The organism is Flavonifractor sp. An52 (assembly GCF_002159385.1).
Lineage (GTDB): Bacteria > Bacillota > Clostridia > Oscillospirales > Oscillospiraceae > Flavonifractor > Flavonifractor avicola.
Genome location: NZ_NFIB01000011.1, coordinates 1 through 54,791, shown reverse-complemented (window position 1 = coordinate 54,791; position 54,791 = coordinate 1). Strand labels below are relative to the sequence as shown.

60 protein-coding genes, 1 pseudogene, 1 riboswitch and 1 other annotated feature (1 of these 63 running past the window's edge) are annotated in these 54,791 nt (G+C 58.1%); of the genes and pseudogenes, 22 read left to right on the top strand and 39 right to left on the bottom strand.

Annotated elements, in window-relative coordinates; genetic code table 11:
• On the top strand, nt 1-1,151 hold the 3' portion of the coding sequence (murC, locus tag B5G06_RS06150; RefSeq protein WP_087188214.1) for a UDP-N-acetylmuramate--L-alanine ligase. It extends 220 nt beyond the left edge of the window; 1,151 of the gene's 1,371 nt are visible here — the last part of the coding sequence; its start codon lies off the left edge, out of view; it ends in the stop codon at nt 1,149-1,151.
• A gap of 146 nt (nt 1,152-1,297) precedes the next feature.
• Nucleotides 1,298-1,699, top strand: coding sequence for a hotdog fold domain-containing protein (locus B5G06_RS06145; protein ID WP_087188213.1), 402 nt, complete (start codon nt 1,298-1,300; stop codon nt 1,697-1,699).
• A gap of 53 nt (nt 1,700-1,752) precedes the next feature.
• Here B5G06_RS06145 and B5G06_RS06140 read toward each other — a convergent pair whose 3' ends face one another.
• The gene (locus B5G06_RS06140; protein WP_087188212.1) at nt 1,753-3,123 is read right to left on the bottom strand and encodes an MATE family efflux transporter; all 1,371 of its coding nucleotides are present in this window, start codon (nt 3,121-3,123) and stop codon (nt 1,753-1,755) included.
• A 209-nt stretch (nt 3,124-3,332) separates the two neighbouring features.
• On the opposite strand from B5G06_RS06140, the gene clpB reads away from it, so the two are divergent.
• From clpB to B5G06_RS06125, 3 genes are all read left to right on the top strand, one after another.
• Nucleotides 3,333-5,966, top strand: a complete 2,634-nt coding sequence (gene clpB, locus B5G06_RS06135; protein ID WP_087188211.1) for an ATP-dependent chaperone ClpB — start codon at nt 3,333-3,335, stop codon at nt 5,964-5,966.
• 131 nt (nt 5,967-6,097) lie between these two features.
• Nucleotides 6,098-6,637: a sigma-70 family RNA polymerase sigma factor gene (locus tag B5G06_RS06130; RefSeq protein ID WP_087188210.1), complete on the top strand. Its 540-nt coding sequence runs from the start codon at nt 6,098-6,100 to the stop codon at nt 6,635-6,637.
• A complete protein-coding gene (locus tag B5G06_RS06125) occupies nt 6,634-7,704 on the top strand; it encodes a hypothetical protein (protein ID WP_087188209.1) in 1,071 nt (356 codons plus the stop codon). Before B5G06_RS06130 ends, B5G06_RS06125 begins: the two co-directional genes overlap by 4 nt.
• A gap of 44 nt (nt 7,705-7,748) precedes the next feature.
• Here the strand turns inward: B5G06_RS06125 and B5G06_RS06120 are convergent, their stop codons facing one another.
• The gene (locus B5G06_RS06120; RefSeq protein ID WP_087188208.1) at nt 7,749-8,354 is read right to left on the bottom strand and encodes an ECF transporter S component; all 606 of its coding nucleotides are present in this window, start codon (nt 8,352-8,354) and stop codon (nt 7,749-7,751) included.
• Nucleotides 8,355-8,435: 81 nt separating this feature from the next.
• Nucleotides 8,436-8,564, bottom strand: a riboswitch (FMN riboswitch).
• A 145-nt stretch (nt 8,565-8,709) separates the two neighbouring features.
• On the opposite strand from B5G06_RS06120, the gene B5G06_RS06115 reads away from it, so the two are divergent.
• A complete protein-coding gene (locus B5G06_RS06115; RefSeq protein WP_087188207.1) occupies nt 8,710-9,207 on the top strand; it encodes an SLOG family protein in 498 nt (165 codons plus the stop codon).
• A gap of 37 nt (nt 9,208-9,244) precedes the next feature.
• Here the strand turns inward: B5G06_RS06115 and B5G06_RS06110 are convergent, their stop codons facing one another.
• The 7 genes from B5G06_RS06110 to B5G06_RS06080 form a co-directional block, all read right to left on the bottom strand.
• Nucleotides 9,245-9,799: a winged helix-turn-helix domain-containing protein gene (locus tag B5G06_RS06110; protein ID WP_087188206.1), complete on the bottom strand. Its 555-nt coding sequence runs from the start codon at nt 9,797-9,799 to the stop codon at nt 9,245-9,247.
• Nucleotides 9,800-9,912: 113 nt separating this feature from the next.
• Nucleotides 9,913-11,523 carry a potassium/proton antiporter gene (locus B5G06_RS06105; protein ID WP_087188205.1) on the bottom strand — a complete coding sequence of 537 codons (1,611 nt, stop codon included), beginning with the start codon at nt 11,521-11,523 and terminating at the stop codon, nt 9,913-9,915.
• An 85-nt stretch (nt 11,524-11,608) separates the two neighbouring features.
• Nucleotides 11,609-12,415: an ABC transporter permease gene (locus tag B5G06_RS06100; protein WP_242955374.1), complete on the bottom strand. Its 807-nt coding sequence runs from the start codon at nt 12,413-12,415 to the stop codon at nt 11,609-11,611.
• Between the two features lie 64 nt (nt 12,416-12,479).
• Nucleotides 12,480-13,439, bottom strand: coding sequence for an ABC transporter permease (locus B5G06_RS06095; RefSeq protein ID WP_087188203.1), 960 nt, complete (start codon nt 13,437-13,439; stop codon nt 12,480-12,482).
• A 99-nt stretch (nt 13,440-13,538) separates the two neighbouring features.
• On the bottom strand, nt 13,539-15,113 hold the full coding sequence (locus B5G06_RS06090) for an ABC transporter substrate-binding protein (protein ID WP_087188202.1): 1,575 nt from the start codon (nt 15,111-15,113) through the stop codon (nt 13,539-13,541).
• Nucleotides 15,114-15,131: 18 nt separating this feature from the next.
• On the bottom strand, nt 15,132-16,964 hold the full coding sequence (gene glmS, locus B5G06_RS06085; RefSeq protein ID WP_087188201.1) for a glutamine--fructose-6-phosphate transaminase (isomerizing): 1,833 nt from the start codon (nt 16,962-16,964) through the stop codon (nt 15,132-15,134).
• A gap of 98 nt (nt 16,965-17,062) precedes the next feature.
• On the bottom strand, nt 17,063-17,332 hold the full coding sequence (locus B5G06_RS06080) for a YlmC/YmxH family sporulation protein (protein WP_087188200.1): 270 nt from the start codon (nt 17,330-17,332) through the stop codon (nt 17,063-17,065).
• Nucleotides 17,333-17,463: 131 nt separating this feature from the next.
• Between B5G06_RS06080 and B5G06_RS06075 the strand changes: the two genes are divergently transcribed.
• The 4 genes from B5G06_RS06075 to B5G06_RS06065 all read left to right on the top strand — a co-directional run bounded on the left by B5G06_RS06075 (nt 17,464) and on the right by B5G06_RS06065 (nt 21,036).
• Complete coding sequence (locus B5G06_RS06075; RefSeq protein WP_087188199.1) at nt 17,464-18,411, top strand: AEC family transporter; 948 nt, start codon at nt 17,464-17,466, stop codon at nt 18,409-18,411.
• Between the two features lie 176 nt (nt 18,412-18,587).
• Nucleotides 18,588-18,764 carry a hypothetical protein gene (locus B5G06_RS14005; protein WP_158094666.1) on the top strand — a complete coding sequence of 59 codons (177 nt, stop codon included), beginning with the start codon at nt 18,588-18,590 and terminating at the stop codon, nt 18,762-18,764.
• A 47-nt stretch (nt 18,765-18,811) separates the two neighbouring features.
• Entirely contained in the window at nt 18,812-20,164 is a 1,353-nt protein-coding gene (locus B5G06_RS06070; RefSeq protein WP_087188198.1) for an MATE family efflux transporter, read from the top strand.
• A 17-nt stretch (nt 20,165-20,181) separates the two neighbouring features.
• Entirely contained in the window at nt 20,182-21,036 is an 855-nt protein-coding gene (locus B5G06_RS06065) for a patatin-like phospholipase family protein (protein WP_087188197.1), read from the top strand.
• A 42-nt stretch (nt 21,037-21,078) separates the two neighbouring features.
• Here B5G06_RS06065 and B5G06_RS06060 read toward each other — a convergent pair whose 3' ends face one another.
• From B5G06_RS06060 to B5G06_RS06050, 3 genes are all read right to left on the bottom strand, one after another.
• Entirely contained in the window at nt 21,079-21,552 is a 474-nt protein-coding gene (locus tag B5G06_RS06060) for a hypothetical protein (RefSeq protein WP_087188196.1), read from the bottom strand.
• 52 nt (nt 21,553-21,604) lie between these two features.
• Nucleotides 21,605-22,111, bottom strand: coding sequence for an RNA polymerase sigma factor (locus B5G06_RS06055; protein WP_087188195.1), 507 nt, complete (start codon nt 22,109-22,111; stop codon nt 21,605-21,607).
• Between the two features lie 119 nt (nt 22,112-22,230).
• Nucleotides 22,231-23,541 carry an MATE family efflux transporter gene (locus tag B5G06_RS06050; RefSeq protein ID WP_087188194.1) on the bottom strand — a complete coding sequence of 437 codons (1,311 nt, stop codon included), beginning with the start codon at nt 23,539-23,541 and terminating at the stop codon, nt 22,231-22,233.
• A 176-nt stretch (nt 23,542-23,717) separates the two neighbouring features.
• Between B5G06_RS06050 and B5G06_RS06045 the strand changes: the two genes are divergently transcribed.
• Nucleotides 23,718-24,899 carry a M20 metallopeptidase family protein gene (locus B5G06_RS06045; RefSeq protein WP_087188193.1) on the top strand — a complete coding sequence of 394 codons (1,182 nt, stop codon included), beginning with the start codon at nt 23,718-23,720 and terminating at the stop codon, nt 24,897-24,899.
• A 56-nt stretch (nt 24,900-24,955) separates the two neighbouring features.
• On the opposite strand, the gene B5G06_RS06040 is transcribed toward B5G06_RS06045, so the two are convergent.
• The 3 genes from B5G06_RS06040 to B5G06_RS06030 form a co-directional block, all read right to left on the bottom strand.
• Nucleotides 24,956-25,150, bottom strand: coding sequence for a hypothetical protein (locus B5G06_RS06040; protein WP_087188192.1), 195 nt, complete (start codon nt 25,148-25,150; stop codon nt 24,956-24,958).
• A 183-nt stretch (nt 25,151-25,333) separates the two neighbouring features.
• A complete protein-coding gene (locus B5G06_RS06035; protein ID WP_087188191.1) occupies nt 25,334-27,181 on the bottom strand; it encodes a family 10 glycosylhydrolase in 1,848 nt (615 codons plus the stop codon).
• A 35-nt stretch (nt 27,182-27,216) separates the two neighbouring features.
• On the bottom strand, nt 27,217-29,004 hold the full coding sequence (locus B5G06_RS06030; RefSeq protein WP_087188190.1) for an ABC-F family ATP-binding cassette domain-containing protein: 1,788 nt from the start codon (nt 29,002-29,004) through the stop codon (nt 27,217-27,219).
• 147 nt (nt 29,005-29,151) lie between these two features.
• Between B5G06_RS06030 and B5G06_RS06025 the strand changes: the two genes are divergently transcribed.
• The 6 genes from B5G06_RS06025 to leuA all read left to right on the top strand — a co-directional run bounded on the left by B5G06_RS06025 (nt 29,152) and on the right by leuA (nt 34,984).
• Nucleotides 29,152-29,547 carry a GntR family transcriptional regulator gene (locus B5G06_RS06025; protein ID WP_242955373.1) on the top strand — a complete coding sequence of 132 codons (396 nt, stop codon included), beginning with the start codon at nt 29,152-29,154 and terminating at the stop codon, nt 29,545-29,547.
• Nucleotides 29,544-30,314: a hypothetical protein gene (locus tag B5G06_RS06020; protein WP_087188189.1), complete on the top strand. Its 771-nt coding sequence runs from the start codon at nt 29,544-29,546 to the stop codon at nt 30,312-30,314. The genes B5G06_RS06025 and B5G06_RS06020 overlap by 4 nt, the downstream gene beginning before the upstream one ends.
• Nucleotides 30,301-30,828, top strand: coding sequence for a hypothetical protein (locus B5G06_RS06015; RefSeq protein WP_087188188.1), 528 nt, complete (start codon nt 30,301-30,303; stop codon nt 30,826-30,828). Before B5G06_RS06020 ends, B5G06_RS06015 begins: the two co-directional genes overlap by 14 nt.
• Nucleotides 30,821-31,567: an ABC transporter ATP-binding protein gene (locus B5G06_RS06010; protein WP_087188187.1), complete on the top strand. Its 747-nt coding sequence runs from the start codon at nt 30,821-30,823 to the stop codon at nt 31,565-31,567. Before B5G06_RS06015 ends, B5G06_RS06010 begins: the two co-directional genes overlap by 8 nt.
• Complete coding sequence (locus B5G06_RS06005) at nt 31,564-32,958, top strand: hypothetical protein (RefSeq protein ID WP_087188186.1); 1,395 nt, start codon at nt 31,564-31,566, stop codon at nt 32,956-32,958. The genes B5G06_RS06010 and B5G06_RS06005 overlap by 4 nt, the downstream gene beginning before the upstream one ends.
• Nucleotides 32,959-33,002: 44 nt before the next feature.
• Nucleotides 33,003-33,238, top strand: a binding site (T-box leader).
• A gap of 54 nt (nt 33,239-33,292) precedes the next feature.
• Nucleotides 33,293-34,984: a 2-isopropylmalate synthase gene (leuA, locus tag B5G06_RS06000; protein WP_087188185.1), complete on the top strand. Its 1,692-nt coding sequence runs from the start codon at nt 33,293-33,295 to the stop codon at nt 34,982-34,984.
• A gap of 58 nt (nt 34,985-35,042) precedes the next feature.
• Here the strand turns inward: leuA and B5G06_RS05995 are convergent, their stop codons facing one another.
• From B5G06_RS05995 to B5G06_RS05970, 6 genes are all read right to left on the bottom strand, one after another.
• The gene (locus B5G06_RS05995; RefSeq protein ID WP_087188184.1) at nt 35,043-35,432 is read right to left on the bottom strand and encodes a NifB/NifX family molybdenum-iron cluster-binding protein; all 390 of its coding nucleotides are present in this window, start codon (nt 35,430-35,432) and stop codon (nt 35,043-35,045) included.
• Nucleotides 35,433-35,560: 128 nt separating this feature from the next.
• Nucleotides 35,561-37,066, bottom strand: a complete 1,506-nt coding sequence (locus tag B5G06_RS05990) for a GH25 family lysozyme (RefSeq protein ID WP_158094665.1) — start codon at nt 37,064-37,066, stop codon at nt 35,561-35,563.
• A gap of 229 nt (nt 37,067-37,295) precedes the next feature.
• Nucleotides 37,296-38,048, bottom strand: a complete 753-nt coding sequence (locus B5G06_RS05985) for a carboxymuconolactone decarboxylase family protein (RefSeq protein ID WP_087188182.1) — start codon at nt 38,046-38,048, stop codon at nt 37,296-37,298.
• 12 nt (nt 38,049-38,060) lie between these two features.
• Nucleotides 38,061-38,402, bottom strand: a complete 342-nt coding sequence (locus tag B5G06_RS05980) for a cyclophilin-like fold protein (protein WP_242955372.1) — start codon at nt 38,400-38,402, stop codon at nt 38,061-38,063.
• A gap of 119 nt (nt 38,403-38,521) precedes the next feature.
• Nucleotides 38,522-39,064: a flavodoxin family protein gene (locus B5G06_RS05975; protein WP_087188180.1), complete on the bottom strand. Its 543-nt coding sequence runs from the start codon at nt 39,062-39,064 to the stop codon at nt 38,522-38,524.
• On the bottom strand, nt 39,061-39,642 hold the full coding sequence (locus tag B5G06_RS05970) for a sugar O-acetyltransferase (RefSeq protein WP_087188179.1): 582 nt from the start codon (nt 39,640-39,642) through the stop codon (nt 39,061-39,063). Before B5G06_RS05970 ends, B5G06_RS05975 begins: the two co-directional genes overlap by 4 nt.
• Nucleotides 39,643-39,780: 138 nt before the next feature.
• On the opposite strand from B5G06_RS05970, the gene B5G06_RS05965 reads away from it, so the two are divergent.
• Nucleotides 39,781-40,677: a LysR family transcriptional regulator gene (locus B5G06_RS05965; RefSeq protein WP_087188178.1), complete on the top strand. Its 897-nt coding sequence runs from the start codon at nt 39,781-39,783 to the stop codon at nt 40,675-40,677.
• A gap of 108 nt (nt 40,678-40,785) precedes the next feature.
• Here the strand turns inward: B5G06_RS05965 and B5G06_RS05960 are convergent, their stop codons facing one another.
• From B5G06_RS05960 to B5G06_RS05925, 8 genes are all read right to left on the bottom strand, one after another.
• Nucleotides 40,786-41,346 carry a flavin reductase family protein gene (locus B5G06_RS05960; protein WP_087188177.1) on the bottom strand — a complete coding sequence of 187 codons (561 nt, stop codon included), beginning with the start codon at nt 41,344-41,346 and terminating at the stop codon, nt 40,786-40,788.
• A gap of 26 nt (nt 41,347-41,372) precedes the next feature.
• The gene (amrS, locus tag B5G06_RS05955) at nt 41,373-42,197 is read right to left on the bottom strand and encodes an AmmeMemoRadiSam system radical SAM enzyme (RefSeq protein ID WP_087188176.1); all 825 of its coding nucleotides are present in this window, start codon (nt 42,195-42,197) and stop codon (nt 41,373-41,375) included.
• Nucleotides 42,194-43,582, bottom strand: a complete 1,389-nt coding sequence (gene amrA, locus B5G06_RS05950; RefSeq protein ID WP_087188175.1) for an AmmeMemoRadiSam system protein A — start codon at nt 43,580-43,582, stop codon at nt 42,194-42,196. The genes amrS and amrA overlap by 4 nt, the downstream gene beginning before the upstream one ends.
• A 205-nt stretch (nt 43,583-43,787) precedes the next feature.
• Complete coding sequence (locus tag B5G06_RS05945) at nt 43,788-44,858, bottom strand: FUSC family protein (protein ID WP_242955371.1); 1,071 nt, start codon at nt 44,856-44,858, stop codon at nt 43,788-43,790.
• Nucleotides 44,839-45,285: a MarR family transcriptional regulator gene (locus tag B5G06_RS05940; RefSeq protein ID WP_087188174.1), complete on the bottom strand. Its 447-nt coding sequence runs from the start codon at nt 45,283-45,285 to the stop codon at nt 44,839-44,841. The genes B5G06_RS05945 and B5G06_RS05940 overlap by 20 nt, the downstream gene beginning before the upstream one ends.
• A 143-nt stretch (nt 45,286-45,428) precedes the next feature.
• The gene (locus B5G06_RS05935; protein WP_087188173.1) at nt 45,429-45,839 is read right to left on the bottom strand and encodes a DUF2871 domain-containing protein; all 411 of its coding nucleotides are present in this window, start codon (nt 45,837-45,839) and stop codon (nt 45,429-45,431) included.
• The gene (locus tag B5G06_RS05930; protein WP_087188172.1) at nt 45,836-46,324 is read right to left on the bottom strand and encodes a hypothetical protein; all 489 of its coding nucleotides are present in this window, start codon (nt 46,322-46,324) and stop codon (nt 45,836-45,838) included. The genes B5G06_RS05935 and B5G06_RS05930 overlap by 4 nt, the downstream gene beginning before the upstream one ends.
• 68 nt (nt 46,325-46,392) lie before the next feature.
• On the bottom strand, nt 46,393-46,950 hold the full coding sequence (locus B5G06_RS05925; protein ID WP_087188171.1) for a TetR/AcrR family transcriptional regulator: 558 nt from the start codon (nt 46,948-46,950) through the stop codon (nt 46,393-46,395).
• A gap of 199 nt (nt 46,951-47,149) precedes the next feature.
• Here B5G06_RS05925 and B5G06_RS05920 point away from each other — a divergent pair, with 199 nt between their 5' ends.
• The 4 genes from B5G06_RS05920 to B5G06_RS05905 all read left to right on the top strand — a co-directional run bounded on the left by B5G06_RS05920 (nt 47,150) and on the right by B5G06_RS05905 (nt 49,625).
• Nucleotides 47,150-48,265 (top strand): O-acetyl-ADP-ribose deacetylase, encoded by a 1,116-nt coding sequence (locus tag B5G06_RS05920; RefSeq protein WP_087188170.1) that lies wholly within the window; start codon nt 47,150-47,152, stop codon nt 48,263-48,265.
• A 4-nt stretch (nt 48,266-48,269) separates the two neighbouring features.
• Entirely contained in the window at nt 48,270-48,620 is a 351-nt protein-coding gene (locus B5G06_RS05915; protein ID WP_087188169.1) for a DUF2200 domain-containing protein, read from the top strand.
• An 87-nt stretch (nt 48,621-48,707) separates the two neighbouring features.
• Nucleotides 48,708-49,364, top strand: a complete 657-nt coding sequence (locus B5G06_RS05910; RefSeq protein WP_087188168.1) for a vWA domain-containing protein — start codon at nt 48,708-48,710, stop codon at nt 49,362-49,364.
• A 54-nt stretch (nt 49,365-49,418) separates the two neighbouring features.
• A complete protein-coding gene (locus B5G06_RS05905) occupies nt 49,419-49,625 on the top strand; it encodes a hypothetical protein (RefSeq protein WP_087188167.1) in 207 nt (68 codons plus the stop codon).
• A gap of 48 nt (nt 49,626-49,673) precedes the next feature.
• Here B5G06_RS05905 and B5G06_RS05900 read toward each other — a convergent pair whose 3' ends face one another.
• The 10 genes and pseudogenes from B5G06_RS05900 to B5G06_RS05860 form a co-directional block, all read right to left on the bottom strand.
• A complete protein-coding gene (locus B5G06_RS05900; protein WP_343286354.1) occupies nt 49,674-50,429 on the bottom strand; it encodes a DUF5714 domain-containing protein in 756 nt (251 codons plus the stop codon).
• A 14-nt stretch (nt 50,430-50,443) separates the two neighbouring features.
• Nucleotides 50,444-50,944, bottom strand: coding sequence for a DUF6933 domain-containing protein (locus B5G06_RS05895; RefSeq protein ID WP_087188166.1), 501 nt, complete (start codon nt 50,942-50,944; stop codon nt 50,444-50,446).
• Nucleotides 50,944-51,402, bottom strand: coding sequence for a metallophosphoesterase family protein (locus B5G06_RS05890; protein WP_087188165.1), 459 nt, complete (start codon nt 51,400-51,402; stop codon nt 50,944-50,946). Before B5G06_RS05890 ends, B5G06_RS05895 begins: the two co-directional genes overlap by 1 nt.
• Entirely contained in the window at nt 51,399-51,866 is a 468-nt protein-coding gene (locus B5G06_RS05885; RefSeq protein ID WP_087188164.1) for a flavodoxin family protein, read from the bottom strand. The genes B5G06_RS05890 and B5G06_RS05885 overlap by 4 nt, the downstream gene beginning before the upstream one ends.
• Entirely contained in the window at nt 51,863-52,579 is a 717-nt protein-coding gene (locus B5G06_RS05880; RefSeq protein WP_087188163.1) for an SDR family oxidoreductase, read from the bottom strand. Before B5G06_RS05880 ends, B5G06_RS05885 begins: the two co-directional genes overlap by 4 nt.
• 12 nt (nt 52,580-52,591) lie before the next feature.
• Entirely contained in the window at nt 52,592-52,906 is a 315-nt protein-coding gene (locus B5G06_RS05875) for a TIGR04076 family protein (protein ID WP_087188162.1), read from the bottom strand.
• Nucleotides 52,903-53,313 (bottom strand): peptide deformylase, encoded by a 411-nt coding sequence (locus B5G06_RS05870; protein WP_087188161.1) that lies wholly within the window; start codon nt 53,311-53,313, stop codon nt 52,903-52,905. Before B5G06_RS05870 ends, B5G06_RS05875 begins: the two co-directional genes overlap by 4 nt.
• Nucleotides 53,310-53,516, bottom strand: coding sequence for an SGNH/GDSL hydrolase family protein (locus B5G06_RS14340; RefSeq protein ID WP_242955370.1), 207 nt, complete (start codon nt 53,514-53,516; stop codon nt 53,310-53,312). Before B5G06_RS14340 ends, B5G06_RS05870 begins: the two co-directional genes overlap by 4 nt.
• A gap of 26 nt (nt 53,517-53,542) precedes the next feature.
• Nucleotides 53,543-53,887: a hypothetical protein gene (locus B5G06_RS14335; RefSeq protein WP_242955369.1), complete on the bottom strand. Its 345-nt coding sequence runs from the start codon at nt 53,885-53,887 to the stop codon at nt 53,543-53,545.
• A gap of 147 nt (nt 53,888-54,034) precedes the next feature.
• Nucleotides 54,035-54,791, bottom strand: a pseudogene (locus B5G06_RS05860) (iron-sulfur protein); the annotation flags it as partial.

Below are 54,791 nucleotides of genomic sequence, written 5' to 3'. Positions count from 1 at the left end.
ACCTTATCATCCGCACCGCCGCCGTCCACGACGACAATCCGGAGGTCGCCCAGGCCCACGCCTCCGGTATCCCCGTCTTTGAGCGGGCCCAGGCCTGGGGTTCCATTATGCGGGGCTATAAGAACGCCCTGTGCATCTCGGGTACCCACGGCAAGACCACCACCACCTCTATGTGTACCCACATCATCATGGCGGCTCAGATGGACCCCACCGTTATGATTGGCGGCACGCTGCCTCTGCTGGGCGCCGGCTACCGGGTGGGCCACGGGGACACCATTATTCTGGAGAGCTGCGAATACTGCAACTCCTTTCTCTCCTTCTTCCCCACTGTGGCAGTGATCCTCAACATTGAGGCCGATCACCTGGACTTCTTCAAGGACCTGGACGATGTGGAGCACTCCTTCCGTGCCTTTGCCGACCGGGTGCCGGAAAACGGCCTGATCGTGGCCAACGCCGACGACGCCAACACCATGCACACGTTGGAAGGCGAAACCCGCCCTGTTCTCACCTTCGGTCTGGAGGAAGGCGATGTCCACGCCGCTAACCTGACATGGAGTCGGGGGCTGCCCACCTTTGACATCATCTATCGTGGCGAAGTCTTTACCCGGGTAGGCCTGCGGGTCCCCGGAGAACACAACGTGAAAAACGCCCTGGCTGCGGCAGCCGCTGCCATCGCCCTGGCTGTCTCCCCCAAGGCGGTAAGCGAAGGTCTCAACGCATTCCGGGGCGCCGGCCGCCGCTTTGAGCACAAGGGCACTTACAATGGCGCCGAGGTGTACGACGACTACGCCCATCATCCTGGTGAGCTTCAGGCCCTGCTGGCCGCCGCCCGTACCCTGGGTTATGAGCGGATTATCTGTGCCTTCCAGCCCCACACCTACAGCCGCACCAAAGCCCTGTTCGACGACTTTGTTAAGGTCCTGCGTCAGCCCGATGTCACCCTGCTGGCCGAGATCTATGCCGCCCGTGAAACCAACGATCTGGGCATCTCTTCGCAGGACCTGGCCGACCAGATTCCCGGCAGCATTTACTGCCCCACCCTGGAGGATGTAACCGCCAAGCTGAAGGAGTTGGCCCAACCCGGTGATCTGATCCTCACCGTAGGCGCCGGCAACATCTATACCGCCGGCGAGGCCCTTCTCCAAAAATGAGCCATTCTTTCTCTCGCTAAAGCAAAAGAGAAAATTATACCACAAATTTCCGCTGTTGACAAGACTGTTAAAGAGACGTACAATGGTCTTAGTGTCCTGTCCCTTTTGTTCTCTTTTCACAAATATGAATAAGGAGTGGAATCGACATGGAAGAGAAAAAGTACACCTCGATGATCCGTCTGCGGATGTCTGCGAAGGACGCCCACTACGGCGGAAACCTGGTGGATGGCGCCCATATGGTGCATCTGTTCGGCGACGTGGCTACCGAGCTGCTGATCCAGTGTGACGGCGACGAGGGCCTGTTCTGCGCTTACAACAACATTGAGTTCAAGGCGCCTGTGTATGCCGGCGACTTCATCGAGGCCTATGGTGAGATTACACACATCGGCAACACCTCCCGCAAGATGAAGTTTGAGGCCCGCAAGGTGGCGGTGCCCCGCCCCGACATCAGCGATTCCGCTGCTGATTTCCTGGATGAGCCCATTGTGGTGGCCATTGCCGAGGGTACCTGCGTGACCCCCAAGAAGTGCCAGCGCAAGGAGCATTGATCCTGCCTACATGAGAAAAGTCCGCCGCGAAGGAACCTTCGCGGCGGACTTTTTTATTGTGCGGCAGGCGAACCGCTTCGCTCCGCCAGAATACGGGGGAAGAAATGGAGGAAAAGAATGGTGGTGACGGTGGCCGCCACCGCGTCGGCGATGGGTTCGGACAGGAAGGTGGCCTCCGCCGACACCAGGGCGGGCAGCAGCAGCAGACAGGCCAGAAAAACCGTCTTACGGAACAGAGAACAGAACAGCGCCAACCGCACATGACCCAGGGCGGTGGTCTCGTCCACCAGGGGATACTGGATGGCCAGAGGCAGGATCATAGCGGTAAACACCTTGATATAGCCCACTGAGCGGTCAATCAGTTCCGGATTCTGAGTAAAGAGCCGGACAAACACCGGAGACAGGGTGTAGGTCACCACAGTCATCAGGGCACAGAAGGTCAGGCACAGTCCCACAATGGATTTCATGGCCCGCTTGATCCGGGCGGCGTTGCCTGCGCCGTAATTAAAGCTGATTACCGGCTGAGTACCCAAGGTCAGGCCACCCATGGGCATGGTGATGAGAAGCAGATAGCTCTGCACAATGGTGGCGCAGACCACCAGCTTGTCGCCCAACTCTGGGCCGCCGTAGTGCTGGAGCACTGTGTTGAGGACGATGAGCAGCACGCTGTCGGTGGCAATGATCAGGAAGGGGGACAAGCCAAATGTGACAATCCGCATCATGATCTTCCGGTCAAAGCCGCCCCATCGCAGGGGCACCGGCATCTTTTTCCGCAGCAGAGAGCAGAGCACGAAGGCGCAGGAGGCCATCTGGGAGATGACCGTAGCCAGAGCCGCACCCGCCACATCCAACTTTAAAACAAAGATAAAAATGGGGTCCAGCACAATATTGAGCACCGCCCCCAGCATCACTGTGGCCATACCCAGGCCGGAAAAGCCTTGGGCGATCAAAAAGCTGTTCATGCCGGTGGCCATCAGGGCAAAGAAGGTACCGGCGGTGTAGATGGTCAGGTAGGTATCGGCGTAGCCGAAGGTAGCCTGGCTGGCGCCAAACCACTGGAGCAGAAGCCCCTTCATGGCTAGAAACAGTCCCGTCAGTCCCACCGACAACACCAGCAGCATAAAAAAGCTGTTGGACAGCACCCGGCTGGCCTCCTTCCGGTTCCCCTCCCCCATCCGCATGGCCAGAATGGGGGAGCCGCCCAGCCCCACCAGAGAGGCAAAGGAGCTGAGCAGCGTGACGATAGGGCCGCACACACCCACTCCCGCCAGGGCCAGATCCCCGATCTGGGGAATGTTTCCAATGTAAATGCGGTCTACAATGCTATAGAGTACGCTGACCAGCTGGGCCAGCATGGTGGGAATGGCCAGCTTGCACACCAGGCGAAAAACTGGATCATGCCCCAAATCGTTGGTCCGTTTCATCTCGCTCCTCCTTCAGACAGTCCACGGCATTATACCTCTTTTTTCTGCGCTCGTAAAGGGGCTATCCTGTCAAATCACTCCACCTGCCGAAGGTTTTAGCACTCTCTTCATATGAGTGCTAAAAATTCACACTCCGTTCATGATTTTTGTTTTGCAGGGGACTATACTGAGGACAAACAAAAAGCTGCCCCTTGAAAGGAGTGTTTTTTATGAATGCACAGAAATATACCCAGAAGTCTCTGGAGGCCGTCCAGACCGCCCAGAGTCTGGCCACGGAATATGGTAACCAGCAGATCGAGCAGCCTCACCTGCTGCTGGCACTGCTCAGCGACGAGTCCGGCCTGATTCCCCAGCTGTTGGGGAACATGGGTCTCACCGTTCCCTCTTTCACCGCCGCCACCAAGGCGGAGGTGGAAAAACTGCCCCGTGTCTCCGGTTCCGGCCGTGAGCAGGGCAAGATCTATGTGGCTCAGGATGTGGACAAGTGCCTGAATACCGCCGAGTCCATCGCCTCCTCCATGAAGGACGAATATGTCTCGGTGGAGCACCTGCTGCTCTCCCTGATCGACACCGCCAACCGGGAGCTGAAGGAACTCTTCCGTACCTATAACGTCACCAAGGAAGGGGTGCTCCAGGCTCTGACCGCCGTCCGCGGCAATCAGCGGGTCACCTCCGACAACCCGGAGGACACCTACAACGCCCTGAAGAAGTATGGCTCCGATCTGGTAGAGCGGGCCCGGCAGAACAAGCTGGACCCGGTGATCGGCCGTGATGACGAGATCCGCAACGTGATCCGTATTCTGAGCCGCAAGAGCAAAAACAACCCCGTCCTCATCGGTGAACCCGGCGTAGGCAAAACCGCCATCGCCGAGGGCCTGGCCCAGCGAATTGTCAAGGGCGACGTGCCCGGCTCCCTGAAGGACAAGACCATCTTCGCTCTGGATATGGGTTCCCTCATTGCGGGTGCCAAGTACCGGGGCGAGTTTGAGGAGCGGCTGAAGGCCGTCCTCAACGAGGTGAAGAAGTCCGAGGGTCGTATCATCCTCTTCATCGACGAGTTGCACACCATCGTGGGCGCCGGCAAGACCGAGGGCGCCATGGACGCCGGCAACCTGCTGAAACCCATGCTGGCCCGTGGCGAGCTCCACTGCATTGGCGCCACCACCCTCAACGAGTACCGCCAGTATATCGAGAAGGACGCCGCTCTGGAGCGGCGGTTCCAGCCCGTACAGGTCTGCGAGCCTACGGTGGAGGACACCATTGCCATCCTCCGTGGCCTGAAGGAGCGCTATGAGGTGTTCCACGGCGTAAAGATCCAGGACGGCGCCATCATCGCCGCCGCTACCCTGTCCGACCGCTATATCACCGACCGTTTCCTGCCCGATAAGGCCATCGACCTGATCGATGAGGCCTGCGCCATGATCCGCACCGAGATCGACTCCATGCCCACCGAGCTGGACATCATCCAGCGTAAGATCATCCAGCACGAGATCGAGGAGGCCGCCCTGAAGAAGGAGGACGACGCCCTCTCCCGTGAGCACCTGGCCGAGATCCAGAAGGAGCTGGCCGAGATGCGGGATGAGTTCAACGCCAAGAAGGCCCAGTGGGAGAACGAGAAGAATGCCATCGGCAAGGTCCAGAAGCTGCGGGAGGACCTGGAAGCCGCCAACGCCGAGCTGGAGAAGGCTCAGCGGCAGTACGACCTGAACAAGGCCGCCGAACTGCAGTATGGCAGAATCCCCGAGCTGCGCAAGCAGCTGGAGGCGGAGGAGGCCATTGCCAACGAAGGCAAAGCCCGTTCCCTGCTGCGGGATAAGGTCACCGAGGAGGAGATTGCCCGCATCATCGAGCGCTGGACTGGCATCCCCGTAGCCAAGCTGATGGAGGGGGAGCGCGAGAAGCTGCTCCATCTAGAGGACATCCTCCACCAGCGTGTGGTGGGCCAGGACGAGGCAGTTCGTCTGGTGTCCGAGGCCATTCTGCGCAGCCGGGCCGGTATCGCCGACCCCAACCGGCCCATCGGCTCCTTCCTGTTCCTGGGCCCCACCGGCGTGGGCAAGACCGAGCTGGCCAAGACCCTGGCCGAAGCCTTGTTTGACTCCGAGAAAAACATGGTGCGTATCGACATGAGCGAGTATATGGAGAAATTCTCTGTGTCCCGTCTGATCGGTGCACCTCCGGGATATGTGGGCTATGAGGAGGGCGGTCAGCTCACCGAAGCCGTCCGCCGTCATCCCTACTCTGTGGTCCTCTTCGACGAGGTGGAGAAGGCCCATCCCGATGTGTTCAATATCCTGCTTCAGGTGCTGGACGACGGCCGTATTACCGACAGCCAAGGCCGCACCGTGGACTTCAAGAACACCATCATCATCCTGACCTCCAACCTGGGCTCCCAGTATCTGCTGGACGGCATCGACGCCAATGGCGAGATCACCGAGGAGGCCAAGAGCGCCGTGCAGGAGCTGCTGCGCCACTCCTTCCGGCCCGAGTTCCTCAACCGTCTGGACGAGATCGTGTTCTACAAGCCCCTCACCAAGGACAACATCACCCACATCATCGACCTGCTGGTGGGCGAGCTCAACCGCCGTCTGGAGGAGAAGCAGCTAAAGGTGGTCCTCACCGACGCTGCCAAGCGCTTCATCATCGACAGCGCCTACGATCCCGCTTTCGGCGCCCGTCCCCTGCGCCGCTTCGTGCAGCACGGGGTGGAGACCCTCATCAGCCGGAAGATTATCGCCGACCAAGTGGAGCCCGGCGATACCCTTACCGTGGACTGCGTCAACGGCGAACTGACCGTGGAGGCCAAAAGCGTCCTCTCCGGCCAGGTCGTGGACCAGGCCTGATCCTTTCCAACTCCCACCAGCCCCTGAACGGGTTTGCTTCCCGTTCAGGGGCTTTTTTTGATAAAATGGAGTGAAACACCGTCAGGTATACCGCCGCTCTGTCGTACTGTTGGGTGAAAGGGGGGAAAGGCATGGATACCACCATGGACCGGGACCGGGAGGCCCAGCGGGTGCTGGACCAGTACGGCAGGCTGCTGCGCACGGTGACGGACGCTCTACTGCCCGGATACCCGGAGGAGGCCGAGGAGTGCGTCCAGGACGCCCTGTGGGCCTATGTAGACGGCCCCCAAACGTGGGACCCGACCCGGGGGAGCGAAAAAACCTATCTCTGCGTACTGGTCCGCAGCCGGGCCAAGGACCGCCGCCGCAGATTAGCCGCCCGGCGGGAGGACTCCCTGGAGGAACACCAGGGGACCCTGTGGGCAGAGGACCACGCCGAGCGCTCCGCCCTTCGGGACGGTGTCCGCCGTGTTCTGGAGGCCTTGGGTCCTGAGGAACGGCGACTCTTCACCCTGCGCTTTCTCTATCAGTGGCCCTCCGCAGAGATCGGGCGTACCATGGGCCTGTCCCCCAACGGGGTGGACGCCCGGGTGACCCGCCTGCGCAAGAAGCTGAAGCGGCTGCTGGCCCAACAGGGGCTGGGCTGGGACGGAAAGGAGGATACCAGATGAAAGCCTATCATTGGGACGAGCTGTTGGAAGATGAGGACCTTATGGAATTGACAGAGGAGACCATGGGCCCCAGGACGGCACGGCCCATTTCCTGGAGGCGGCTGGGGGCTCTGGCGGCCTGTCTGGCCCTGATCCTGTGCCTGACCAACTACCAGGCCCTGGCCACCGGGGTACAAACCCTCATCCGCTATTTCTCCGGGGTGGGAGCGGCAGAAACAGGGGCGGATCTCCGCATCCAGGAGGGCGAGCTGGAATTCGAGCTCAGCGGCCGCACCTATCTCATCTCCGGAGCCTACGCTCGGGAGGGTATTCTCTTTGTCCCCCTGGAGGTGGTCTCCCGCTCGGAGGAGCGGCTCAACGGCAGCAACTACCAAAATCTGTACGTCAAGATGGAGGTCAGCCAGGAGGAGCAGGCCCTAGCCGGCAGCAATCCCTTCCTCAGCCTGTCGGACAATGGCTCCTACTCCACGGGACAGTATACCGCCCTGACCCGCAAGCGCGTCTCCTTCTCCCCTCTGTGGGAGGAGCAGTATCTGGGCTGGCGCTATCTGCCGGAGGGCTATCAGACCTACGCCCAGGCCGTCTTTACCTATGAGGCGGCAAATCCGGACGGCAGCTATACCCTGCGGGTGGAGGACTATCTGACCAACCAGGTTCGGGAGGTGGAGCTGACTCTGGCCCCTCCGGAGGAGATCGCGGCAATCTGTGAACAGCGCACCGTGGACGAGGTACAGGTCACCGCCCTGGTCTCGGCGGACGGCCGCCGCCTGTCCCTCTACGGCACGATGGTCAAGACGGAGGAGTGGTGGAAGTCCCTGGTGGAATTGCAGGCCGAGCACATCTATGGAGTCCAGTTCATGGAGGCGGACGGCACCTGTCATCAGGGGATTCCCCGCCGTCCGGGCGGCTTGGATGGGGCGGGATACCCCCAGGAGATCCTGCTCACGCAGGACACAGGCCCCATCACCGCGGTGCGCATCCAGCGTATCTATTACGCCTATGACGATATGGACGAGGGACTGATAAGCCAGTGGGTGGACCTGGACTGGATCATCCCCCTGACCTGATTCCCCAACAAAAAACGACCGCCTGTCGGCGGTCGTTTTTGCGTTTACCGTTTTCCGTGGATCAGGGGGGACAGGGGCTTGTAGATCAAAAAGCAGATCACCGCGTCCAGCAGACCCTTCAGCAGGGTGAAGGGGGCATTGAACACCACAAGGCACTCCAGCAGGCCGTTGGTGGAGGGACGGATGGCCTGATACATCCCGATGATGGTATCGATAGGCATAAAGTTGGAGTAAATGGGGTAGGTAATATAGTAGTTCAGGGGGATGGACAGCAGGGCCATGATGATCGCACCCACCAGAGCGCCCAAAATGGCGGTCTTGCGGGACTTGTGGAGCTGGTAGAGCAGGCCCGCCGGGAACACAAAACAGGCACCCAGCAGGAAGTTGCACAGTTCACCGGCACCGCCGGTGGTGGTGATAAGCAGGTGGAGCAGGTTCTTCACCAGGCACACCACCACACCGTACACCGGTCCCAGGCCGAAGGAAGCCAGCAGGGCGGGCAGCTCGGACACATCCATCTTTACAAAGCTGGGGATGATGGGGAGAGAAAACTCCAGGAACATCAGCACAAAGGCCACGGCGGAAAACATGGCCGTCACCGTAACGGCGCGAGCCCCCGCCCGCCGCCGGGCGGAAACAGAATTGGTCATAACAAAACACTCCTCATTACCGGATCTGCTGAACCAAACTGCCGTTCAGAGTTCCATGCAATGGGAGCGTGCCAATGTACCACACGTCTTCTTCCATCCAGACTTCGCACATTGTGCGTCACTGTCGGTCCCGGAGTTCCACCGGGTCGGCCAAAACGGCTCGCGGACTTTACCGCCGATCGGGATTTTCACCCTGCCCTGAAGACAGTCATTCAGTTGTCATCCCCTATTATACACATTCCAACACAATTTGCAACTGCTTTCTAAGGCAAAAACAAATGTTCGATTTTTATTGACTTCCAATAGGGAATCGTTTACAATATGGGCAGCATCAAACTGCGGAGAGGGGTTGGCTATGAGACGGGACATCAGTTGCTGCTTTACCGGGCATCGGCCGGAAAAGCTGCCCTGGGGTGAGGACGAGCAGGACCCCTCTTGCCTGGAAATCAAGGATAAGCTGGCCGCGTCGGTAGTGCGGGCCTATGAAGCCGGATACCGACATTTTCTGTGCGGCATGGCCCGGGGCGCTGACTTTTACTTCTGTGAGGCTGTGCTTGCTCTGCGGGAGCAGATGCCCGATGTCACGCTGGAAGCGGTTATTCCCTGTGAGGAGCAGGCCGCCCGCTGGAGCGAGCGGGACCGGGACCGGTATTACGCACTGGTGGAAGCCTGCGATGGGGAGACCATGGTGCAGCGCCGCTATGACAAGGGCTGTATGCTCCGCCGCAACCGCTATCTGGTGGATCACGCCGCCCGGCTTATCTCCATCTACAATGGAATGCTGGGGGGCACCATGTATACCATCAGCTACGCCATGAAGCAGGAGCTGGAACTGGATATTATCTATCTGTAAAAATCAGGGCCGGACAAAAGTCCGGCCCTGATTTTTATTACAATTCCTCCCCGGCCCGGTAAGCAAGCACCACATATTCCCAGTGCTCCTCTGCCTCCGGCCGGAGGGCTCCGTGCTTCTCCAGATAATCCGTCACCAGCTCCATCAGCTCCTTACGCTGGGCGGTATCCAGATGGAGGGCCCCAAAGCGGAGCACCCCGTAGTCTTTCAGTTCCTGTTCCTCATAGCGGTACACGTTATCCAGCAAACTGCGGAAGGTGCTGTCCACCAAATTTGCTGCCAGGGCCTCCCGCTCGCCCTGAAAGCCGTCCTTCCGGCCCAGACACAGCCGCAGTCTCACATCCCGCATCTGATAGTAAGTCGTCTTGCTCCCGTCCCGCCGGGTACCCTCCCGGGCCGACACCAATCCTATTTTCACCAGCTTGTTCAAATGGGAATGGGCGGCACTGGGAGACAGCTGCATCCGCTCCGCCACCTCATTGGCGGACAGCGGCCGAGCCACCAGGCGCAGCAGATGGATCATTTCCTGCCGTACCGGGTTGAGCATCACGCGCAGTTGCTTTTTTTCCGTCAGTTCTACCGTATACTCCACCAGTGGGGCCTCCTTTGCCACGAAACCGGTTCACATGATCCTTTGTTATCATGATAACACTTACCGTTTGGTAATGGCAAGAGATTTTAGCCCCTCCATCCATTTTTTCTGATTTACGCGGGACGCATATTCTCCCCTTCGCTGACCACCAGGGTATCTCCCTGGCAGAGTACCGTTCCCCCTTTGGGTACGGCGGTGGTACCGTCCGCCCGGCGGACCAGTACAATGAGCACCTCCGTCGGCAGATCCAGCTCCCGGATGGTGCGGCCAATCCATTCCTTATGCTCCTCCACCGGAAGCTCCCGCAGGCTGACACCGCCGTCGTCCTGATAGATGGGCGTGCTCACCACCAGCAGGTCCCCCGCCTGGACCACGGTGCTGCCGTTGGGGATCAGACTCTCTTCCCCCCGGCGGATGGTGACCACCAGAGCATCGGCAGGCAGATTGCACTCCCCTACCGTTTTTCCCTCCCAGGGGTGTCCCTGCTGGATGCGGAAGCGGGTCAGGTGGAGCTGCTGCTGGTCCTGATAGTCGTTGAAGGTCCGTCCAATGTTGTCCTCCGTGTCCACCATATCCAGCTTGCGGGCCACCAGGGGCAGCAGGGAACCCTGAACTGCCACGGACAGCAGGGAGATACAAAAGACAATATGGAACAGATCATAGCCGGTTTCCGCTCCCCCGGCCAGAGCCATAATGGCAAACACAATGGAGGCCGCGCCCCGCAGTCCCGCCCAGGACACCAGCAAACATTGACGCAGTTTGCACCGGAAGGGAGCCAGCAGCACAAAGACCGCCAGCGGCCTGGCCACCAGCGTCAGGAACAGGGCGATGGCCACTGCCGGAAGGAGTACGCCGGGCATCTGCGTGGGGTAGGACAGCAAGCCCAGCAGGAAAAAAATGATGATCTGGCCCAGACCGGTCAGGCCGTCAAAAAAATGGACCAGGGAGGGCTTATGAGGAATTTTGGCGTTGCCAAGAAGGATCCCTGCCAGATAGGTACCCAGGTAGCCGTTGCCTCCCACGGCAGCAGGCAGAGCATAGGCCAACAAGGCGGCTGCCAGCACAAAGATGGAGTCCATGCCGTCCGCCAGATGGACCCGCCGCAGAACGAGCACCGACAGGCCGGCCACCGCCAGGCCCAGCGCAACACCAAATACGACCTGGGAAAAGACCATCCAGATCAGATTGCCGCTCTCCCCCACCCCCATCAGAGAGAGAGCAATCATGGTCAGCATATAGGACATGGGATCGTTGCTGCCACTTTCCAGCTCCAGCAGGGAGGCCGTATGGTACCGCAGGCCCAGTTTTTTGGAGCGCAGAATGGAGAACACCGAGGCCGCGTCGGTGGAGCTAATCACCGAGCCGGTGAGGAAGCTGGTCAGAGGCGGAAACCCCAATGCAAAATGGCAGAAGAGGGCGGTAAGCAGAGCGGTCATCGCCACTCCCAGGGTGGACAACACCACCGCCCTGGCCGCTGCCGGTTTGGCGGCTTCCCAGCGGGTGCCGAATCCGCCGTAAAACATAATAAAGATCAGAGCCACCGAACAGATCTGCTCCGCCGCCCGGAAGTCATCGAAGGGGATACGCAGCAGCCCATCGGAGCCAAACAGCATCCCCAGGGCCATAAAGAGCAGCAGCGCCGGCACTCCGGCCCGCTGAGAGAAACGGCTGGCCAAAATACAGGCTACCAGCACCACCCCGCATAAAATCAACATATATACCATCTATTACCTCCTTTTGCTGCAAAACAGCTCCGGTCCTTCCCAGGTCGGAGCTGTTTCAGGTTCTCCAACTGATATTCCGCTGTTCTCAGGACCGCCGACCGTCGAACCGGGGGTCAAGCGCATCCCGCAGGCCGTCTCCGATACCCGCCAAACAGAGCACCGTGAGAATAATGCACAGCCCCGGCGGCAGCCACACCCAGGGCCGGGCGGTGAGCACCGTCAGGTTACTGGCATACTGGATCATACTGCCCCAGGATGCCTGGGGTGCCCGGATGCCGAAGCCCAGAAAACTAAGGCTGGATTCCGACAGGATGGCCCGCCCCGCCCGCAGGGGGATGGAGCACCATACGGGGGAGATCACATTGGGCAGTACGTTTCGCCGCAGGATGGTCCCGGTCCGGGCGCCAAGGCCCTTGGCTGCCAGCACATATTCCCGCTCACGCACTGCCAGGGTATTGCCGTACACCAACCGGGCAATTCCCGTCCAGCCCAGCAGGCCCAGCACCAGTACGATATTGGTGGCCGACGGACCCACTACCGTCACCAGGCAGAGCACCAGCACGATAGAGGGAAAGGTCTGAAAGATATCAGCCAACCGCATGATCCAGAACTCCCAGGCTCCCCGGCGGTAACCCGCCAGCAAGCCCAGAGGCACGCCCAGAGCGGTGCTGATGGCGGCAGAGCTCAGGCCAATGAAGAGGGATACCTGCCCTCCGCTCAGCAGCCGGGCCAGCAGGTCCCGGCCCACATCGTCGGTACCCAGGGGGTGCTGTGCCGACGGCGGCGCCCAGAAGCCGGCCTCCAAATCGCTGGCATTGGGCTCCAGACCCAGCAGCGGCGGCAGCAGCAATACCGCAAGGATCTCCAGGCAGAGTATATAAAGACATACCATCGCCCTCCGGTCCGCCCTAAACCGGTCCCAGGGGCTGCGGCCTAACCGTTTTTCCTCCATAGCCCTACCCCTTCCCATAGCGCACCCTGGGGTCCACCAGTCCGTAGACCAGATCCAGGAGCAGGTTGGTCAGGAGCACCGTCAGGGCGATGACCACCGTGACGCCCATCACCACGGGATAGTCCCGGCCGGAGATACCGGAAAACAGAAGGCTGCCCATACCCTGCCAGCCAAAGATCTGCTCCACCACCACGGAGCCACCCAGGATATGAGGAATGTGGCTGAGAATGGTGGTAAGCACCGGGATCATAGAGCCACGGAAGGCATGGCGTACCATGACCGCCCGTTCAGTGAGCCCCTTGGCATAGGCAGTGCGGATATAGTCCTCTCCCAAAGTCTCCAGGCAGGCGGCCCTGGTCTGCTTCACCAGCTCGCCCACGCTGCTCAGACACACCACCCCTGCCGGGAGGATCAGATGGCGGAGCAAGTCGGCCAGGCTGGTAAACCGCCCGGCGGCATACATCCCGTTGGCGGGCAGCCAGCCCAGAGTGACGGAAAAGACAAAGATGCCGGCCAGGCAGAGGAAAAAGCCAGGCACACCGAAACTGACCAAGCTAAGGGCAGAGGCCGCCCGGTCCCAGCCGGACCGGGGCTTCCAGGCAGCCAACACCCCCAAGGGCAAAGCGATGGCTATCGCCAGCACCACACCGGTGCCGGTGAGCAGCAGGGAGGGCCCTACCCGCTGGGCAATGAGACCAGCCACCGGTTTCCCGTTGGTGTAGGAATTGCCCAGGTCTCCCCGGAGCAATCCGCCCAGCCAGGAGAGATACCGCTGCGGCAGGGGCTGGTCCAGCCCCAGAGAGGCAGCCAGAGCGGAGCGGTCGGCGTCGGTGGCGCCACTTCCCTCCCCCATCAGGTCCAGGATGGAGCCCTGGGCCAGATTAAGCATACAAAATACCAGAATCGTAATTCCGAAAAAGACCGGAATGGCCGTCAGCAGACGACGGCGGAAATATTGTCCCATAGTTTTCGCTTCCTCCTGCACTTCCGGCCCCAATCAGGGGCACGGGCCGCTATGGGCGGCGGCCCTACGGAGGTCTTTCTAGTTTTGAGAAGGGGCCTTTCAGGCCTCCTTCATGCGCCACGCCCAGATGTTCTCATTGGAGAAACTGGACGAGGGGTAGTCGATGTTGTCCACTGTGGGAGACTGGGCATGGAGGGTACGGCCAAACCACAGGGGGATAAAGGGCCGCTGATCAGCCAGCAGCTCCTGCAGCTTATCCAGCATGACCTGCCGGGTTTCCCAACCGGAGGAACTCTTGATCTGGTCAATATAGTAAGTGTAGGGCTCCAGATCGGCGATGTGGAAGATGTTGTTGCTCTCACTGAGGCGGCTTTCGGTAAACCACAGGGGCAGGGCGCCGGGGGTGTGGCTGGCAATGGCCATATCATATTTGCCGTCGGCCATGCCGGAAAAGAGAGCGGCGGAGTCCACCGTCTCAATGGTCACATTCATATCCACCTCAGCCAGTTCCTGCTGCATGAGGGCGGCCAGACCGGAGCGGTTGGAGGTACAGGCCAGGGTATAGGTCCGTCCGTCGTAGCCTCCCTGCTCCAGCAGCGTCTTGGCTCCCTCCACGTCCCGCTGCCAGGTCAGGGAGCAAGTGTACTCCGTACCCGGAGTCACGTCGGTAGCGGTAGGCTCGCCCAGACCATGGGTGGACTGAAGGCACAGTGCCTCCTTATCCAGGGCCAGATCGATGGCCCGGCGCACCTCTGCACTGGGGATGGTCTCGCAGTTGAGCATCAGTTCATAGAAGGTGTTGGGGACCTCGCCCTCCAGCACCTCAATGCCTCCCGCTTTGGCGGTTTCAGCATCATCCATGGACAGGTTGCCGCCAAAAGCATAGTAATCCAGATCTCCTGAAATGAGGGAGGACAACAGGTTGGACTTATCGATCACCGTCACCACCAGCTGATCAAAGTCGGGACAGCCCAGCTGATAGTCCTTGTTGATGTCCAGCACCAGCTGGCTGCCCGGGATCTCCTCCACAAACTTGCAGGGGCCGGAGCCTACAGGTGCGTCCCACAGGTCAAGCTCCATAATGTCCGCCGGTTCGGTATCCGCCAGCAGATGGGTGGGCAGCACATAGAGCTCCCGGTTTTTGTCCAGCAGGAAGTCCTCCGGGGTGGTAGCGCTCTTGAAGGTGAGCTTCAGGGTGTACTCATCTACTGCCTCCGCCCCCAGCTGCTCCCCCGCCACAGCGCAGCCGTTGCTGTCGGTGCCCGCCAGCACGGAGAAGGTACCACGGCCCAGGGCCGGACAGTCCGGGTTGGTAATGAGGGCAATGGTATCCGCCCAGTGCTGGGCGGTCACCGGAGTGCCGTCGTGGAAGGCGGCCTTTTCATCCAGGTGGAAAAGCACCGCCATACCGTCGTCGGTACTCTCCCAGCTTTTAGCGCCTCGGGGGTCCAGGGTGCCGTCAGCGTGGACATAGGCCAGCCGGTCATAAATCTTGTCGCAGACAATACGGGTGTAGTTGCTGCCCGAAGGACTGTTATAGGGCATCAGGGAGTCCCAGGCATTGGATAGGCCATAGCGCACCGTGACCTGCTCCGCGGTCTCTTTCTCTCCGCCGCAGGCCGTCAGCCCCAGGGCCAGAACGGCTGCCATCAGTAATGCGATCAGTCGTTTCATGTCGTTCCTCCGTCTTTTTTATTCCACTGTTACAGACTTGGCCAGGTTCCGGGGTTTATCAATATCACAACCCCGCTGCAGCGCCGTATAATAGGCGAACAGCTGCATAGGCACCACTGCCAGGGAAGGCAGCAGCATGGGATGGGTCTCAGGAATGGCAATCACATGGTCCGCCGTACGGCTGAGATCGGCCGCCCGGTCCCGGGTGGTGAGACCCAGTACATCGGCTCCCCGGCTCTTGACCTCCACCGCGTTACTCACTGTCTTTTCAAACAGGGGCCCGCACCCGGCCAGGGCCACCACCAGGGTGCCCGGCTCAATGAGGGAGATGGTGCCGTGCTTGAGCTCTCCGGCAGCGTAGGCCTCGGAGTGGATATAGGAGATCTCTTTCAGCTTCAGCGAGCCCTCCAGACCCACCGCATAGTCCAGATTTCGGCCGATGAAGAACATGGAAGGCCGGTTGAAGTACAGGGAGGCAAAATACTGGATGTCCTCCCGATTTTCCAGGATCTCCTGCAGCTTGTCCGGAATGCGCTGGAGCTCTGCCAGAATGGCATCATAGTCCGCCCGGTCCAGGGTGCCCAGCAGATCGGCGCAGTACAGGCCGATGAGGTAGATCACCGCCAGCTGGGTGGAATAGGCCTTGGTGGTGGCCACGGCGATTTCCGGTCCGGCCCAGGTGTAGAGCACGCTGTCGCTCTCCCGGGCAATGGTGGAGCCCACCACGTTGACAATGGACACCACCTTGGCGCCCAGCCGTTTGGCCTCCCGCATGGCAGCCAGGGTATCGATGGTTTCGCCGGACTGGCTGATGACCAGGGCCAGAGTACGCTCCGACACAATGGGGTCGCAGTAACGGAACTCGGAGGCCAAGGTCACCTCCACCGGCTTTCGCAGCAGTTTCTCCAGGATATATTTGGCCGCCACACCCACATGGTAGGAGGAACCGCAGGCAATGATATACAGCCGGTCCATCTCCTCCAGCTCCCGGGCGGTGAGCCGCCAGTCGTCCAGCACAATATGGCCGTCCTTGATGCGCGGGGAGATGGTCTTGCGGATTGCTTCGGGCTGCTCCATGATCTCCTTGATCATAAAGTGCTCATAGCCGCCCTTCTCCGCCGCAGAGATCTCCCAGTCCACATGGCGGCGCTCCTTCTCCACCGGGCGCAGGTAGGAATCGTACACCCACAGGTGGTCGGCGGTCAGTTCCGCGATCTCACCGTCATCCAGAAAGCACACCTCTCTGGTGTACTTGATGAGAGCAGTAACGTCGCTGGCCAGATAGTGGGCGCCGTCGCCGAAGCCCAGAATCAGCGGGCTGTCCTTTCGGGCCGCAATGAGCCGGTCAGGGCAGTCAGCACACAGGATACCCAGGGCGTAGGCGCCCCGGATGGTGTGGAGGGTACGCACCACTGCGTCCAGCAGGTCGCCCTGATAGTAATACTCCAGCAGCTGGGCTGCCACCTCGGTATCGGTATCCGACACGAACTGCACTCCCTCGGACTGGAGGAATTCCCGCAGCTCAGCGTAGTTTTCGATGATACCGTTGTGGACCACGGCGAACCGGCCATTCTCGCTGACCTGGGGGTGGGAATTGACGTCCGACGGGGCCCCGTGGGTAGCCCACCGGGTATGGCCCACGCCAATGGTACCGTGAAGGGTGCTTCCGCCCTTAACCAGGTCGTTGAGCACCTGAAGCCGCCCTTTGGCCTTGGCCACCTGCATTCCTTCTCCTGCTCCGTATACCGCTACACCGGCGGAATCATACCCCCGGTACTCCAGCCTGGACAGGCCGTCCAACAAAATTGGCGCGGCCTCCTCCCTTCCAACATATCCAACAATCCCGCACATGGCGATCCTCCTGCGTATTTGACGTGTTTGATATATGGTGCTTTAAAATAGAATTATAGCACGGAAAAGCTGGCAAAACAATGGCAGAACACCCGAAATTAGGCTCGTTCCCTTCGCTCTCTCTGTCTGACCTGCGTCCCCTCCACCAAAATGGTATCCGCACCGAAGCGGCGCACCGCCGTCCAGGGAAAAACCGTGTCCGGTTCCCGCCCCAACAGGCCAAACAGGCGCAGCCGCCCAGGCACCACCAGAGCACTCACTTTGCCCTCTTCCAGATCCATGATCACATCCCCCACATAGCCGATCCGGCTGCCATCAGTGATATTGATGATCTCCTTGTCCCGTAACTCCGATCCCCGGCACTCCATAGCGCAATCCCCCTTTTTGATATCCCTATGCGCCGACCAGGTTGACCCATTCCACTTACCATTTGGTAATCTTGCACCTGTATAGCGGAGGGGATATAATGAAATAGATGTCATTTCTGGAGGGGATCGTCATGCTGGACAATCTGATCTATTGTCTCAATGGTACTATACCCATTTTTTTGCTCATGCTGCTGGGTGTCGCATTCCGCAAAATGGGCTTTTTTAGCCAGGCCTTTGCCGATAAGCTCAACAGCTATGTGTTTAAAGTGGGCTTGCCTGTCATGATGTTCAAGGACCTGACCGGCTCCGACTTTTTCCAGGTGTGGGACACCTCCTTTGTGGTATTCTGTTTTCTGGCCACTCTGGCCTCCATCCTGCTCACCGCCCTGCTCAGCCGTATGCTGAAAGAACCCCCGTTGCGAGGGGAATTTATTCAGGTGGGCTACCGCAGCAGCGTGGCTCTGCTGGGCGCCGCCTTCCTGGAGAACCTCTACGGCAGCGCCGGGGCCGCCAGCCTGATCATCATCGGTGCGGTCCCCCTCTATAACGCGGCGGCGGTGACGGTGCTCTCCATTACCAGTCCCAGCCAGAAGGGGCTGTCCAAAGGCGCTGTGAAGAAGGTGGCCAAAGGAATCATCACCAATCCCATCATTCTGGGTATTATCGTTGGCCTGGCCTGGACCCTACTGCGCATTCCCCAGCCTACCATCCTCACCAAAACCGTGAGCAGCATCTCCGCCACCGGCACTCCCCTGGGCCTTATGGCTCTGGGCGCCTCCTTTGACTGGAAGAAAGCTATCGGCCGCATCAAGCCCGCCCTCTCCGCCACCGCCCTCAAGCTGGTGGTCTTTGTGGCCATCTTCCTGCCCATCGCGGTAGCCATGGGCTTCCGGGACGACAAGCTGGTGGCCGCTCTCACCATGCTGGGCAGCCCCACCACTGTCAGCTGCTTTGTCATGGCCCGCAATATGGGCCACGAGGGCACCCTGACCTCCAGCACCGTCATGCTGACCACCGCCTTCAGCGCCTTTACCCTGACGCTGTGGCTCTATGTGCTGAAAACCCTGGCCCTCATCTGACTTTGACAAAAATTAACGGATGGGCTCCCTAAAACAGGGGAAAAAGACGGCGTTTTTCCCCCTTGCATTTTGGCATGGAGACACTATACTAATGTCTGCTGAATAAACCGTGATACGGTTTATTCGTGCGGCAGTAGCCGCCCAATTTCATAAAACGGCTCGAAGTGGCCGTTTTTATGAAATTTAGCCATTGGTACAATGCGTATTTCCGCTGGTGCGTTAAGGCGCACCAGCAGAAGGTGCAAGGTTTTGGGTCGATCTCGTCCAAAAACCTTGCACTTGAACAAAGCCAACTGGCCTTGAAAGCTGGTGCTTTCAAGGCATTCGGCTTTGTTCAGTACGCATTATACTAATACGGTACTTTCTATTTCCCATTTCTGTACCGAAAGGAAGCCCCTCCATGGAACAAGCTACCGTTCTCCGCCGGCGCGAGCCGGGCATTCTGTCCCTCACCTGGCCCATCTTCATCGAACTGCTTCTTCAGATGCTGGTGGGCAACGCCGACCAGGTCATGGTGGGGCACTTTGACCCCAACGGCGTAGGCGCCATCGGCAACGCCAACCAGATCACCAATCTGGTACTTCTGGTCTTTTCCGTTATTTCCACCGCCTCCACCATTCTCATCTCCCGTTACCTGGGAGCGGAGGATAAACAGCGGGTCAACGAGACCTACACCCTTTCACTGCTGGTCAACGCTATCTTCGGTCTGGCGGTAGGAACCCTGCTTATCGTTCTGTGCGGCCCCATCTTCACCCTGATGCAGGTACCGGCGGAAATCCTGGACCGCAGCTGCCTGTACTTGCGGATCATTGGCGGAGGCATGGTGTTCCAGGCGGTCTATCTCACCTTCACCGCCTTTTTCCGCTCCAACCAGATGATGAAGGAGAGCATGATCGTGGCTGTGATCATGAATCTGCTCAACATCGGCGGCAACGCGGTGCTCATCGGCGGAGCCTTCGGCCTGCCTGCCCTGGGCGTGGCAGGCGCCGCTCTGTCCAGCGATATCTCCCGTGTGGTGGGCGTCATCCTTATCGCTTTCCTGTTCCGCCGGAAGTTTGGCCCCGTGCTCTCCCTCAAGCTCCTCCGCCCCTTCCCCACCGACCAGCTGCGCCGCCTGCTGCGCATCGGCATCCCCGCCGGCGGAGAGTCCATCTCCTATAATCTGTCCCAGGTGGCCATCCAGTCCATCTGCAACCTGTTCGCCATCTTCGTCATCAATACCCGGGTATACGCCAATATGTTCGCCATGCTCACCTATATGTTTGGCTCCGCCATCTCCCAGGCTGCCCAGGTCATGGTGGCCCACCTGATGGGTGCCGACCGGGTTCCCGATGTGGAGCGGCTGGTAAAACGCACCTTGCTGGCCTCCCTGGCTATCTCCGGTCTGATGGCGGTGATACTACTGGTGTTCTGTCAGCCCCTGCTGGGCCTGTTTACCAAGGATCCCCAGGTGCTGGAACTCTTCCGCATCATTATGATCATCGAGATCCCCCTGGAACTGGGCCGTGCGGTGAACATGGTCATGTGCCGGGCTCTTCAGGCCTGCGGAGATATTCGCTTCCCCATCACCATCTGCATTTTCAGCGCCTGGCTTACCGCTGTGGTAGGCGGTTTCCTGCTGGCCGTGCCCCTGGGCCTGGGGCTGGCGGGGTTGTGGATTGCCATGGCCTGCGACGAGTGCCTGCGGGCGGTGCTCTTCCTGCTGCGGTGGCGCAGCCGGGCTTGGTGCCGCAAAAATGTACTGTCCATGTAAGAAAGGATGTGTTGTCCATGAAGACCGGGATCGTGCTGGAGGGTGGCGCCATTCGTACCATCTTTTCTTCCGGTGTGTGTGACGCCCTGCTCACCGGCGATATTATGACGGACTATGTCATCGGCGTTTCCGCCGGGATCGCTTATGGTGTCAGTTATGTGTCCAGGCAGATCCGCCGCAACCTTGACATTATGGTAAACTACGTCAATGATAAGCGGTACATGAGCATGGGCAACCTGCTCCGCCGGGACAACAAGGCATATTTCGGTCTGAAGTTCGTCTATGACACCATTCCGAACGAGCTAATCCCCTTTGACTATGATACCTACCGTGCATTCCCCGGCGAAGTGGAAGCAGCGGTCACCAACCTTGACACCGGCAAGGCAGAATATTTGCCGGTGGACGGCAACGACAAGAGCTTTACCATCCTCCAGGCCACTTGTGCTCTGCCCTTCCTCTTCCCTATTTTCCACATTGACGGCAAACCATTCATGGACGGCGGCGCGGCGGACGCCATTCCCTTTGACCGAGCCTTTGAGAAGGGCTGCGACCGGCTGATCGTGGTACTCACCCGGGAGCGGGACTTCTGGCGGCAGCCAGAGAAGCTCCAGCCTCTCATTGACCGGGTTTACCGGAAGTACCCCAACTTCTGCGACACCATGCGCCGCCGGGCGGACACCTACAACGCCGCCCGTGAGAAGCTCTTTCAGCTGGAAAAGGAGGGGCGTGTACTCCTCTTTGCCCCCCACAACACCCAGGGCTTCAGCCGCACCGAGCGGGATGTGGCCAAGATCCAGGCTCTGTGGCAGGACGGCTACGACGAGGGCATGGCCCGGCTGGACGAGGTACGCTCCTTCCTGGCGGGACAATAAAACAGGACCCGGGCGGCGGCTGCCGTCCGGGTCCTTTGCGTCTTATTCCACTCCGCTGATCTCTGTGACCATAGCCATGTCGGCGTCCTGTCCGGTACCGTCGGGCAGTGTCACATGGGAGACAGCCACAGGCTTTCCGTCCTCATCCAGGGTCACCTGGACGGAAACCTTGGCTCCCTCATCCTCCCGGGTCCAGAGGTAGCTGCCGTCCCGCTCCATGGCCTCGGTGATGTCCGTCTCCTCCCCGTCCACGGTAAGGATGATGCGGCCGTCTCTCTCCTCTACCGCCGTATCAGGCAGCCGCAAAGCGGTGATGGTCTCGCCGGTGTCATCCATCACGATCTCTTCCCGGTAATCTCCGATAGAGGCGGACGAGCGGATGGTGGCGGAGAGCCACTCCAGTGCCTCCGGGTTGGCGGCGCTTACGGTCACCATCAGAGCCACCGTTACCACGGCGGCGATCAGGCCCACCCGCAGCGGGCGGCGGACCGGCTTCTTCTGTTTCTGTTCTGCCATTTCAATGACCTCCTGTAGGGCTTCTTCGGAGACGTGAAGCTCCGAGCATCGTTCACGGTATGCGTTGTGGTCGAACATCGTCGTTCCCCTCCTCTTCTTCGGAAAGCGTCCGGCGCAGCCGGGCCCGGGCCCGCTGGAGCCAGGTCTGTACGGTGGAGGGATTGACCCCCATGGCCGCCGCCGTCTCCTTGACGGAGCAGCCCTCGTAGTAGTAGAGGTAGATGGTCAGGCGGTACTTTCCATCCAGCGCCATCACCGCCTGAAACACCTCTTCCCGGCGGTCCTCCGCCGGAAGGGGCGCCTCGTCCCGCTCCTCCAGCGGTACCGCCCGGCGGCGCCAGAAGGAACGCATCACCTTCCGGCTCTCATTGACCGCCACCCGTAGCAGCCAATGCTTCAGGTGGTCCTCGCTCTCAAAGCCATCCTGCTGGTAGAGCTTGAGGAGCACCGTCTGCACCACGTCCTCCGCGTCCGCCCGGCTCCGCAGGGCGTGGTAGGCCACCCGGTAGAGCATATCGCCATAGGTCCGGGCCGCCTGTTCAAATGTCTCGTCGGTCATGACTACTCCCTTTCTGTGGGTTGGTTTGAAAGGCCTTTCATCAGGAATACCCCCCGGAGGGGCAAAAAATCTCACAGAGAATAAAAAAATTTTGGGGCGTCATCCAGACGCCCCAAAATTCATGCCCGGTCCAGCCGCCGGTAGACCGTGAAATACATGGTGAGGATGCAGGCCAAGCCCCCCAGCACATTGGAAATCGGCTCGGCCAGAAATACGCCGTCCGCCCCGAAGCCCACCGCCGGCAGGATCAGGGTCAGAGGAGCCACAATGAATGCCTTGCGGAGCAAAGAAAAGAAGATGGCGTTTTTGGACCGGCCCAGCCCCACAAAGACCGACTGGCCAATGAACTGAAAGGACATGAAGAAGAAGGTGGCAAAATAGATGCGGAAGGCGGGGATACCGGCGGCAATGAGATCCGCCTCGTTGTTGAAAATGCGGATCAGGGGCTCGGGCAGCAGCATCACCACCGCCCATACCACCACCGAGTACCCTACCGTCAGCACGGTGGTAAAGCGAATTCCCTGACGCACTCGTCCATACTGACCGGCGCCGTAGTTATAGCCCAACACCGGCTGGCAGCCGCTGGTAATGCCCTGAACCGGCATGGTAATGATCTCCCGGATGGAGTTGATCACCGTCATGACGCCTACATACAGATCGCCGCTGTAGGCCTCCAGGCTGGCATTGCACAGCACCTGGGCCAGGCTGTTGGTCATGGACATGACAAAGCCGGAGGTGCCCAGGCTCAAAATACGCCTCACCCGGCCCGCCTGGAGGCGGAGGGCAGACAGCCGCAGCTTGAGGATGGCCTTTTTCCCGGTGAGGAATTTCAGTACCCACAGGGCCGAGCACCCCTGGGAGATCACCGTGGCCAGAGCCGCCCCTCGCGCGCCCATGTCCAGCAGGAAGATAAAGATGGGGTCCAGCACGATGTTGACGGCCGCCCCCACCGCCACCGTGATCATGCCCATGCGGCTGAACCCCTGGGCATTGATGAAGGGGTTCATACCCAGGCTGATCATAACAAACAGGGTGCCCAGGATATAGATGGTCAGGTAGTCGTTGGCGTAGGGAAAGGTGACGTCGCTGGCCCCGAACAGATAGAGGATAGGGCGGCGGAAGATGAGGCACAGGACGGTGAGGGCAGCGCCGAACAGCAACAGCAGGGAGAAGGAATTGCCCATGATCCGTTCCGCCTCTTCATTCTCCCCCCTGCCCCGGCAGATGGAGCACAGGGGGGAGCCGCCCATGCCGCACAGATTGGCAAAGCCCATTAAGATGGAGATGATGGGCAGACACAGCCCCAGTCCCGTCAGGGCCAGGTGCCCCGGCAGACGGCCCAGGTACATCCGGTCCACCACGTTGTACAGGATATTGATGAGCTGGGCCACCGTCATGGGCACCGCCATATAGACGATATTGCGGGCCATACTGCCCTTGGAAAAATCATTCTGGGTCCGGTCTTGCGTAGCTGGTCACCTCTTCTCTTGCAATTTGGATGAATTTGGGGTATACCTATAGGGAACCCCGGCTCCGCCGTTCGGATACGACGGATGCATAATAGTTAATTATACTACCGTTTTAAAGTACAGGCAATGGAAAGGAAATGATTTCTTTGACACTGTTGGAGCAGGCCAAGGCCATGGAGCCTCAGCTGCGGGCCATGAAGGACGATCTCCACCGCCACCCCGAACTGAGCTTTCAGGAAGTGCGTACCACCGGGATTTTGAAAGAGAAGCTGACCACTTTGGGGCTGAAGCTTATCGACCTGGGCATGGACACCGGCGTGGTAGCCCTGCTGCGGGGAGCCCACCCCGGTAAGACTGTGGCCCTCCGGGCCGACATTGATGCTATCGCCCAGCAGGAAGCCGCCCACGACGGGGCCATGTCCCAGTGTGACGGGCTGATGCACGGCTGCGGCCACGATTTCCATACCGTAGGGCTGTATGGTGCAGCCTGCCTGCTGGCCCAGCGCCGGGATCAGCTGGCGGGCAACGTGGTCTTTCTCTTCCAGCCCGCCGAGGAGGTCACCCAGGGGGCCCAGGCCATGATCGACCACGGGCTGTGGGACAAGCTGCCCGCCAAGCCTGACTGTCTCTTCGGCCTGCACAACCGGCCTGAGCTGCCCGCCGGACAGATCGCCGTGATGGAAGGGCCGGTGATGTCGGGCAAGAGCCACTTTGTTATCACCCTCCATGGTATCTCCGGCCACGGCGGCTCCCCCCACAAATGTACCGACGTGATCGTAGCCGGTGCGGCGGTGGTCAACGCCCTTCAAACGGTGGTGAGCCGCAACACCGATCCCCTGGAAAGCCTGGTGTGCTCCGTGCTGTCCATCCACGCCGGTACCCCGGACAATTTCGTCCCCGACGTACTTACCATGACAGGAAGCATCCGGGCTCACGGAACCGCCGCCCACCGCCATGCCGAGGAGCGGCTGCGTGAGCTGACTCTGGGAGTATCGGCCGCCTACGGCTGCACCGCCGAGGTGGAGTTCCACCCCGGCGTCCCCGCCACTGTCAACTCCCCCGCCATGACCGCTCTGGCCAGAAAGGCGGCTCTGGCTCTGGTGGATGAGGCTCATGTGGTCTCCCCCGCCCCCGACATGGGTTCGGAGGACTTCGCCGTCTTTGGGCAGGATGTGCCCGCCTTTTTCTATTGGCTGGGCTCCGGCTTCCCCGGCCAGTTTAATCCCTGCTGGCACAACGAGCACTTCCGCACCGATGACGACGCCCTGCCTCTGGCCGCCGCCCTGTTGGCCCAGTCTGCCCTGGTAGGCTTGGAATAAAAAGAACAGCACGCCCTCCCATGTGGAGGGCGTGCTGCTTTTTCTCTATATGTACTTCAACGGGCCATATACACCGCGCCAATGGCCTTGAATTGCCGTGCCACCGCACCGCACAGCTCGTTATAATACTTGAGATAGTCCTTTTTTGCCTGGCGCTCCCGGCTCTTCTGCTGTTGAAAATTCGCCCACTGGGCACAGCTTTTGTGACAGCCTTCGCAGTAACTGGAACAGGTCTGTTGACACGGAATCATAGCGGAAACCCCTTTCTGCTCTGTCCGGGTGATTGCCCCGGCGGTTCCGGCTTGTCTGAAAACATCCGGTGTCTCTATTGTACTTGGCCTGCCCCGCGCTTTCCATCAGCTTTTGGTAAAAGACTGTAAAGTTTCTTCTGACTTCCAAAAAGGCTCCCGGCAGCGCCGGGAGCCTTTCCTGTTTTACAGCCAGGTCTCCCCCTGGCTGTGCTTTTCATAGTCGTGGGTCACAGAGGCCTCCAGAATCTCATGGTAGGCCCAGTGGTCCACACGCACATCGGTGAAGGGGGCCGCTATGTCCCGCTCACCCGCCTGCCGGTCCATGGCACGGTTGAGGATCTTTACTGCCTCCGCTCTTGTCACATTGCGGCCCGGCTGGAAGGTACCATCAGTACCGCCGGAGATCCACCCCCGGGCAGCGGCAAAGGCGATCTCCCGGGCTGCCCAATAGCTGGCCGGCACGTCGGGAAAAGCGTGACTGCCGCCAGTGACAGTAAAGAAGCCGCACACCATCTTCACCAGCTCCGCCCGGCGGACTGGTTGGGTGGGGCGGAAGGTTCCGTCCTCATAGCCCTGGACAATGCCGTATTTCCGGGCAAAATGGACATAGGAGCTGTACCAGTCCCCCAGACTCACGTCGGAAAAGCCGCCGGTGCCCTCCTCATAACTGTAAAGTGGTTTCCCATTACGATCCACCGCCAGCCGGGTCAGCATCGTCACCGCCTCTCCCCGGGTCAGAGAGCTGTCCGGGTGGAACTGTCCATTGCTGCCCTGTACATAGGCCATATGGTCCGCCGTATTTAGAGCTGCTTCCGGCTGAGGCGCATAAAATTCCTTATAAAGCTTCTGCAATTCCCCATTCTGCGCCAAAAACTGATATCGGAAGTGAACTTCACCATCCACCTGGGCAATGGTCTCGTTGAGCTCCAGCTGCTGCCGGATGGCCTCCACACCGTACCAGGGACTGCTGGGATCAGTGTTGCCCGCCTGATAGTCGGCCATACCGATGTAAAGGAAAACATCTGTACCCCTTACCGTGTCCGCCCACCACTTGACGATGGTCTCATAGTCCATACTTTTATGACCGATATACCAGTAGACCTGGGGGCAGATGTAGTCAATCCACTCCTCCTGCACCCACTTCCGGCTGTCGGCGTAGGAGGCATAGTAGCTCTCAAAGCCGCCGGTGGTATTGGAGCCCTGGGACTGGCTGCTCTTGTCGGCCCACACGCCGGAGGGGCTGATGCCGTAAGACAAATCGGGATCAATGGCATGGAGCCGCTCCCCCATCTCCTTCACCAGCTGGTTCACATTGTCCCGACGCCAATCCCCAATGTCGGAGAAGCCACTGCCGTACTGGGCATAGGTGTCGGCGTCGTCAAAGTTTGCGCCGGGATAGAAGTAGTCGTCCATGTGGATGCCGTCGATGTCGTAATTACGGGCCAACTCCTCGGCGCTCTGAATGATGTACTCCCGCACCTCCGGCAGACCGGGATCAAAATAGTATTTGCCGTCGTACTCCACCACCCAGTCCGGGTGGACCTTGGCCGGATGGTCGGCAGTCAGGCTGTCGTACTCGGACTGGCCTCCCTTAGTCACTCGGAAGGGGTTGATCCAGGCATGAAGCTCCAGCCCCATCTCATGGGCTTTCTCCACCCAGTAGGCCAGGGGATCAAAGCCATCTGCCGGGGCCTGACCCTGTCGGCCCGTCAGATCGGCGCTCCAGGGATAGTAACTGGAGGGATAGAGGGCGTCGGCGGAGGGCCGCACCTGTAAGATCACGGCGGTCATGCCCATATCGGCGCAGGTCTGCAAGATCTTGTCCGCGTCCGCCTTCAGCACCGCCGGGTCGGTGGTAGCCTTGCTGGGATAGTCCAGCCGGTACACCGTGCTCACCCACACCGCCCGGAATTGGTCGGGATTCTTTACTTCATTCTTCCCGGCGCTGGTCTGGGTACGGATGGCCATGCCTGCCAATGCCAGGGCGCACACCAGCACAATGGCCACCACAAATTTCCATACTTTTGTCATGGGATTCTCCTTGCTTTGGTTCTGAGGACGGCGGGCTACTTCTCCTGGGCGGCAATCCGCTCCGCCAGGTCATTGAGATAGACCCAGCGCTCCATCTTCTCCTCCAGGGCGGCTTCCAACTGGCTCTGCTTCTCCTGGAGCTCCTGGAGGGCCACATAGTCGGTGGCCTTGGCAGCCTGCTCCGCCTGGACCTGGGCAATCTGCTCCTCCAGAGCGGCGATGTCGTCGTCGATGGTCTCAAACTCCCGCTGCTCCTTGTAGCTGAATTTCAGCTTCTTGGGGGCGGCGGGGCGCTCCTTCCCCTTGTCGGAGGCGGGCATCTTGGGGGCTTTGGCCTTCTCCTCCGCCCGCTTGGCGTCCAGATACTCGGTATATCCGCCGGGATAGGCCCGCACAGAGCCATCCCCCTCTATGGCAAACACCCGCCGCACCACCCGGTCCAGGAAATAGCGGTCGTGGGATACGGCAATCACCGCGCCGGGGAAGGTGTCCAGATAGTCCTCCAGAATGGACAGGGTCTGAATATCCAGGTCGTTGGTGGGCTCATCCAGCAGCAGCACATTGGGAGCGGCAGCCAGCACCGAGAGCAGATAGAGCCGCCGCTTCTCCCCGCCGGACAGCTTGCAGATGGGAGACCACTGGACCTCCACCGGGAAAAGGAACTGCTCCAGCAGCTGGGAGGCGGTGAGCATTCCCTCTGCCGTCTCAATGTTATTGCCAATCTCCTTCACATAGTCGATGACCCGGATATCCCCGTCCATGTCGGGCACTTCCTGGCGGAAGTAGCCGAAGCGGACGGTCTCGCCCACCTCCACGGTACCAGAATCGGGAGCCAGAGTCCCCGCCATCAGGTTGAGCAGGGTGGATTTTCCGCTGCCATTGGAGCCCACGATGCCGATACGGTCGTCCCGCAGCAGCATACAGTCAAAGTCCCGGACCACGGTCCGGTCCCCGAAGGCCTTGGTGACCCCCGCAAGCTCCACCGTCTTTTTCCCTAGACGGCTGGCACGGGCGGACAGTTCCAAGGTACTTTTTTCCATGGGGCCGGTCTGAGCCTTCAGGGCCTCGTACCGCTCCAGCCGTTCCCGGCTCTTGGTGCCCCGGGCAGTGGGACCCTGCATCACCCACTGATACTCCCGTCGGAGGATGGCCTGACGCTTGCGCTCACTGGCTTTTTCACTCTCCAGCCGGGCCGCCTTCCGCTCCAGATATTTGTCGTAGTTACCCTCATAGGTGTAGAGCTTGCCGCCCTCCACCTCCACCATTTTCGTGACGATGCGCTCCAGAAAATACCGGTCGTGGGTGACCATCACCAGAGCGCCCTTCCAGCCTCTCAAATAGTCCTCTAACCAGCCCACCATCCGGTCGTCCAGATGGTTGGTGGGTTCGTCCAGCAACAGCACATCGCAGGGCCGGGCCAGCACCGCCGCCAGGGCCACACGGCGGCGCTCTCCGCCGGACAGCTCCCCTACCTTCTGGTCAAACCGGGGCACCCCCAGCTGATTCAGAATGGTCTTGGCCTCATATTCCGCCAGGGTGCGATCGTCCCCGTCCAGCCCCAGCAGCACCTGCTCCAGCACGGTATGTTCCCCGGGAAATACCGGGTTCTGAGGCAGGTAGGCCAGGCGCACATTGGGGTCGGGACGAACGGTACCTCCGTCCGGCTCCTCCGCCCCGGCCAACAGCCGCAGCAGGGTGGATTTTCCGCATCCGTTGACGCCGATGATACCCACCTTGTCCCCCGGCTCCACATAAAACGAGACAGAGTCCAGCAGACTCCGTGTCCCGTAGGTCTTGGTCAGTTGTTCCGCCGATAACAGCATATTGTTCCCTCGCTTTGTCGATATCCCGTATAGTATAGCGGAAATGGCTGAAAAAGAAAAGGCCTCATGGTACTTGACAGGCAACCGTATTACTCATATAATACAGTTAGAAAGTGTACTAGTCCAGTAATACAGTTAGGAGGTGGTATGGCCATGTGTGACTTTGGCGGCTTTGTCCCGGCGGACGGTCTGCCCATCTATCTGCAGATCGTGCGCTATGTGGAGCGGGGCGTGGCGGCTGGCACCATTGCCGACGGCGAGGAACTGCCCTCCCGCCGGGTGCTGTCGGCCCAGCTGGGTGTCAACCCCAACACAGTGCAGAAGGCCTACCGCCTGTTGGAGGAGGAGGGGCTCATCACCTCCCGCTCGGGGGCCAAAAGTGAAGTGTGCGCCCCGCCGGACCAGGCGGAGGCTCTCAGGGCCAAACTGTTGGAGCAGGAGATCGCCGGTTTTGTCCGCTCTCTGCGGCAGTCCGGGCTGGAGAAAGAGGCCGCTCTGGAGCTGATCGACCGGCTGTGGGACCGAAAGGAGGAGGAAGCATGAGACAATATGTGAACCTGTTGATGGTAGCCGCCCGCTCCCGGCTGTGGCAAGTGATCCTGATCACCGCCGGCACCAGTGCCGCCCAGGTAGCACTGGCCATTTCCATGCTGAACAAAGTGAGTCTATATGGTTTTATGCAGAATTCCCTGTTCCATCTGCTGTTCACCGCAGGTCTGGTGCTGATCTGTCTGTCCCTGGCCTCCTTCGGTATGGAGCGGGGCGGCAGCAAGCTGGGCTATACCCTCCGCCGCCTGCCCTGTGGAGAGGAGAAGGCCACCCTGATATTCGCCCTTCACCACTTCCTCTGCCTGCTGATCTACTGGGGCGGGCAGATCGCAGCGGCATGGTATATCGCTCTGCGCTACTGTGCCCTCTCAGACGGCGTCTTTCCCATGCTGGTGTTTTATTACAGCGGATGGTTTCACGGAATCCTGCCCGGTCTGGACTGGCCCATCTACATACGCAATGTAGTGATGCTTGCGGCTCTGGCCATGGCGGCAGCCACCTGCTCCTACCACTGGCGGCGGGGCGATAAACCCTTTACCGTCGTGCCCCTGGCCGCTTTTGCCGGTCTCAGCTTCCCTGCCGACATCGGTGCCTTTGGTTTACCGGGACCGGGCAGCGATTTTGTTGCCAGTCTGCCCAATGTGTACGCTAAGGTACCATATAATATCATGGTGGCGCTCTTCCAGCTGGCCGTCTTTGTGACAGCTCTGATCATCGTCACCTACAATCTGATAGGGAGGGCTCGTTATGTGGACACCTGAACGCGTCTATCCCCTGGGTTTTCCCGGCAGGCAGGCCCTCCAGCTCACACTGGGCGGGCTGGGAGTCGCCTTCGCCATCGGCTATTTCCGGTTTCTTGCCTCCTTTTCTTCCGCCAAAAATGAGCTCTACACGTCCGTCCGGATCGACGGCAAGTGGGTCCCCAAACTCATTGAGGGTTCGGTCATTGCCCCATTCTCCCGCCTGCTGGGCGGGATATCTCTGGGGCTGACTCTGGTGGCCCTCTGCCTCATCGTCTCCCTCTTTCTTCATTATGCCTGGCATAAGCTGGGCAGCCGCAGCATCTACCGCATGAAGCTGCTCCCCAACCGCTGGGAGCTGTGGCGGCGGGTGGTCCTGATCCCTCTGGTAGGCCTGGCCGCCTGCGCGCTGCTGTGGGGCCTGCTGCTTCTGCTGTGCGCACTCACTTACCACTACGGGACACCGGACGGTCACTTCCCCCCCAACTGTTGGGGTTCCTTCCCCTTCTACTGGATTGGAGGCTGCTATGCTTGAACTGCATCAGGTTCGTAAAAAATACTTCGGCTCCACCATAGCGGTGGATGATCTGTCCCTCACCATAGGCCCTGGGGAAATCGTAGGACTGTTTGGAGAGAACGGCGCCGGCAAAACCACGCTGCTCAAGTGTATCCTGGGTCTGCTGTCCTATCAGGGCCAAATCACCCTGGACGGCGCTCCGGTAAACCGGGCCAACATCGCCCGCCTGTCCTTCGCCACCTGCGAGCACTCCTTCTTCCCCAACCTGACCGCAGAGGAGCACAGAATTTTTCTCACCAGCCAGTTCCCCACCTTCCGTCAAAAACGCTTCCACGCTCTGCTGGACTTCTTCGAGCTGCCTGCCCACAAGGCCATCCGCCGGTTTTCCACCGGCCAGAAGAACCAGTTTGAGGTGATCCTGGCCTTGTGTCAGGGCGCCGACTACATCCTGATGGATGAGCCCTTCGCCGGCAACGACATCTTCAACCGGGAGGACTTCTACAAGGTGCTGCTGGGTATTCTGGAACCCAACGAGACCATTCTGCTGTCCACCCATCTGCTGGAGGAGGTACAGCACTTCATCAGCCGGGCCGTGCTGCTGCAAAAAGGCAAGCTGGTGGGAGACGCCTCCACCCTGGATCTGGAGGAACAGGGCAAGAGCCTCATGGACTATGTGAAGGAGACCTACCGCTACAAGGCTGACCGGGTCAGTCAGGCCCTGGACCAGCTCACCGGCAAGGAGGAGGGAGAGGGATGAAAAGCGCTCTTGCTCTGCTTCTGGCTCTGGTGGTCGCCTTCGGCGGACTGCTGGGCTGGACCAATGCTCAGCTACAGCAACAGGGTACAGACGTGACCGTCTCTGCCACCACCCTGGCAGGGGACCCGGCAGCTGCCGCCGGCGTCCAGGTCACCAGCTACACTGAGTATCAAAATCACCTCTTCTGGCGCCAGTCCTTTCCGGCGGACAGCCCGGAGCAGGGTGAGACCCTCTGCACCTTTTCCCAGGCTGCCCACTTTGCAGAGGATAACTTTTCTTGGGGAAACTATTTTAATATCGAGCTCTCCAGACATAGCATAAGCAGTCATTCCTCTATAGAGAAGCAGCTCTCCCCTTCTCTGCTCGCTCTTTTAAAGCAGATCCAGAGTAACCGGCCCAACATCGCCGTTTCGCAACAGCGGGTGGACCTGTCCGACTATACCGATCACTATCCCCTGGAGGTTTCCGGCTCTTTCACCCAATTTATACACAACCCGCTGACATCCAAGCAGCTGATCCAGTTGGTGGAAGACTACTTTTTCTTTCCTCTGTCCAAGAGCACATATGCCATCATCTCTCTGGAGACCGATGAGAAGAGCGGCCAGCTCTGTGGTTATGATTTTGACCTGGAATATGACTTGAGTCTATCTACCCAGACTGTGATGCGGGACTATATCACCTATTTCGCTCTCATTCCCGGAGGTGACCAAGTCGACCTGCTGGACACCAGCCAGATCCCCGGCGGCTGGGGGGTATACGCCCTCACCGGCACCAGCGGAGAGGACGCCGCCATCTCTACCCTCTACTCCATACCCGATGGCGGGCAGGTGGTCCGCCTCTTTGGCGGCCCGGAGGGAGACGACTGCCTCTACCTGCTGACTTTGGAAGAGAACACGCTGTTTTTCACCCAGCTGGACCCCAAAAACGGCCAGGTGGTGGTCCATCTGCCTCTCTTCCCCTGGACAGAGGATCAGGAGATCCTCAGTACCCTATGGCATGGAGACTATCTGGTGGTTTTCACCGGCAAAGGCCCCTTCGCGGTACTGGTTCCCGACGGCCAGGGGGGCTGGAAGGTGGATCTGACCGGGGACCTCCATAACCAATACACCCCCACCTACTATCCGTCAGCCGATGAGCTGACCGGGTATGCCCGGTACAGCACCACCTCCTCCCTCTATGACCATGACAGCCACCGGCTGATCTTTGCCGACTCCTATTACGCAGGGGACGAAAAGAACACCTCGTTCTTTCTGTCTGTATACGATCGGGACGGGCTGGCCTATCTGGGGACCTATCAGTTTAGTCTGCCCGCAGATGTGTATAAACTTTATGGTGTCTATACCAACAACTCCCCCTCCCATGTGCTCTCCTGGTCGGAAACTGCCTCTTGACAAAACCGGACGGTTCGGCTAGAATGGGTAACAATCAAATCCCAGAACAGGCAATGATGGGAAGAAGGCACGTTCCGTCCCCCTCAGAGAACCGGTGGTTGGTGCGAACCGGCGGAGGAAAGCGTGCGGATACTGATCCCGGAGCCGCCTGCCTGAAGCTGCTGTTGTAGGGCAGGCCGTCACGGCCACGTTATCGGCCGGGGCCTTGTTGGAGGCCATGAGCGTCCGCCGGTGACGGCGGGCGGAAGCAGGGTGGTACCGCGTATCTTACGCCCCTGACCATAATCTGGTCAGGGGTTTTTCTTATTCCCTGGCCCAAGGAGGAACTGCTATTATGAAACCCGCACAGGAAAAGTACATCCCCTTCGTCCCGCTGAAAATGGAAAAGCGCGCCTGGCCCGACAAGGAATTGAAGGCGCCCCCCGTCTGGTGCTCCGTGGACCTGCGGGACGGCAACCAGGCCCTTATCGATCCCATGAACGTGGAAGAGAAGCTGGAGCTGTTCCACACGCTGGTGGACATCGGCGTGAAGGAAATCGAGGTGGGCTTCCCCTCCGCCTCCGAGACCGAGTATGAGTTCATCCGCACCCTCATTGAGGGCGGCCACATCCCCGACGACGTGACCATCCAGGTGCTGGTCCAGGCCAGAGAGCATCTGATCCGCAAGACCTTTGAGGCCATAGACGGAGCCAAGCACGTTATCTTCCATTTCTATAACTCCACCTCCACCCTCCAGCGGAAGGTGGTGTTCCACACCGACGTGGCCGGCGTCACCAAGATCGCCGTGGACGCCGCCCAGCTCATCCGGGAGCTGAGCCAGCCCGCCATCGACGCCGGTATGGATCTCCGGTACGAGTATTCCCCCGAGTCCTTCATGGGCACCGAGATGGACGCCGCCGTGGAGATCTGCCAGGCGGTCATCGAGGCCATCGGGGCCACCCCCGACCACAAGATCATCCTCAACCTGCCCACTACGGTGGAAAACTGTATGCCCAACTACTTTGCCGATGAGATTGAGTACTTCATCGACAAGCTGCCCAGCCGGGAATGCGCCATCATCTCCCTCCATCCCCACAACGACCGCGGCGAGGGCGTAGCCACCGCCGAGATGGGTCTGCTGGCAGGCGCCGAGCGTGTGGAGGCCACCCTCTTCGGCAATGGTGAGCGCACCGGCAACGTGGATATGGTCACCCTGGCTCTCAACCTGTACACTCAGGGCGTGGACCCCAAGCTGGACTTCTCCAACATCAATAAGATCCGGGACGTGTACGAGAAGGTCACCAAGATGAAGATCGGTGAGCGGCAGCCCTATGTGGGCGAGCTGGTGTTCACCGCCTTCTCCGGCTCCCACCAGGACGCCATCAACAAGGGCACCCGCTACATGGAGGAGAGCGGCACCGAGTACTGGGAGGTGCCCTATCTGCCCATCGACCCCGCCGATGTGGGACGGCAGTATGAGCCCATCATCCGCATCAACTCTCAGTCGGGCAAGGGCGGCTCCGCCTTCGTCATGCAGCACTCCTTCGGTTTCGATCTGCCCAAGGCCATGCACCCCGAGTTCGGCCACATCGTTCAGGTGGAGACCGACCGGGTGGGCAAGGAGATCAAACCGGAGGCCATTTACGACCTGTTCAAGACCCACTACATCGACCCCGTCAAGCCCTACGAGATGGTGCGCCACTCCTTTGCTGAGTTTACCGATGAGGAGGGCCACTCCCACGTCACCTTTGCCGGTACCCTTCGCCACACCGACACGGTATTCCAGGTTCAGGGCTCGGGCAACGGCCCTATTGACGCCTTCTTCAACGCTATCCACGGTCAGAAGATGGACCGCTTCACCTTCATCGACTATAAGGAGCACGCCATCAAGCAGGGCTCCGACTCCCAGGCTGTGGCCTACATCCACCTCCAGGATGAGGAGGGCCGGGACTGGTTCGGTGTGGGCATGAGCCACAACATCAACCTGGCTCCTCTGAAGGGCATCCTGTCCGCCATCAACCGGGCCGTCAACCACGACGGGCTGTAATCTCACAACGCAAAAGGGGTCCCGCCGGTAAACCGGCGGGACCCCTTTTGTCCATTTTTTATGCGTCGTGATGATGACCACCGCAGTTGTGGTCGTGATGATGCTCGTGCTCATGATCATGGTGGTGGCAGACGGCATCGGTGGACTTCAGCTCCCCTTTCAGGTACTGCTCCACGGCGGTGCGGGCGTCCCCCTGGACCCCCATCATGGTCTTGATGTTCCGCTGCTGGAACAGAGACACGGCGTGGGCGCCCATGCCTCCGGCAATGACTACCTCAACCCCCATATCCCCCAGGAAATTGGGCAGGAATCCGGGCTTGTGCTCCGGATTGGGTACCAGCTCCTCCCCCAGAATCTTGCCGTCCTCCACGGTGTAGATACGGAAATGTTCACAATGGCCGAAGTGGCCTCCTACCTCTGTTCCCACGCTGGCAACTGCGATCTTCATGGTTCGTCGCTCCTTTTCCCGGCATATGCCAATTATTATAGTTTTATCATACGCTTATTTCCGGCATATGTCAATATCATTCTAAAAAAGATGGGGGTGCAGCGGATTGCCGCACCCCCGATCTTTTCTTATTTTCGATTGTTTTTCTTCAGATCCACCAGGCAGATGTTCAGATCCACCTTACCCTCGATCCCGCTTACCGTTCCGCTGCTGGAATACTGCCACATATCATAGTAATACGGGAATGTGGTGGGCTTCCAGCCGGTGGTATAGTGAGCCAGCCAGAAAGGATAGTCCTGCAGCTGAGAGAGGTCAAACCCCTTGTTTACCAGATTGGGATTGCTGTAGGCCATGGGCTGATATCCCTCATCCTGGATCACCTGGTTAAAGGCCTTGGTACAGTCAATGATCTCCTGGTAGGTCATGTTGTATGTACGGCTGCTGCTGTCGCTGACATACTCCCAGTCAAATACCACCGGATAGGTCACATCATATCCCTCGATCCACTCCAGGGTCTGATAGGCCTCCTCCATTGCTTCTTCCTCGTTGACCGCCTGGGAGAAGAAGTAAACCCCCACATCGATACCCACTCGGGTGGCGTTTTCTATGTTATACGTAAAATAGGGGTCCTGCACGATCTTACCCACGGTATACCCTCGATAACCTACCCGAATGATGGCAAATTCCACTCCGTATTCCGCCACCAGGTCCCAGTCGATCTTACCCTGGTGGGAGGAGACATCGATGCCCACATGGCTCTCCGCATCTCCATTGTAGCTGAGGAAGCCGTCCTCATTGACATAAAACGCCTCGCTGTCATAGGGGTTGGATGGGATGGGCATTGGAGTAGGCGTAGGCGTTGGCTCCGGTGTTTCATTGGGAGTAGGTTCCGGATCCGGGCTTTCGCTGGGGGTGGGTTCCGGTGTAAGTGTTGGCGTGGGAGTAGGCGTTGGAGTAGGCGTTGGAGTTGGAGTCGGGGTAGGCGTGGGCTCCGGTTCCGGCTGGCTGTTCTGGTCGTAGCGGGTCAGAATAACCGCTGTCTCCGCCCGGGTTGCCTGGCCGGAGGGATCAAAGCAATTTCCTGGCTTACCGCTGATCACCTGCTCCACCTGGGCCCAGTCCACTGCGGGAACCGCCCAGGACGAGATCTCGTCTGCATCGGCATAGGGTGTACCGGCGCTGGCGTCCGGGCTGCCTGCATAGCGCCACAAAATGGTGGCCACCTGTTCCCGGGTCACAGGGTCGTTGGTACCAAAGGTCTGGCTGCTGTACCCGGTCACATAGCCGTTTTGCTGGGCCCACAGCACCGCGTCGGAGTACCAGGTATCGTTCTCTGTATCGGTAAAATTGTCCTTACCACTCACTGCCGGACTGCCTGCCATCCGATAGAGCACCGTGGCCAGCATGGCCCGGCTCATGGACAATTCCGGCGCAAACATACTGCCGGAAATACCGCTCATCAAACCGTTGTCATACACATAGGATACCGCGCCGGCATACCATATGCCAGGGGCTACGTCGGTAAAGGACCCGCTGCTCCCCGCGGCTTGGACCGTTTCGCCAAAGGACAGAGGAATCATGGCTGCCAGCAGTGCGCCTGCCAGCAACCCGGATACTGCTTTCTTTCTAACCATGGACTTTCCTTTCTGCGTTGGACTCTGTTCTGTCTTGGATGATGCGATTGATAATAGCATAACAGAAATCCTGCTGTTCGACAAGTTTTGAACGGAAATTTTATAATATTCGCTGTTTTCCTTTTATTCCGCCCAAGATAGTTCCACGCAGTATACATAAGTTTTCACAGGGTTTTCTGCACAAAAAGGCTCCCGCCAGACTGGCGGAGGCCTTTTTGCAGGATAAAAATCAACCCAGTTTGCTGTACTCGGTCTCGGAAACTGCCTCCAGCCACTCATTGGAGCAGTTTTCACCAGGCACTTCCAGGGCAAGATGGGAAAACCAGCTGTCCGATGCGGCGCCATGCCAGTGCTTGACGCCGGTGGGAATGTTGACCACATCGCCGGGATGCAGCTCCCTGGCCTCCTTCCCCCACTCCTGATACCAGCCTCGGCCGGCTACGCAAATCAAAATTTGCCCGCCGCCCTTGTCAGCGTGATGGACGTGCCAGTTGTTCCGGCAGCCTGGCTCGAAGGTCACATTATACACCCCAACCTGGCTGGCAGAGAGGGGCTGCAGGTAGCTCTGGCCCACGAAGTACTGAGAGAACCCGTCGTTGGGCGCCCCGATGGGAAACACCATTTCTTTCTGGTGCATGGCCTTACCATCATCGCCGGCATCCTCGGCCCACACTTCCTTGGCCATACGGAAGGCCGCCCAGGCTTTGGGCCAACCTGCGTAAAAGGCAGCATGAGTCAAAATCTCCGCAATCTCCTGGCGGGTAATACCGTTTTGCTTGGCAGTGCTCAGGTGATACTGGAAGGAGCTGTCCACCAGCCCCTGAGCCATCAGAGCCACAACCGTGACCAGAGAACGATCCCGCAGGGAGAGTTTGTCCTCCCGGCTCCACACCTGTCCAAACAATACGTCGTCATTCAACTCCGCAAATTTCGGAGCAAACTCACCCAGCGCATCTCTGCCCGCCGTCTGCTTCACTGCCATAACAAATACCTCCTACTCAAGAGAAAATGTAACCTGAACCCTTCCCTCTCCCAGCTTCGCCTGCAAATCGGTGGGATCATCGATCTTTGCAAGCCGGGTGAAGTTCCAGGTATTCGTACCGTAGTAAATCGTAATCTGATTGCCCTGATAGAGGATCACATCCCCCGGCTCTGTGGTGATCTGCTGGTCATTCCGGGTCAGCGTGGTACCCAGCGGGCCCACTTTTTCAAAGCCACCGTAATCCTCCATCTCGATGGTCACCGGCCCCTGTGCCAGCAGCTCCTTAAATTCACGAGCCGAGCTGTTGTCCTCCAAGGTAGCCAGCAGTTTCTCATCGCCTACTGCGATCTTCAATGCCGTTTCCTCCTGACCGGATGCCGTCTCCGCAGATTGTGTCTCTTCTGGAACGCTGCCGCCGCAGGCCGACAGTCCCAATAAGGCAAGGAGCATACACAGCCACTTTGCCGCGGTTCTCATACGCCCTTACCCACCTTATAGGCCTCAGCCAGCTTTTCGGTCAGACGGGCCATATCGCCCGGGTCATTGACGCCGCCGCCCCGTACCACACCGGCCAGCCTAGCCTTTTCAAAGCAGGCGATCCAGCCATTCAGGCCGTTGACAGGGCCGTCGGAGGCACTGTCCTCCTCCTCAGCGGAGGCGGTGAGTAAGTAGATATCCCGGAAAGCGTAGTCGGCGGCGTACAGAGAATTGGCCCGGTCCAGCAGGGTTTTCATCTGGCCGGACATCTCGTAATAGTACACCGGGGTGGCAAAGCAAATCACATCCGCCGCCGCCATCTTTTCCACAATCGCGTTGGCGTCGTCCTGAATCACACACCGGGACTGCTTCAGACAGGCCAGACAGCCCCTGCAAAAGTGCAATTCCTTCCCCTGCAGGGAGAGCAGCTCCACCTGATGGCCGGCCTCCTGGGCACCCTGGACAAACTGCCGGGCCAGCAGATCAGAATTGCTGTTGTGACGCAGGCTGGTAGAAATCACCAAAACTTTCTTACTCATGCTTCGTCCTCCTCGCCGATGGTCCGTATGACTTTTGCAGGTACGCCGCCTACCACGGTATTCTCCGGCACATCTCTGTTCACCACCGCGCCGGCGGCCACAATGGCGCCGTCCCCGATGGTCACACCAGGCAGAATGGTAGCATTGGCGCCGATCCACACATTCTTCCCGATTCGGATCGGTGCGGGGATCATGCTGCCTCGGTCTTTTGGCGAGGCAACGTGGTTAAGGGTCGCCAGCACCACATTATGACCGATGAGGGCACCATCCTCGATAAAAATGCCGCCCTGATCCTGAAATTTGCACCCCGCGTTGATAAACACATTCTTTCCAATATGGATGTTTTTTCCACAGTCCGTGTAAAAAGGTGGGAAAAGTCCGAAGCTCTCATCCACCGGCTTGCCGATCAGCTGAGAAAACAGGGCCCGCAGCTGCGCCGGTTCATGATAGCTCCCGTTGATCTCCGCGGTAATCCGCAGGGCTTCCTGGCTGACGCCGTGCATGAATTGGTGAACCTCGCTTCCGCCCTGCACCACGTTACCGCTGTTTAGTTCATTCAAAAATTCTTCTAGCTCCATGTTACGCTCCCAATTCTTCAGGTATTTGGTTTCATTGTATCACCGGCGCTTTCAGATAACAAATACCTATATAGAATATCTTACTATGCTTGAAACCTATAGTTAAGTCATGCTATTATCTATACAGAGGTGAGCGCTATGGAGTTGAGAGTGCTTCAATATTTTCTGGCCGTGGCACGGGAACAGAATATCTCAGCGGCGGCACAATCCCTTCACCTGACACAGCCCACCCTCTCCAGGCAGCTCAAGGAGCTGGAGGAAGAGCTGGGTAAGCAGCTGATGGTCCGGGGCAACCGGAAGATCACGCTGACCGAGGACGGTATGCTGCTGCGGAAACGGGCGGAGGAGATTCTGGAGTTGGTGGACCGGACGGAGAAAGAGGTTATGCAGTCCGGCAACACCGTCAACGGGGATATCTATATCGGCACCGGTGAGACAGACGGCGTGCGCCAAATCGTTGGGGCTGCCAAACAGCTGCGGGAGCGCTACCCGGGTATCAATTTTCACATCGTCAGCGGCGACGCTGTGGACGTATGCGAGCGGCTGGACAAGGGGTTGTTGGATTTTGGCGTCCTTCTTGGGGACATGGACAAAACAAGGTACCACTATATGGAACTGCCTATGAAGGACACCTGGGGGGTACTGATGCGGCGAGACAGTCCTCTTGCCCAGCAAGACACCGTTTCTCCCCATGATCTGTGGGACAAGCCTCTGATCCTCTCCCGGCAGGTGGATAATAAAAGCGGCCTGTACCGCTGGCTCAAAAAAGAACCCTCGGAGCTCTACACCGTGGCCACCTATAATCTGATCTACAACGCCTCGTTAATGGTGGACGAGGGGCTGGGATACGCCTTTACCCTGGACAAACTGGTAAACACCACCGGCAGCAACCTGTGCTTCCGGCTCCTGAAGCCAAAGCTGGAGCTGGGGATGCACCTGGTCTGGAAAAAATCCCAGACATTTTCCAAGGCGGCAGAACTGTTCCTGGAGCAACTGCAGAATCACCTGTCCTCTTCTCAAAACGTAAGCAAATAATTTGGACGCCCGGCTGATGCCGGGCGTCCATTTTTGCTGCTTTGTTCTTCCTTTTGTCTGTAAATTCAAGGATACTGCAGGTCTGTTGCGCCAATCATTCTCCTTCGATTACTTCAGCTGCACCCCGTCCCGGAAGGCGTTGCCCACCTTCTCACCCAGCTTGCGGTAGGTATTGTGGATGGGGTCAAAGATAATGGGCTGCAGCTTGTCCGGATCGATCTTTCCGTCCTCTCCCAAAACCGACTCATCAGCACTGACATTCACGATCTCGCCTACCAGACGGCAACTCTCCGGATCATAGCTGACCAGGCGGCACTCCACAGCCATAGGCAGCTCATCAATGAGGGGCGCATCCACAAATTCTGCTTTGCTGGTATGCCAGCCCGCCTTTTCCAGCTTATTGGCCACGTTATTGCCCGACTCAATGCCCACATAGTCGCAGGCCACCATCTGCTCTGCCGTGGCCATACTCACTGTAAAATCCTTTCGGGCCAGAATATTGGCGGTGGTCTTATGACCGGCGCTGATACACATGGACAATTCTTTCTCCTCGCTGATGCCGCCCCAGGCCGCATTCATGGCGTCCGCCGTGCCATCTTCGCCATAGGTGGCCAGGATAAAGACCGGCTGGGGGTAGGTCCAGGGTTTTGCTCCAAAATTCTTACGCATAAAAGATACCTCCTGTTTGATGATTTTCAGCAGTTACCTGTATAAACATCGTGCAGTTCTTCCCGTGCCACATCTGCCAGGCGGTAAACCGTCTCCACCGGCGTAGGTGGACGGTCCGCCATACGATGGCGGGGGAAAAAGCGGGAGATGTGCAGGGGAATGTGGGAATCGACCGAGGAGAGCCATCGGGACAGGGCCCGGATCTCCTCCTCCGTGTCATTTTCTCCCGGCACAATCAGCGTGGTGACCTCCAAATGGCAGCGGCCGGCAGCCAGGGAGATGGAGCGTTTCACGCTCTCCAGATCTCCTCCCAGGGCGCGGTACCACCGTTCGGTAAAGCCCTTCAAATCAATGTTTACCGCGTCGATCAGCGGCAGCAGCTTCCGCCACCAGTCCCCTGCAATGGTACCGTTGGTCACCAGCACGTTGAGCATCCCGGCCTGGTGTACCAGCGCGGCGCAGTCCCGCACATACTCATAGCCAACCAGCGGCTCATTATAGGTATAGGCCACACCGATATTGCCCCGGCTGGCCAAACGTACAGCCTCCCGTATCAGTTCTTCCGGTGTGCAATCCCTGGTTGGGAATGTCTCCCCTGCTCCAGCGATCTCAATATTCTGACAGAAGGAACAGCTCAGATTACAGCCAAAGCTGCCCACCGACAGTACCATACTGCCTGGATGAAACCGGCGCAGCGGCTTTTTCTCAATGGGGTCCAGGGCCAGCGCAGTCAGCTTGCCATAATTGAGCGGGACAATCCGTCCGCCCCGGTTGCCTCTGGCCCTGCACAGCCCGGTCTGTCCCTCCGCTAATTGGCAGCGGTGAAAACACAATTCACACGAGATGCTCATCGGTGCCGCACCACCTGAAATCGCTGGATCTGATACGGATCCTCCGCGCCGATCCCGCCCTTTTGCCGGGCAATATCCAGCTGCTGCGCCACTGTGTCCACACCTTCCAGGTCAGGCAGCAGCAGTCCCCGCCGCTGCCCGCAGCTGACAATGACTCCATATTGTCTGGGGTCCAATTGATCGGGGGAATCCACAGTTTCCGGCTCCCCCAACACATCCACGCTGTACTCCAGCTCATCCAGCTCCCGGGCCCGCACCGCCGGGAACCGCGGATCTCGGATCCCGGCGGAAATGGCGTTTTGTATGATCTCCCAGGCCACATTTCTCTGGGTTGGCGCAATGGTACCGATGCAGCCACGGAGCCGTCCGTCCTTATGGAGGGACACAAAGGCTCCTGCCGCCTGACTGGTCAATTCCTGGGGCAATCCCGCAGGCAGCTGCCCCAGAGGATCGCCGGTCCGCACATAAGTCTCCAGCGACAACCGTGCCAGCTGTACCCAAGGGTCCTCATTGGCACGTCTCTCCTCCAGCTGGGCCTGCCTGACCTGCTGGAATGCGGCCGCATACCGGCGGCCCTCGTCCCGTCCGGTGACCGGAAACAACGCCACCGCGTATCCCACCCCGAAAGTACCCTCATGACTCAAAAGCCGGGGCTCCACCGCCAGCCCATCCAAGGCTCCAGACATCATCTGGAAGGCACGCAGGCCGCATTCAGCCGCCCGCTGGCAAAGATCTGCGTCCATGGTGAGAAATCGCAGAAAATCACCCGACGCCATAGTCTCTGTCACCCGCCGGTCAAAGACCGGTCCCTCCGGCGCAAATCCATAGGGGCCGTTAGATTTCAGTTTATGAGAGAGATCACCGCTGGCCACAAACACAGCCCGACGGCCCAATGCCTCTGCCGCCTCGGCTACGCACTGTCCCAGTCGGTAGTGCTCCAGCGAAGAGAATCCGGAAAGGCCCATCCGTATGATGGGGCAATCCACACCCGCTTTGCGGAGAAAAACAAGAGGAATCAATGCTCCATGGTCCAGAGCGGGGTTACGCTGGCCCAGGGTGCCAGCCTCCAGACCTTTTTCCCGGGCTCGACGCACAATTTCATCCCGCAGCGGCCCGTCGTACTCTACCTCAATGCGCACCTGCGGGGCGCCAAAAGCAGACATATCGCCCGCAGCACCCGCTCCAGGGGCAATGTGGAAATAATTTCCGTACAAAACCGTGTGTGGTGAGGCTACAATGAGCACATCCGGCTTCCACCGCGCCACCTCTGCAGCGGCGGCACGCATGGCCTGACCGGTGGCATTGATCTCACACTCCCGGCCCCTGCCCACTTCAGGCAGCAGCACCGGAGGATGTGGGGTCAGGATTGCACCCAGCATAGGCATATTATCCGCTCCCTTCCGGCCATACAAAGATTTCTATAAACAGTATAGCACGGCAAAAGGAACAGAAAAAGCCGTTCCCCAACAAAACTGCACACAAATTGTTGTCATGCGTTCTACACATACTGATCTGCAACATCCGCTTGAACGGACTAAAGGAGCAGGCACCCGAAAAAGCTTTCAGTCGCCCGCCCCCTTTTCTGTTTTCTTATTCTCTTTCCGGTACTGTCAGAAATCTTGCCGCCGCCAGGCGATGGAAGATAAACGCAAATACCAGGCCGAAGGTCACACCCAAGATGGTACCTACAATACGAAGGATCACCGCTCCCTGGAGTCCGTAGATCCCGGTCCCCAACATCAGCGCACCAAAACAGTTCATCGCCGTTTTATACCGATAATCGGTGCAAAAGCCCAGACACAGTCCTCCCAAGGGGCCCATTAACGGGTGAAGCGCTTCCGGCGTCACCAGATAAACCACAAAAAACGCACAGGAGCCCGCCACAGCCCCCACAATTCTCTGCCAGAAGCGGGTAACCGTATTGCCGGAGTAAGGATATTCCGATAGCAGCGACGCACAGGCAAATCCCATCCACATGAACCGCTCTGCGCCAAACACCTGTCCCGCAGTCAGCACCAGACTCACGCCAAGGGCCATGCGAAACTGCCACAGATAAACCGGCACAGCAAGATCAAACTTCCGCATGACATGGTGAAAACGCGTCGTCTTATGCTGATCCCGGTGCTTGGCAAACAGGATGGCGCCGCAGATGAGATAACCCACCAAGGCCAACAGTCCGCGGCGAACCAGCGCCTCTCCCACGACGGGATTGCCTGTCAGATAGATGTAGGCAAAGCTGTACAGGCCGCCGTTACCCATTTCAGGCCGTTGGGTGGTCATGCAGAGAATGGCAAAAAAGCCCGCAAAGTGCAGCGGAATCAACAGAACCGGCGGAACCACCGCCGCCGCACTGGGAACCAGAACCAGGATAGCCAGCACCGCTGCCAGGGTAATCAGAGAATCTCCGGTGCAATATTCAAAATTGACAAAGCGAATCCCAAGCATCATGCAGAACAGTGCCACTGCCAGAGGGGTGTTGTCGCTTCCGAACACAGCGGATAGCAAACTGATAAACACAATGGCAAAAGCCACGATCAAAACAGACCGAACCGCTATCGCAACCCAGTAATAGGTTTTCTCCCGTTTTACTTCACAGGCTGCAATCTTCCGCTTCAGCACGGAGGGGTCCATCTGCAGCGCGTCATAAAACTTCATGGTCATGGGGCTTTTCCTGTCCTTTCTCAATCTGCACGGCAAGTCGGTCCGCATAATACACAAACGCCTCAAAATCCTGGCTGGAGCTGCGCCATAAATCATAGAAGGGCTGCAGAATACTCTCGTATCCCCTTTTCAATGCTGCAAGACCGGTTTCCGTGATAAAAATCTGATAACTCCGCTCGTCTGTTTCCTTCCGCTGCTTGCGTATGCAGTTTTTCTCATGGAGCGATTTCAGGCACCGGCTGACCGCCTCAATTTTCATGCCGCTGTTTTGGCTGAGCAAAACTGGCGTGTTCTGTTCCGGCTTCAGATAGAGATGAGCCAGAAGTTCACATTCGCTGGCGGTAAGCACGGATTTCCGTAGCGGAAGGAGCGAACGCATAACCTTTTGGAGCTGCTGCTGATAATGCACCATATCTGTCCATTCCATAATTGTACAATCTCCCATTTATTTAACTTCGTTAAGTATATGGCAATCATAACTCTATGTCAATAGGCAGAATGATCGTCCCCCAAGATAAACAGGAGAACGGGGTTGGTACTGCAATGCAGTACCAACCCCGTTCTCCTGTCTTATTTCGTTACGCTGCGCTTGATCTGCAGCAGCATCAAAATCAGACTGACTCCAAGCAGGATATGCCCAATTCCAGCTATACCGGAGATAGCCGCATTCATACCAGCGGACAGCGAGGTCCCCAGCACCTGGAACACTCCCCGCACCACCAGCATCACGGCGGTCAGGTTCAGGCCCACATGATAGAGTGCCAGCACCCGTCCGGTCTTTGCGCCTGTGAAGGAAAAATTCTTTTCCAGCACAAGAATCAACAGGAAGAACACCATACCCAGCAGAAAATAATGGGTATGCACCACAGAGAGCGTGGTCTTGGCCGTAAAGCCGTTGAATTTTGTAAACTCCCGATAAAACACGCCGCCCGCCATGGCCAGGATGGCGTACAGCAGCGCGGTATTCGCATAGCGTTTCATATAGTTCCTCTCCTTATTTGCATTCCCGTTTCATATTCTCCTTCTTGTTCCATTTTGTTTTGGACGGTGCCTGCTGCAATGGTCGCCTTGATAAAGTTTCTGCCAAACAGCAATCCTGCCAGCAGCAGTGCAGCGCCCAGGCCCGTATAAAATACGGCAATAAACCGCTCCGGCGCCAGCCCGCTCACTCGGAGGCCAATGCCCCCGGTCATCATAACCGCCATGATAACAAAAGCTTTTCCGTCAAAAAATTTGAGGAAAAAGTGCCGTTCCTCCAAATAGGCGGCAATCCGGGCAGTGTGCTTTTTGACCAGCCTTCCAAAAATAAAATACTGAAATACGGCAAACACCAGTACCGACAACAGCGCGTTCGGCACCGTAACATAGGTCGGATAGGCCATTACGCCGATCCGAAGGATATTGAACCCCGCCGCACTCCACACCAAACAGGCCAGAAGCAGCAGCGTATTCCGTTTTACTTTCATCATTGCCTCCTTCTAATGAACAATGTTCAATTTCCGGGATACAAAATTCCCACAGAGTTGTGGGAATTTTAATAGAGGGTCCTGCGGACGATCTCCAATACAACCGAGGGATCATAATCCTGCCGCAGCAACGCAGACAGCATCAGCGAAAACAGGAGATCAGAAAATTTTTCCGCTGTAAATGCTTCGGTAAAGGCATCTGGCCGGACTCTGGCATCCCGCAGCAAGACAGAATGCAGGCTATCCAAAATATGCTGCCAGGTCTGCTGCATCCGCCGTTTTCCATCGGATTTGTCCTCCCCCATGAACCCCAGAGAGTGAAGATTGAAAAATCCGGGATACCGCTTACAGCCGTACTTCATTCGTTGGTACAGCCAGATAATGCAGGCTTGGGTATCCTGAAATACTGCCTCATCCTCCGGGCGGTGGAAGATCTCACACCAGACGCTCTCCACTGTGGCACCCATCAGAGCAGCTTTGGAATCAAAATAGTTGTAGATGGAACCAACCGACACACCGCAGGCGGCCGCCACGGAGCGAATATTGACCGCAGACCACCCCGCTTGCTGGATGAGCTCACGGCTGGTCTTCAGGATCTCCTCTTTGGATGTAACTACGGTATTCATCCTATCACCTCAATATGAACATCGTTCATTATAGTGTTTTATTCTCTTTTGTCAAGGATTTTGGGGCCGGATGCTGCGATTTCTCTACAAATCGAGATAGCTAAGACCTCCAATAGGTTTTTAGGCGGGCAAATGTCCGTTCCTTGTCAGAACGACCAGTTCATGGTATCATAAAACCAATCAATGAGGAGGTGTTCTCATGCCCCTGCACATCGTGCGAAATGATATCACTACTATGAAGGTGGACGCCATCGTCAATGCCGCCAAAGAGAGCCTTCTGGGAGGCGGGGGTGTGGATGGCGCCATTCACCGCGCCGCCGGGCCGGATCTTTTGAAGGAATGCCGTACCTTGGGCGGCTGCAAAACGGGACAGGCCAAGATCACAAAGGGCTACCGCCTGCCCGCCAAGTTTGTAATCCACACCGTCGGCCCTGTCTGGCAGGGTGGAAGTTGCGGCGAGAGGGAGCTTCTCATTTCCGCCTACCGTTCCTCCCTGGAGCTGGCCTTCGCCAACAAGTGCGAAACGGTGGCCTTTCCCCTTATCTCCTCCGGGGCATACGGCTACCCCAAGGACCAGGCTCTGAAGGTGGCGGTGGACACTATCGGCGACTTCCTGCTCTCCCACGATATGACCGTCTATCTGGTGATCTTCGACCGAGCCGCCTACACCATCGGCGGAAAGCTCTTTGCCGATATTGCCGCCTATATCGACGACCACTATGTGTCCGAACATACCGACAGTCTGGAAGAGCAGCGCCGCCGTTCCGCGGGCTTTAACGCCCCTTCCATGACAGAAGTACCGTGGACTCCTGCAAAGGCAGCGCATTGGTCGGACAAAAACCTGAGCCAGCCGGATGAGCGTTTTTTAACAACGTCAATGTGGGAGTCTATTCCAGGAACACCACTGACCCCTACAGCAGCACCATTGCCCCCCACATCGTTGACCATCAGTCTGGACGAGGCCCTCAGTCAACTGGATGAAAGCTTTTCTCAGATGCTGCTGCGGAAGATCGATGAGCGTGGTCTCACCGACGCTCAGTGCTATAAAAAGGCCAACATTGACCGAAAGCTCTTCTCCAAGATCCGCTCGGACGTCCACTATAAGCCTTCCAAGCCCACCGCCATGGCCTTCGCCGTGGCCCTGGAGCTGCCTCTGCAGGAGGCCCGTGAGATGCTGGGAAAGGCAGGCTTTGCCTTCTCCCACGCCAGTAAGTTCGACATCATCGTGGAGTATTTCATCGCCCACCAAAACTACAACATCTTTGAGATCAACGAGGCTCTCTTCGCCTTTGATCAGAGCCTGCTGGGAGGTTAATACCATGCCCCGTACCGATGTGACACAGATGTCCTTTGCCAAGCTCTATCCGCTTCTAATCAACAAGGCAGTGAAAAAGGGTCGTACCCGGGAAGAGGTGGACCAGGTGACCACCTGGCTCACCGGATATAGCGCCGAAGATATTGCACACCTGGAGCAGTCTGATACCAGCTATGGGGACTTCTTCCGAAATGCCCCGGCCATGAATCCCAATCGAACCCTCATCACCGGCAAGGTATGCGGCATTCAGGTGGAAGCAATCGAGGACCCGTTGATGCGGGAAATCCGGTATCTGGATAAGCTAGTGGATGAGTTGGCCAAAGGCAAACCCATGGCGCAAATTTTGAGAGCATAATTGTCGCCCGCCAGGCGACCAAACAAACATAAAATCCCTCTATACTGTGCTCGTAAACCAAACAACACAGAACAGGGGGATTTTTCTATGAAAAAGAATTTGACGGAACTGGTCTTTATCCTGGACCGCAGCGGCTCCATGCAGGGACTGGAGGTCGATACCATCGGCGGCTTCAACGCCATGCTGGAGAAGCAGAAAAAGGAGCCCGGCGAGGCTTTTGTCTCCACCATTCTCTTTAACGACCATACCCAGGTGCTCCATGACCGGGTAAAAATTGAAGCGGTCGAGCCTATTACCCACAGAGAATACTATGTCCGGGGCTGCACCGCCCTGCTGGACGCAATCGGCGGTGCCATCCATCACATCGGTAACATTCACAAATACGCCCGGAGTGAGGATGTGCCGGAGCACACCCTCTTCGTCATCACCACCGACGGCATGGAGAATGCCAGCCGCCGCTATACCTCCCAGCAGGTTAAATCGATGATCCAGCGCCAGAAGGAGAAGTACGGCTGGGAGTTTCTCTTTTTGGGCGCCAACATCGACGCGGTGGAAACGGCGGGAACGCTGGGCATCGCCCCGGATCGGGCGGTAAACTACCACTGTGACAGCGAGGGTACTCGCCTCAACTACGAGGTGGTGAGTCAGGCTGTCACCGCTGTCCGGTGTTGTGCTACGCTGGATGAGCACTGGAAAGACGATATTGAGGAGGATTTTCGCAAGCGGAAGAGCAACCGCCGCTAAAGGATGCTCTCCCGCAGCACCACGATAAGTAAGGTCCATTTTAGGAGGCAAAGCATGACCTATACCAAAGATGAACTTGTGGAGGCCAAACGGCAGATCGACTCTACCCTGCATAAGCTGCGGGAAACCGTCAAGACTCTGGAAGGGAAAGAAGATCCCGCCCGATTGAAATCTCAAATCACACTGGCCAGACGCCGCATCCAGGCCTTTACGATTGCTGTTTCTCTGATTGAGAAGGAACTGGAACAAATACAGGCATAACAACAACGAGCCCGGAACTTCTTATCATCCAGAAGTTCCGGGCTGTATTCATTTCAAAGATAGTTTTACCAGCTTTGCACGTTTAACAGTTTTAATCTCTTTCGTTTCAAGTGCTTTCGCCGCCGAGAACGGACAGCGCTTGCCAATGCACTGGTTGTTCCGGCCACTGTAAGAGCAGACAGGAATTGTCCGTTCCATCTCTACCCCCAGATGCTCCCTGGTAAAGTCCACGGCGGCCAGGATGGCCAGGAAGGAGTCCCGCTTACAACATCGAGGGCCGCCCACCCGGCCGATGTTCTTCAGCGCCCGGGCGGTCATCTGATTGCTCAAACCCCAGGGTTCCTGGGCCAGGGGTGTGGACTGGGTAACAATGGCCAGGAACTGTCCTGTGGCGATCCCCGCTCCGCAGGCTCCCCAAAAGCCGCAGGCTCCGCCGGGGACCGCCTTGCCCCGGCTATACATCTCCCGAAGCGACTTCTCAAACTCCAGGTTACCACCGGCGTTTTTATAGGCAGTAAGCAGAGCCGCGCCCACCATTACATGGTGCTCCGGACCGTGCATATGGCAGAATGGCAGCTCCATCATCCGGCGGAGAATGGCCACAGGATCGGCAGAAGTCTCAGAGAGACACAGACCAAAGATACTGTCCATACCCTGGGTATGGCAGTCATTGCAGACATAATGACCCGCCACACAACGGGTTTTGCTGGACTCCTTCTTATGGCAGATGGCGCACTCCATGACCTCATCCTGGGTCAGATATTCCAAAGGCGCCTTACAAATCAGACATTCTTCCCTGTTCAAGTCCCAGTCTCCCTTCATTTCCATATGACATTGACCCGCTCCAGGCTCGTTCCAAGCCCCTCAAAGCCCACACACCGGCTGGGCTTTGTATTGACGGCATGGTCCAGCAGAGGCTGGGTCTGACAATCCGTATCCAGGCACAGATCCAGCGCCAATACATCCTCCCAGGCCCGGTTGAGAAAGGCCACCTCCCGGCGGCCGTGGGTGCGGGTGATTTCAATCTCGCCCGCCTGCCGCAGATATGTTTTCACCTGATCTTCAGTAAACCCAGCGGCGATAAAGCTCTCCCTCAGCCCCTCCCGGAACAAACCGGGCAGGTCCGCCCACTGAAGGGGCGTGACATCATAGCGGACAAAGGTATACCGGCTGTGGCAATGGACAGCCAGCAGACACCTGCGCCCCCGCAGATCGATAACATGGAGGTCCCAGCAGAAACGCCGGTCCGGCTGCGTGCCGTAGGCCGGCGTTTTCACCTTTAGAAACCGCTGGAGGGGGAAAGTCAGTCCCAGTTCCATCACCTTACCTCGTGGGGAATGGAGATCTTCTCCACCCGCATCTCCCCATCTATGAGTTCCGCCATCATCATGGTGATCTCCTGATGGAACCGCCGGGGGCCGCAGGAGCCGGGATTGAGCCACAAAATACCGTTCTTCTCCTCCTGCACATACTTGTGGGAGTGGCCAAATACCACCACATCCACACCGTTAAGCGTTGCGGGAAGTTCTTTCTTATTGTGGACCATATAGAACGTCACACCATCCAAGGTGATGGTAAGATCATGGGGGATGTCTTCCGCCCACTCCTTATCGTTGTTGCCCCGGACCACATAGAGAGGCGCGTATTGCCTCAACTGGTCCACAATGCTCTGTTTATTGATGTCGCCGCCGTGGAGAATGGCGTCGGCGGTTTTCAGATGCTCCACCACCTCCGGCCGCAGAAGGCCGTGAGTATCGGAGAGAATGGCTAGTTTCATTTCTGCCCACCTCTGTCGTATGTCTTGCTGAGATTCCGGTAAAAGCTGCGGGCGTTCTCCAGATCCCGCTCGTCCGGATGCCCTTTGGCTATACCGCCTACCAGTTTAAAGGGGCCAAAGGTGTCGTAGCCCTTGCAGGAAAACTCGCCCAGCACCTGGCAACTTCTCTCCTGCGCGATCTTTGCCACAGCCTTGGCCCCACTACCCTTGGCGCCGCCATAGGTATAGACGAAGAACACCGGCTTGCCCTGGGGCAGGTACTGCCGGGCAAACTCCACCACAGCCTTTTGGAATTCAAAACCGTAGATGCCGGAGGCAAAACCGATACAGTCATACTTCTCCAGCCGGACGGTCTGGCGGGTGGTAACATCGATCAGGTCCACATCCCCCTCGCCCGCCATGGCCTCCAAAACGTTCAGCGTGTTCCCATGGTGGCGGGAATAGTAGCAGATGGCGGTTTTCATAGCCCGTTTCCTCCTTGCAGGGTCCATCCAAAGTCATTGTGGTAGATCATCTGGCGGGTCATGCCACCGTCAATACAGATGTTCTCCCCTGTAAGAAAGCCCGCCTTGTCCGAACACAGATAGAGCACCATGTTGGCAATATCCAGAGGATTGCCAACCCGGCCTGCGGGCTGCTGAACAGCATCGGGGCCGTCATAAACGGTATAGTCGGTGTCGATCCAGCCAGGCGAGATGGAATTGACCCGCACCTTGCCGGCCAGGCTCACCGCCAGGGCATGGGTCAGGGCGGAGATGCCACCCTTGGCCGCCGTGTAGCTCTCGGTCTGGGGCTGGCTCATCCTGTCCCGGGAAGAGGAGATATTTACGATGGCCCCGCCGGGAGCAAAGTGGGGCGCAAACAGCCTGGTAAGATAAAAGGGGGCGGTAACTCCTACCCGCAGGGCGTAGTTGAACTCCTCGTAGCTGCACGCGTCAATGCCCTTCATCAGGGGCAGGGCATTATTGACCAAAAAATCCACATGACCATAGTCGTCAATCACCTTGCGGGCAAAGTCCTCCAGAACAGTCTGGTCGGCCAGGTCACCCACAAAATAATCGTTGGGAAGCAGGTCAATCACGCATACCTCCGCGCCTGCTTTCAGGAATTCCTCCGCAATCGCCTTGCCGATACCCTTTGCTCCGCCGGTAACCACGGCAACTTTATGTTCAAACATGGCGTTTCCTCCTCAGTCCGCGTCCTCATCCAGGGTTTCCACCAGAAAGCTCACCGGCCGGAACCCATCGTTGCAGGAGAGCATGGCGGATTTGGGGTTTTTCATCCAGCCGTCGTAGAAGTTCTCACCCCCGTGGCTTAGGGCCAGCACAAAGGGCGAGAGGGTATCCCAGGCGCTTTGGCAAAATCCCACAGGCTTCTCCCAGCCATTGGCCATAAAGACCTGGCCCACCTCCATGTCGCAGGCATGAGCGATGGGATTCTCATATTGGGCCATCAGGTCCTCGTATCGGGTGATGCGCATGACAGTGATCCTGCATTTTTTCATATGATGATGCCCTCGCAGTGGTCGATCTCGTGCTGGATGATCTGCGCCGTCCAGCCGCTAAAGGTCTTCAGACGCTCCTGAAATTTCTCGTTCTGCCAGCGTACCTTGATGGTCTTCCATCGCTTGGCCGGGCGGACGCCGGTCAGGGAGAGACAGCCCTCCTCCGCATCATAGGGCTCGGACTTTTTAACGATCTCCGGGTTGAACATGACCATGTAGCTGCCCTCGTTGTCGAACGCAATGATGCGCTTATTGATCCCAATCATATTGGCCGCCATACCCACGCAGCCAGCTTTGTGGTGCTCCAGTGTCTCCAGCAGGTCGGCAGCCACCTGAACATCGTCCGGCGTGGCAGGCTCCGCCTTTTGGGCCAGAAACACCTTATCTTTGCAAATATCTCGAATCATCGTAATTTCTCCTTTTGCTCCTGAATGACCGCCGCAATGGTTTCCGCCGCGATACGGGAGCCCAGTTCGCTGGGATGCACGCCATCGGCAGCATAGAGGTCCTGAGTATCGGACAGCACATAAAACTTCTGCCCCACATCAGCAATGAGGGCGTGGTTCTCTCTGGCGGCTTTGTGGTAGGCTTCAGACATCTTATGGGTCATCTCGTCATAATCCCAGCCCTTGGCTGTCAGCTTGGCCCCACCTTTCTGGTAGGCCCAGGTGGCGTAGAGGATAGGGACTGCCCCATTCTCCCGAATTTTGTTGCAGAGCTGTCCACGCTGGCAAAGAAGCTCCCGGGCGCGGTTATGGGCCCGTGGCTCATCTCCTGGAGCACCACATAGTCCCAATGTTCCTTGTCCAGCGCCTCCTGCGTCAATGCACCCAGCTTGGTCTTGAGGTTCAGGTGCTCCGACAGCCGCGCCCCGCCCCGGGTGTGGTGGACCACTTCCGCCCCAGTCAGTTGAGCCAGCATCTGAGGCATATGATTGGTAAAGGTAAAACTGTTGCCCAGCATCAAAATCCGCACGTCCATATCCCTTCTTTTTCTGTTTGCTACAGTATAGCACAGCAATGCTAAAATTGTCATGAAGGCCCCATGTATTTTTGCTGAAAAGGGTGCTCTCCGCTCAGCGGGGAGCACCCTTTTATCGTCAGTTCATGATTCGTGCGTAGATACATCTCAATAAGATTCTCTTGTCGACTCAGTTCTTTCCCTTGCCTGCTCCACCACCTTTTGGTACGGCCCAATGATGTATTGATTCATCTGTCCCTTCATCTTCTTCTGCACAGAGGGAACCGCCAGCATGGCACCTACCAGCTTCATTTGCAGAATGCGCTTTTTCTGCTTCTGGGGGAAGTCGTAGATGCCGTGTTCTTTATAAAACTTGTGGTCGGCTTTCATCATGCCTCTCATAACATAAATGAGGTCCCGGAAAATCTTCATGCCGCCCACCCCGTAGAAATTGGCCGGGCGGGACAGCTTCTTCTCCATAGCAAATACCACAGCATCGGCCAGATTTTGCACATCAGCAGCAGTATTGCCCTCATCGGTGGCCACGCCACACAGATAGTTGCCGCCCACCTCACTGCGGCCTTCCACGATCATGCGCAGGTTGCTCTCATACTGATAGTCGCCGCTGATCAGGTAGGCAATGGGCGTACCGTGGGTAACGGTACGGTGGCCGTTGCAGAACTGCCGGTCGTCAAAGCATTTGAAGCTGGAGTGGGTATAATGGTCGGAGATGGTAAAGGCATAGACAAAGGCGTCGGCGGTCTGGATGGTATTGCGCAAAAATGCGTCAAATCCATCGGTATAGACACTGGAATAGTCAAGAAAACCGCACACCCAACATGTCCGGTTATGCCACCTGCGTTTGTGCTGACAGCCACCGTCTCCGCTTGACCAGCGGAGGCAGATGATCCTCGTTGGCAGTGTT

Bases quoted from the DNA above. Each gene is read 5' to 3' on its own strand.
- B5G06_RS05870 (WP_087188161.1), bottom strand. From the start codon at position 53,313: ATGATTCGAGATATTTGCAAAGATAAGGTGTTTCTGGCCCAAAAGGCG.
- B5G06_RS06045 (WP_087188193.1), top strand. From the start codon at position 23,718: ATGATTTCTTTGACACTGTTGGAGCAGGCCAAGGCCATGGAGCCTCAG.
- B5G06_RS06060 (WP_087188196.1), bottom strand. From the start codon at position 21,552: ATGGCAGAACAGAAACAGAAGAAGCCGGTCCGCCGCCCGCTGCGGGTG.
- B5G06_RS05940 (WP_087188174.1), bottom strand. From the start codon at position 45,285: ATGGAATGGACAGATATGGTGCATTATCAGCAGCAGCTCCAAAAGGTT.
- B5G06_RS06035 (WP_087188191.1), bottom strand. From the start codon at position 27,181: ATGACAAAAGTATGGAAATTTGTGGTGGCCATTGTGCTGGTGTGCGCC.
- B5G06_RS06080 (WP_087188200.1), bottom strand. From the start codon at position 17,332: ATGGAGTGCCGGGGATCGGAGTTACGGGACAAGGAGATCATCAATATC.
- B5G06_RS05920 (WP_087188170.1), top strand. From the start codon at position 47,150: ATGCCCCTGCACATCGTGCGAAATGATATCACTACTATGAAGGTGGAC.
- B5G06_RS05930 (WP_087188172.1), bottom strand. From the start codon at position 46,324: ATGAAAGTAAAACGGAATACGCTGCTGCTTCTGGCCTGTTTGGTGTGG.
- B5G06_RS06015 (WP_087188188.1), top strand. From the start codon at position 30,301: ATGTGGACACCTGAACGCGTCTATCCCCTGGGTTTTCCCGGCAGGCAG.
- B5G06_RS05875 (WP_087188162.1), bottom strand. From the start codon at position 52,906: ATGAAAAAATGCAGGATCACTGTCATGCGCATCACCCGATACGAGGAC.
- amrA (WP_087188175.1), bottom strand. From the start codon at position 43,582: ATGCCTATGCTGGGTGCAATCCTGACCCCACATCCTCCGGTGCTGCTG.
- B5G06_RS06125 (WP_087188209.1), top strand. From the start codon at position 6,634: ATGAAAGCCTATCATTGGGACGAGCTGTTGGAAGATGAGGACCTTATG.
- amrS (WP_087188176.1), bottom strand. From the start codon at position 42,197: ATGAGCATCTCGTGTGAATTGTGTTTTCACCGCTGCCAATTAGCGGAG.
- B5G06_RS06095 (WP_087188203.1), bottom strand. From the start codon at position 13,439: ATGGGACAATATTTCCGCCGTCGTCTGCTGACGGCCATTCCGGTCTTT.
- B5G06_RS06090 (WP_087188202.1), bottom strand. From the start codon at position 15,113: ATGAAACGACTGATCGCATTACTGATGGCAGCCGTTCTGGCCCTGGGG.
- B5G06_RS05935 (WP_087188173.1), bottom strand. From the start codon at position 45,839: ATGAAACGCTATGCGAATACCGCGCTGCTGTACGCCATCCTGGCCATG.
- B5G06_RS14005 (WP_158094666.1), top strand. From the start codon at position 18,588: ATGAAATTTAGCCATTGGTACAATGCGTATTTCCGCTGGTGCGTTAAG.
- B5G06_RS06055 (WP_087188195.1), bottom strand. From the start codon at position 22,111: ATGACCGACGAGACATTTGAACAGGCGGCCCGGACCTATGGCGATATG.
- B5G06_RS06140 (WP_087188212.1), bottom strand. From the start codon at position 3,123: ATGAAACGGACCAACGATTTGGGGCATGATCCAGTTTTTCGCCTGGTG.
- B5G06_RS05945 (WP_242955371.1), bottom strand. From the start codon at position 44,858: ATGACCATGAAGTTTTATGACGCGCTGCAGATGGACCCCTCCGTGCTG.
- B5G06_RS14340 (WP_242955370.1), bottom strand. From the start codon at position 53,516: ATGACCCATAAGATGTCTGAAGCCTACCACAAAGCCGCCAGAGAGAAC.
- B5G06_RS06075 (WP_087188199.1), top strand. From the start codon at position 17,464: ATGCTGGACAATCTGATCTATTGTCTCAATGGTACTATACCCATTTTT.
- B5G06_RS05990 (WP_158094665.1), bottom strand. From the start codon at position 37,066: ATGGTTAGAAAGAAAGCAGTATCCGGGTTGCTGGCAGGCGCACTGCTG.
- glmS (WP_087188201.1), bottom strand. From the start codon at position 16,964: ATGTGCGGGATTGTTGGATATGTTGGAAGGGAGGAGGCCGCGCCAATT.
- B5G06_RS06145 (WP_087188213.1), top strand. From the start codon at position 1,298: ATGGAAGAGAAAAAGTACACCTCGATGATCCGTCTGCGGATGTCTGCG.
- B5G06_RS05880 (WP_087188163.1), bottom strand. From the start codon at position 52,579: ATGTTTGAACATAAAGTTGCCGTGGTTACCGGCGGAGCAAAGGGTATC.
- B5G06_RS05910 (WP_087188168.1), top strand. From the start codon at position 48,708: ATGAAAAAGAATTTGACGGAACTGGTCTTTATCCTGGACCGCAGCGGC.
- B5G06_RS05965 (WP_087188178.1), top strand. From the start codon at position 39,781: ATGGAGTTGAGAGTGCTTCAATATTTTCTGGCCGTGGCACGGGAACAG.
- B5G06_RS06100 (WP_242955374.1), bottom strand. From the start codon at position 12,415: ATGGTATGTCTTTATATACTCTGCCTGGAGATCCTTGCGGTATTGCTG.
- B5G06_RS05925 (WP_087188171.1), bottom strand. From the start codon at position 46,950: ATGAATACCGTAGTTACATCCAAAGAGGAGATCCTGAAGACCAGCCGT.
- B5G06_RS06040 (WP_087188192.1), bottom strand. From the start codon at position 25,150: ATGATTCCGTGTCAACAGACCTGTTCCAGTTACTGCGAAGGCTGTCAC.
- B5G06_RS06005 (WP_087188186.1), top strand. From the start codon at position 31,564: ATGAAAAGCGCTCTTGCTCTGCTTCTGGCTCTGGTGGTCGCCTTCGGC.
- B5G06_RS05960 (WP_087188177.1), bottom strand. From the start codon at position 41,346: ATGCGTAAGAATTTTGGAGCAAAACCCTGGACCTACCCCCAGCCGGTC.
- B5G06_RS06130 (WP_087188210.1), top strand. From the start codon at position 6,098: ATGGATACCACCATGGACCGGGACCGGGAGGCCCAGCGGGTGCTGGAC.
- leuA (WP_087188185.1), top strand. From the start codon at position 33,293: ATGAAACCCGCACAGGAAAAGTACATCCCCTTCGTCCCGCTGAAAATG.
- B5G06_RS05975 (WP_087188180.1), bottom strand. From the start codon at position 39,064: ATGAGTAAGAAAGTTTTGGTGATTTCTACCAGCCTGCGTCACAACAGC.
- B5G06_RS05915 (WP_087188169.1), top strand. From the start codon at position 48,270: ATGCCCCGTACCGATGTGACACAGATGTCCTTTGCCAAGCTCTATCCG.
- clpB (WP_087188211.1), top strand. From the start codon at position 3,333: ATGAATGCACAGAAATATACCCAGAAGTCTCTGGAGGCCGTCCAGACC.
- B5G06_RS05885 (WP_087188164.1), bottom strand. From the start codon at position 51,866: ATGAAAACCGCCATCTGCTACTATTCCCGCCACCATGGGAACACGCTG.
- B5G06_RS05985 (WP_087188182.1), bottom strand. From the start codon at position 38,048: ATGGCAGTGAAGCAGACGGCGGGCAGAGATGCGCTGGGTGAGTTTGCT.
- B5G06_RS06065 (WP_087188197.1), top strand. From the start codon at position 20,182: ATGAAGACCGGGATCGTGCTGGAGGGTGGCGCCATTCGTACCATCTTT.
- B5G06_RS05970 (WP_087188179.1), bottom strand. From the start codon at position 39,642: ATGGAGCTAGAAGAATTTTTGAATGAACTAAACAGCGGTAACGTGGTG.
- B5G06_RS06115 (WP_087188207.1), top strand. From the start codon at position 8,710: ATGAGACGGGACATCAGTTGCTGCTTTACCGGGCATCGGCCGGAAAAG.
- B5G06_RS05890 (WP_087188165.1), bottom strand. From the start codon at position 51,402: ATGAAACTAGCCATTCTCTCCGATACTCACGGCCTTCTGCGGCCGGAG.
- B5G06_RS06020 (WP_087188189.1), top strand. From the start codon at position 29,544: ATGAGACAATATGTGAACCTGTTGATGGTAGCCGCCCGCTCCCGGCTG.
- B5G06_RS05895 (WP_087188166.1), bottom strand. From the start codon at position 50,944: ATGGAACTGGGACTGACTTTCCCCCTCCAGCGGTTTCTAAAGGTGAAA.
- B5G06_RS14335 (WP_242955369.1), bottom strand. From the start codon at position 53,887: ATGGACGTGCGGATTTTGATGCTGGGCAACAGTTTTACCTTTACCAAT.
- B5G06_RS06050 (WP_087188194.1), bottom strand. From the start codon at position 23,541: ATGGCCCGCAATATCGTCTATATGGCGGTGCCCATGACGGTGGCCCAG.
- B5G06_RS06010 (WP_087188187.1), top strand. From the start codon at position 30,821: ATGCTTGAACTGCATCAGGTTCGTAAAAAATACTTCGGCTCCACCATA.
- B5G06_RS06120 (WP_087188208.1), bottom strand. From the start codon at position 8,354: ATGACCAATTCTGTTTCCGCCCGGCGGCGGGCGGGGGCTCGCGCCGTT.
- B5G06_RS05995 (WP_087188184.1), bottom strand. From the start codon at position 35,432: ATGAAGATCGCAGTTGCCAGCGTGGGAACAGAGGTAGGAGGCCACTTC.
- B5G06_RS06105 (WP_087188205.1), bottom strand. From the start codon at position 11,523: ATGGTATATATGTTGATTTTATGCGGGGTGGTGCTGGTAGCCTGTATT.
- B5G06_RS06030 (WP_087188190.1), bottom strand. From the start codon at position 29,004: ATGCTGTTATCGGCGGAACAACTGACCAAGACCTACGGGACACGGAGT.
- B5G06_RS05905 (WP_087188167.1), top strand. From the start codon at position 49,419: ATGACCTATACCAAAGATGAACTTGTGGAGGCCAAACGGCAGATCGAC.
- B5G06_RS06070 (WP_087188198.1), top strand. From the start codon at position 18,812: ATGGAACAAGCTACCGTTCTCCGCCGGCGCGAGCCGGGCATTCTGTCC.
- B5G06_RS06025 (WP_242955373.1), top strand. From the start codon at position 29,152: ATGGCCATGTGTGACTTTGGCGGCTTTGTCCCGGCGGACGGTCTGCCC.